This window comes from Bacillus cereus group sp. Sample62 (assembly GCF_036851315.1).
GTDB classification, from domain to species: Bacteria; Bacillota; Bacilli; order Bacillales; family Bacillaceae_G; genus Bacillus_A; species Bacillus_A wiedmannii.
In genome coordinates, this window is sequence record NZ_JAFLPK010000001.1 from 1,673,945 (window position 1) to 1,731,615 (window position 57,671).

Genomic DNA, 57,671 nt, shown 5'->3' on the forward strand with positions numbered 1-57,671 from the left:
TTTTGTTACGTTTCTTTTTCTAAAAAGGATTACGCTCATATAATAGCGAAAGGTGTAATAACATGAAAGATATAGGGGTGGTGTTATGATACTTTTAACGATAGGAGCAATTTTGTTAACGTTGTTTATTTTCTTTATTATCGGCTTCATTACGTTTATGATGTTTGTTGATAAGGCGACACCTCAAATATATTATACACCTTGTGAATCAGTGACAGTAAAAACTAAAGGTAAACATAGAAGGAAGAAAAGTTGATTGTTGGCTTTTCTTCCTTTTTCTATTACATCTTCGAAAGAACTAACAACAATAACCCAAATAAAAAACTAATAAAGGAAAGAAAACCAATACATATTGAGAACACACGATTGTTTCTCCATTCGCGCCAGAAAACGATACATCCTAAAATACAAAGAAAAAACCAAATGGGCAGGAATATGAACTCGCTAACTTTCTCGGGAAGTAAACCATAAAAAGTTGTTACATATAAGATCCAATTTGTAAAAAATAAAATGCAAACGATAATAGATTGTAAGTGGGGGCGTTTGAAAAGCTCCCCTTTTTTTATAGTTATAAAAATGCTAGTTAGCGCAAATATAAAGGCGATGAATATGAAACTAAGTAAGAGTAATGTAAGCGTCATTTGAATCTCCTTTATAAGATTGTTCTTACAAGAAATGAATCTATTACATTGTATGCCTGTTTTGTAGAGTTCTCGCTATATTTTTCAGTGTACGGATTTAGAAATCCATGTTCACCGTGTAGTTGTTGTATTTCTAGTAAAGGATTGTTTTGTTGTTGCAATGTTTGAATTAAAGAGGATACTGAAAAACTAGCTTCTTTTTCAGGGAAAATAAGTAGGGTAGCACATGTTGGTTTCATACGAATATAGTCACGTATACGGGAACCGTAACATCCGATAATAAAATCTATTTTCGGATTGTTACTGCATAGCCATGAGATGGTAGCACCAACACTAAAGCCAATCAGTCCAATATGTGTGTAACTATTAGAAAGACAAGTAATGAATTCTTCAATTTGCTTTTTTCCATCCTCAAATCCAATATGATTCATAAAAAAATGATATGCTTTTTCTTCATCACTATAATGAAATGCATGTTGCGATTGTAGAAGATTAGGACAGAATACATCTATATGAGATGAAGTAAAGTGTTGGATAACGTGATGCATATGGTCGTTTACACCATATATTTCATGAACAGCAACGAGAGCTAATTTTGTCTTCATCGTTACAATGTACCTCTATGAAACTTAAAGTCTTTCTCAACAAGGCAGATGCGCAGGTGGAAGTTTTCATACCATTGCTCGCGGCCTCTTTTTTTCGCTTCTTTATGTAAGGCGTTTTGTTTCCAATTTTCAATTGCCTCAAGTGATTCCCAATAAGAAATTGTAATTCCGAGTCCTGAATGATCTCGTGCACTTTCCACACCTAAAAATCCAGGTTGCTGCTTTGCAAGTTCCTCCATTTTGTCGGCAACGCTACTATAATCTGTCGTATCATTTGATAAATTAGAAGTAAATATAACTGCATAATAAGACTTGTTTTTTTCTAAATTAGATGCCATTATTTTTCCCCCTTAATGTATAGTGTGAATAATTAATCCATAGTTTGTATTTTAGCAGGTCATAAAAAGAAAAGAAGTAGAAAATTCTTATTTTTTCAGCTCCTGTAAAATAGAAGATAGAAGAAATTTATAATAAGTAATCTAAAGGAAGAAAAATGCCACTTCAAAATCGAAGTGGCATTTTTTATATTTCCTCTAAGCTATTAACTGGAACAGTTAATTCGCGTTTTGGATTTGTTACTTCATATATGCGGGCGGTTTCGTTGCTTTCATCGACGTGTTGAATCATAACAGGCATGCCTTGAAAACTGACATTGGCTTCTTCAGATGACTCGGAAAGCTCTTTTGCGCGTTGTATATTCATTTATATTCCTCCCATCATTATTATCTTTGCAAAAAAGGAGGAATAATATACCATTTCGAGACATTTTTAAAGTTTTTGTATTATTTGTAATGTTTCTTTAATAAATGAAGAGAAGATGGAATCAGGATAGCCATCTATCGCTTGAACTGCTTCTTTTGCTTCTTTCAAGGCAGATTTTTTATCTTGAAGTTCTATATAGCAAAGAGCACGATAAGATCCAGCTGTTAATAACCACGATTGATCAAGTGGATGGCTCATATACTCTGGTATGGTAGCGTGTTTTAATGTTTCTAAAGCGTCCTTATAACGTTTTAAGCCATACAAAGATTTTCCTTTTTCAAGATAATGCAGTCCATCGTCTTGAAAAATGGGGTCATCTTTTAGTTTTTCTCGGAATTGTTCTAGGTGTTCTAATGCAATTGTATATTCATTCGTAACGGTGTTATAGTAATAAGCTTTTAATATATGTATATTTGCAGCGGATAAAGTATCTTCTGTAAATATGGCAAATTGCTCAGATTTTTTTATGTAATATAAATATCGTTCTTTATCAGTTGTAATGATTTTTTGATAAGATAAAATACGATAAAATTCATCTGTTTTATAATACACTTGATGTTTTTTTGAAAATGCAAGTGCATCTAAAATGACTCTCTCACAGTTTCCATAATCGCCAAAAGCGAGTAAAATAATTGCTTCTTTTAAGTATAATTGTATATGTGTAATAAGATCCATTTCTAAATTCTTCGATTTATAGTCATCACGAATCGTGGTAATCATCTGTAAACATTCTTTATATTTTTTACGTTTGAAGAGCATATAGTAAAACAGTAGTTTCGTTTCAGTGCTTTCTCGATATAAAGTATATTTTTCAAATATAGAAACAGCAGTTTCAACGTAATATTCAATATTATAATCGTTCATAATAGCTGCTCCTGTTAGGAACTGTTTATATAAACGAGCTGTATTTAAAGTAGAAGGTAGGTCTTTTTGAACAATTGGTAGTAGAGTTTCATATACTTCATCACATTTATTCTTTATGAGTTGATCCATTTTTGTAATGAGTTCTACAATTTCATCATCGTCTTCCTCTAATAAAAAACTCGTTTCACATTCAAGTTTTTCTGCAATATATTGTAATGTTTTCATGGAAGGGGTAGCTTTTCCATTTTCAATTTGACTTAGCATACTTTTTGTCAGTTCTGAACCTGCTATTTCTGTTTGAGTAAGCTTTTTTTCTTTTCGTAACGTTTTAATTTTTTCGCCTAGAGTAGCCATCTCATGCTCCTTTATAATTAAAAAGTTAAATACAATTTAACTTTTTGTTGTAAAAATTGGAAAGTTGATTATATAATAAGTTTAACACAATTTAACTTTTAAGGGGAGAGTGTCATTATGGGAGATATAAGTATAGGAGAAAATGATGCAAGAATGAAAGTTGCAACGAGAAATATTATTTTAATGATGATTGGAAAAATGACGTCCTTGTTAGGGGCGGGTATTTATACGTTTGCCATGGGGTTATACGTATTAAAGACAACTGGTTCAGGGATGGGGTTTGCTATTACGCTCGTTTGTGGATCACTTCCAAGGATGATTTGTGGTCCGATTGCGGGTGCTGTAGCTGACCGCGTGAATCGTAAGTGGCTTGTCATCGGCACTGATTTATTAAGTAGCTTAACGATGCTTATTATGTTTATTCTTGCTACTATATTTGGACCATCACTTCTTTTTATTTATGTTTCAGCAGCATTATTATCAATTTGTGCAAGTTTTTATTCTGTTGCATTAACTTCGTCTATTCCTAATTTAGTAGATGAGGGGCGTATTCAGAAAGCGAGTGCTTTAAATCAAACGGCGGCTTCTTTATCAAATATATTAGGGCCGATTATTGGCGGAGTTGTATTTGGCTTCTTTTCCATTAAGTCGTTCTTTTTGTTAAATAGTATTACGTTCTTTTTAGCGGTTATTTTGCAATTATTTATTGTATTTGATTTATATAAAAAAGAAGTGGCTGAGAGTAAAGCGCGTTTCTTGACGAGTATAAAAGAAGGATTTTCATATGTAAAACGGCAGCATGAAATATATGGTTTAATGAAAATAGCATTGTGGGTAAACTTTTTTGCGTGTGGGCTAACCGTAGCACTTCCATATATTATCGTCCATACATTGCATCTATCTTCAAAGCAACTCGGTACTGTAGAGGGAATGTTAGCAGTCGGGATGCTAATGGGTGCGATTGCTTTATCGGTGCGTAAAGAAGTGAATAATCCGTTTCGTTCTATTTATACTGGGCTGTTTTTGTTTGCGGGTTTAAGTTTATGTACAGTCTTCCCATTGGTAGTTACCATTTCAAAAGGGGCAAGTTTTATTTACTATATTGCTTTTATGATGTTAACGGGTATAGCAATTATGATTGTAAATATTCCGATGCAAGTACATATGCAAAAAACGACAGATCCGAGCTACTTAGGGCGTGTGTTTGGTCTACTTGAAACAATTGCTACTGCAATCGCACCACTCGGTATGATTGTATATGGATTATTATTAGATATGTTGCCAACTAGCATTGTTATGATGACGATAGGCGGAGGTTTATTGTTAGTTGTATTAGTTGGAGTAAAGCAACATATGGCGAAAAAACAAGTAGATGTATCGGCTTAAAAATAAGAAAATAATAAAAATTTGACTTATCATTATAAAAATGACCAAATTAGTATTTTAGTTTTTGAAACTCTTTTTCATGTATGTTACAGTATAGTGAGCAGGCAAAGAAAAGGAGAAAACATCATGAAAAAATTAAGTTTTGTTATGCTTTTTCTATTAGTCGTAATGGCTGGATGCAGTAATTATGACACGTATATTGAAACAGGTATGCAATCATTGAAAAATGAAAAATATAGTGATGCGATTATGTGGTTTGAAAAAGCGGAAAAAGAGAAAACAGGAAATGAAGCGAAAGCATATAAAGAAGTCGCTCAGTTATTGGATCGTGGTGCGACAGCATTAAAAGATGGTAAGTATTTAGAAACGAAAGATATTGCAAATGAAGTGCTACAAAAGAAAAAAGACGATGAACTTGAAAAAGCTGTAACATCAAATGCAGAGGATATGCTTCAAAAAGCAAAAGATGTGGAAAAGAAAGTAAATGAAAGAGTGGCAAAACGGAGAAAAGTAGAAGAAGAAGGAATCGATAAACTCATTAAAGCTGTCGACAGTATAGATGATGTAAAAGAAAAAGAGAAGAAAGTTTCAGAAGCATTAGATAAGGCTGAAGAGGCACAAGAAAAAATTGAAGCAAAGAAAAATAAATAGAGTAATAGTTTAAAAGGCTGTCGTGTATAACGACAGCCTTTTAATTTTTTGTTGCATAAGAAGTGATGCTATGTAGTAAAAAAGAAATAATTTTAGAATTCCACCTGTCCTCATGATGAATCGTATAAATGTTACGTTGAAATTCAAATCCAGGGATGGGTATGTAGCATAGTTCATTTCGGTGTACTTCTTGTTCAATAGCGAGTTTAGAAATAAAAGCAACTCCATTACCATATTTTAAAATTTGTTTCATCGTTTCTAATGAATCTAATTCAATTTCAGATTGGAACGTAATGTTATGTTCTAACATCCATTGCGTAAGTAAATCTCTCGTTGTAGATGGGTTACGGTGCAATAGTATACGTTCTTTTTCAATATCTTGTAATGATACATTTTCTTTTTTTGAAAAATGATGTTCTTTGGAGAAAGCAAGAACAAGTGTATCAGGTATTATTTTTGTTTCTTTTAAAAGTGATTCATCAAACGGTGCCGCAGAAATTACCCCGAGATCAATTTCATGATTTTGTAGCATTACTCGAATTTCAGGAGCTGTTTTTACCATAATTGTTATTTTTATATTTGGGAATTCGCATTGAAATTGGTGAATAATTTCTGGTAAAAGATAAGTCGCTGGTACATAACTAGCGCCAATTGTTATAGCACCTTTATGAAAATCTTTAAACTCTTGCGTGACCCGCCTAGCTTCTTTCATAAGTGCATCTATTTTACAAGCATAATGATGCAGTGCCTCACCAGCCTCTGTTAAGAAATATCTTCCAGAACGTAATTCAAATAAAGGCACACCGAGTTCCTCTTCTAAGCTTTTTATATGGAATGTAATAGTAGGTTGTTTAACACCAAGTTTTTCTGCAACTATCGTAAGTTTTTTATATTTCTTAATAAGCACTACAATTTCTAATTTTAAGAGATTCATTATGAGCTGCCGCCTTTTTTATTTTAACTATAGAAAAAATCTATAGAAATAAATAGTTTATTAGAAGTTTTTTAATTTAATCTTTACAGTACATTAACATTCAGTATAAATCTTCCAGATAGAATGAAAGCAGGTTAAGAGTGAGGGGAAAGAGGTGAAACGATGGATATTAAAATTCATGGATTAGAAAAGAAGTTTGGAAAAACGCAGGCGTTAAAACCGTTACAAATTGTCATGAAACAAGGTGAATTCACTACACTTTTAGGACCTTCGGGATGCGGGAAAACGACTTTACTTAGAATGATTGCAGGACTTGAAGAGCCAGATAAAGGTGAAATATATTTTGGAGATAAGTGCATGTATTCTGGTGCAAAAAAAATAAAAACATCTCCTCATGAACGTAATATCGGTATGGTATTTCAAGATTTTGCTTTATGGCCGCATATGACAGTATTTGAAAATGTTGCATTTGGTTTAAGGGCTACAAAGCAAACGAATCAATTACGGGAAAAAGTAGAAGATGCAATAAAGCGAGTTCGCCTGCAAGGGATGGAGAAAAGGTATCCGCATGAACTCTCTGGCGGACAGCAGCAGCGTGTCGCATTTGCTAGAGCGATTGTAACAAAACCGCATTTTATTTTGTTTGATGAACCGCTGAGTGCACTCGATGCAATTTTGCGAGAAGAAATGCGATTAGAGCTTATGGATATCGTTCATTCGATCGGTTTAACGGCCTTGTATGTCACGCACGATCAAACAGAAGCAATGTCAATGTCAGATCAAATTATTGTCATGAAACAAGGAGAAGTATTACAAAAAGGAACACCAGAAGACATTTATGTGAAGCCATCTCATGAATTTGTTGCAAAATTTGTTGGTAAGGCAAATTGGCTTGTAGAGGGTAAACAAATGATTCGTCCAGAGCATGTGAGCTGGACGAAAAATGAAGTGTGCGAAATGTATACAGGTGAAATTCAGCACGTTACATATGTAGGAGAACGGTATGAAATGAAAGTAAACATGGGTGCACTTGGAATATGGACAGCTTATCACAATAGTAAATTAAGCATCGGTAAACCAGTATCGTTATATGTGCCAAAAAAATGTATTCATCATATAGGGGGAGAATCGTATGAAGAAATTCAGTTCGCTTAAGTCTTTATTTGTATGTACGTTATTATTTTCTGCTGTAGTAACAGGGTGTAGTTCAAAGACAGGTAGTGCAGATGCCAAAAATAAAAATGCGAATGAAAAGAAAATTGTTGTATATAGTGCGGGGCCAAAAGGATTAGCAGAAAAAATACAAAAGGACTTTGAAAAGAAAACAGGTATAAAAGTAGAAATGTTTCAAGGAACAACAGGTAAGATTTTAGCGAGAATGGAAGCTGAAAAGAAAAATCCAGTCGTTGACGTAGTCGTACTTGCATCTTTACCAGCGATGGAAGGATTAAAAAAGGATGGGCAAACGTTAGCTTATAAAGAAGCGAAACAAGCTGATAAGCTTCGTTCTGAATGGTCGGATGATAAAGGACATTATTTTGGATATAGTGCTTCAGCATTAGGAATTGTGTATAACACAAAAAATGTGAAGACAGCGCCTGAAGATTGGAGCGATATAACAAATGGGGAATGGAAAGGAAAAGTGAATCTTCCGGATCCAGCACTATCAGGTTCAGCATTAGACTTTGTAACAGGATATGTGAAAAAGAATGGGAAAGATGGATGGAATTTATTTGAACAGCTTAAGAAAAATGAAGTAACAGTTGCGGGGGCAAATCAAGAAGCGTTAGATCCAGTTGTAACAGGTGCAAAAGATATGGTCATTGCGGGTGTTGATTATATGACGTACAGTGCAAAAGCAAAGGGTGAACCGGTTGATATTGTCTATCCAAAAAGCGGAACAGTTATTAGCCCACGTGCAGCAGGCATTATGAAGGATAGTAAAAATGTAGAGGGTGCAAAAGAGTTTATAGATTACTTATTATCAGATGATGTGCAAAAACAAGTTTCTAAAGCGTATTTATTACCAGGTAGAACAGATATAAAAGCTGAAAATAGACCGAATGTAGAAGAGATTCCGGTATTAAATATTGATTGGAAAACAGTTGAGAAAGAACAAGATGAAATAGGAAAACAATTTAAGAAAGTATTTCAATAAGATGGTGATTACATGGTAAATCGATTCGTATCAGTAAGACAAGTTGGAATGACGGTAGCGTTGTTACTTGTGGCGATGTTAATCGTCATTCCGCTTTTCCTCATTTTATTTTCTAGCGTATATGAAAATAGTAGTTGGAATTTTTTAAAGCCTTTTGAAGTCATGCAGAGTGGTGGATTAGCTGGGATTTTTCTAAACTCGATGCTTCTAGGTGTACTCGTAGTAATAGGAGCAACCGTATTTGCATTTCCATTGGCGTTTATTATGAGCAAAACAGATGTTGGAAAGTATAGTAAATTGGATATTATTTTTATGATTCCATTTATGACACCGCCATATATCGGATCGATGGGCTGGATTTTGTTCATGCAACCGAACGGCTATTTCGAACAGTTTTTCCCGATGCTAAAGACGATTTCATCTTCGTTTTTTAGTTTAGGAGGTATGGTTTTAATTATGAGTCTGCATTTATTCCCATTTCTTTACTTTATGTTGAAAAACACGTTACTTCAAATTGGAAGTAGTAAAGAAGAAGCGGCAGCAGTTCATGGTGGAGGATTTTTCTTTCGTTTACGAAAAATAATATTGCCGTTATTAGTATCAAGTTATGTAATGGGTGCTTTACTCATTTTCGTAAAGACGATTGCTGAATTTGGAACACCAGCTACATTCGGACGAAGAATAGGATTTCATGTGTTAACATCAGAGATTCATAAATTTATTTCGAGTTGGCCGATTGATTTTAGTAGTGCAACAGCATTATCTTCTTTATTACTTAGTGCGTGTATGCTCATTTGGTATATGCAAAATGTATTGAATCGAAAGTATTCATATGCAATGGTTAGTGGAAAAGGTGTGAAGTCTAAAAGGTATACTTTGTCTATATTTACACGCATTGTAGCATGGGGCTATGTAATTGGTTTATTAATCGTATCAATTGGAATCCCGTATTTTTCTATACTGATTGCTTCATTATCGAAATTAAGAGGCGGCGGCTTACATGTAAATAACTTTACAACGAGCCATTATGAAGCATTATTTACAATTGGATCTCCAGGATTAGAAGCTTTATGGAACAGTTTTCTTTTTTCACTTATAACAGCGATTATTGCTGCTACTATTGGAGTGTTTTTGGCGCTTATGATTCGAAAGGGGAAAAACTCCTCTGAAAAATGGCTTGATATGTGCGGTATGTTACCGAATATGGTACCAGGAATCGTGATGGTTGTAGGGCTTATTTTATTTTGGAATTCACCCTATATGCCCATGTCAATTTACAATACGCCAGTCATGGTTATCGTAACGTACGTTGTTCTTTTTTTACCTTATACGGTGCAATATGTAAAAGCATCGCTCGTGCAAATTGATGATTCTCTAGTACAGGCAGGAAGTATTTTTTCTGGAAATTATATTTATATTTTTAGAAAAATAATATTACCTCTTATTATCCCGGGCATTCTTGCTGGGTGGGCGATGACATTTACAATCTCGATAAGAGAGTTAGTAGCATCCCTTCTCGTACTGCCTCCATCAGTAGAAACTTCAGCAACATTTATTTTTGCTCAATTTGAACAAGGAGAAGTATCTATTGGCATGGCAATGGCTGTCGTTTCAGTTGGACTTACAACAATATGTTTATTACTACTGCAACATATGGAGCAAAAGCGAAAAGGGGTAGCATGATGAGGATAGAAGTATGGGGAGGAGCGGGAGAATACGGTCGTTCCTGCTACTTCGTAAAAAATAAAGAGACAAAAATAGTATTTGATTGTGGTATTAATCGATCATATGAGGATAGTTATCCAAAAATAGATAGGGAAGTTGTACCGTTTTTAGATGCAGTATTTTTATCACATATTCATGAAGATCATACGATGGGCTTACCTTTATTAGCGAAGTATGGATATAAGAAAAAAATTTGGACGACTCGTTATACGAAGGAGCAACTTCCCGCTTATTATGAAAAATGGAGAAACTATAATTTGACGCAAGGATGGAATGTACCTTATAACGACCAAAATGTTAAAGATTTAAATTATGTATATATTGATGAGATTAGTAATCCGAATGAATGGATACAGATTACACCTACATTGCGTTTTCAATGGGGGTATAGTGGGCATGTATTGGGGGCTGTTTGGTTTTTAGTGGACATGAGTCATACATATGTATTTTATTCTGGCGATTATTCAGCAGAGTCTAACATACTACGAGCTAATTTACCTGAGAAGTTGCGCGGCGATATAAAAGTCGCAATCGTAGATGCCGCTTATCATACTGATGATGTTTCGCAACACGAACGAATAAACGAACTGTGTACAGAAATTGAACGAGTTGCGCAAAAGAAAGGAATAGCATTATTGCCATTGCCACCGCTTGGTAGGGCGCAAGATATCGTATTGTATTTATATGAAAAATATAAAGAACTTCCCATTATAGTAGATCAAGAAATTTTGGATGGATTCCAAGAGATGTTCGTATATAAAGATTGGATCAAAAATAATGAAGAACTTGAAGGGCTTATGGAGAGTTTAAAAAGAAACATACTCGTTATGGATCATGACTTTGGTACGCAAAATAGTTATGGAATAGTTATAATGAGTGATGCGAATATGCAAACGAAACGAGCGCAGTTATATTATGAACAACTGCGATATGAAGAACGAAATTCCATTATATTTACTGGACATATTGCTAAAGGGAGTTTTGCAGATAAAGTTTTGAAAGAACGTGTAGGTAAAGAATGTAGGGTGAAGCGAGTTCCATATAAAGTTCACCAAAGTATAAGAGATGTGAAAGAGATGTTAAATACATTATTACCAGAACATACGGTGTTAGTACACGCTTTGAAAGAGGATACGGATCGATTGCAGGAAAAGCTTAGCATAGCAGGGTATGAAAATGTGTATTCACTTACTATGGAGCGTATAGAAGTCATTTAAAATGTAAAGGAGATAGGTATATGAAAAAAGTATTTGTATTCGTAAGCATTTTCTTTTGTTGTTTCCTGTATAACGTTAAGGAAGGGTTTGCTGCCAGTCCGATGACACCTAGTTTTGAAGCGAAATTATTATTAAAACCAGAACAAGTATTAGGTTATAACAAAGAGATAAATCAAGAGGTACTAGAATATTTCAAGGCTGGTACAAATTATGAAAGAATACAAGTGCAATTTTTAGATACGGCAAATAAAAATTTAAGTAATGAAGGTTGGTTTGCGAGAATTCGAAAGAAAGAATTTAGTAAAGATTTTGAGCTAACATATAAAAAAAGATATCCTATTCAAAATGGTGTAATTCAAGATGCACTAGAAGTGGCTAAAAATGATGGATTTGATAGTAAAACCGATAACTATGAGGCAGAAATAGATTGGGGATTTGGGAAGAAAACGTTAAGTATTTCAAATAAGAAAAGCTACAGTGCTAAAGGATATGGAGTACTTGATTTACCAAACGAACGAGCTACTCAAAACATGTTAATAGAAAAATTGCCAGGGAAAATGAACAAATGGTTGTATACGAATTGGGGAGAAGAAATGCTCAAAAATGCTCGTATTTACGGTCCTGTATTGATGAAACGGTATACAGGGGAGTTTGAAAATATAAAAACGAATATTGAAGTTTGGCCACTAAGTAATACAGGGAAAATAGAAGATGATTTCGTAATAGAAGTATCGTTTAAAACAAATGAGGAAAGTATTGCAACAAAACAAAGAGAATTATTAATGAAGAGTTTAGAACAAAAAGGATGGTTGTTACCGAAAGATAGTTTGAAGACAGAGCTTATTTTTCAGTGAATAGTAAAAAGGAATCCATATTCCATGGATTCCTTTTTCTAATATATGGGTATTAAGCTAAATCAGCTGACACGAACATATCATTATTTTGAAGGTTTTTAGAACGTAAACTATAAGCAACTACCTTCTTTTTATGTTGCTTTACAACATCAACATGCTCTTCATGACTATAAATATAAAATGTAAAATCTTTTTTGCCACGTTTTGCATGGAGAATTAAAGGCGTGCCCTCATTGTGAGGTGGTGCATAATAGCGATCTAAAAATAAACCTTCGTTAAAATCATGAATAATTTTGGATTTTTGTTCGCCTTCTAAGTTAATTCCATTGATTGTAACAGTCGAATTCTCTTCTTCAAGTTGTGGATGTGTTTCGTACTTGCTAATAATGGATTCAATAACAGAGTTAGGAAGGCTAGAAACGATAATTTTAAATGCCCCAAATACAACTAACATAACAATAAACCAAGTCGTCATAGTATTTCATCCCCTTTATCCCACAGTAACGGTCCGTAAAAGCCTGGTTGGTGCGGGCTAATAATCAGTGTGGGATAGATACCCCGTACTGATTAAAATTTCACTTTATCCTATTTAACAATATAACTCATATGGTAATAGTACATATGGTGAAGTTTTGTATAATTTGTGAAAAATATGCCATTTTTATGAACGAAATATTAGAAAAATCAATTTTGTTACAAAAAGTTGAAATCGAAGTATTTTAAATGAAAAAGGTTTATAATAAAAATATAACTACTAACAACATTACTAATTATAAGGAAGTGTAACTATGAGTACTGTAACAATCGTATATGGTATTATTCTTTCTACAATTATTGTTTTATTTATTGTCGGGGTATCGCGTTATATTCATAAATGGAAAGAAGGCGTTGCGAAATTAAATCACATTGAAGAAGAACTTAGTGATTTAATGTTACATCATGGTAAGTAAACGTTTATTTTTTAACTAAACAATGTGAAAAATATCACAAAACATGCTCTCATCATGAAGGCATGTTTTTTTGTTATGTGAATGATAGGCACATTCATACATTTTTTCCATACGATACAGTGTGAAAGTAGAAATGTTCGGAGTGGAAAAGAGGGATAAAATGAGCAGTTCAGGTTATGTTCCAGATAATAAAAATTTAAAGAAAAGTTCAGGAACCCCAAACCTTTTCTTTGATTCGAGAAAAAATGTCTTTTTTAAAAGGGATGATAAAAACGTTGCATATGAAGTTACGTCAACGCAGTTACCAGCGATGATAGGAGGGGCGTTTGTTGATTTATTTATGACGAAAGGGCATATGAGGGAACCACATTGGCATCCGAATGCGTGGGAATTAGATGTTGTAGTATCAGGAGAAGCAGTTACATCCATTTTAAATCCCGAAACGAATCAATTGCAAAATTATCATGTGAAAGCGGGGCAAACTGTCTTTATTCCAATGGGATGGTGGCATTGGATTACAGCGATAACAGAAGAAGTACAATTACATTTGTTCTTCAATAACGATCAGTTTGAAACAGCAGAAGGATCAGACATACTTAGATTAACTCCGCCAGAAGTATTTCAAGCTGCATACGGTGTAAGTGCAGAAAAATTAGGAAAGGATCTTTCGCCAATTAAGGAGTCAGTTGTAATTGGTCCTCCTAACTCAAATCGACTAAATAGCGTTAAAGAAAGTGACGACTCAAATATAATCGTTACGTTAAATGGACACATAACATCATGTGAAATAGAGTAACTCTTTCTATTTTAGGGAGATTTACTCTGTTTTGTTTAATTTTGTAATTTAATTCGTTATAATTATTAAATAGAAGGGAATTTCTAGAGGGGGCATATTGTGAACATATTAAAGATTATAGGAATTATTGCAGGAGTCATTATAGTAGCCGTTATAGCTTTCTTTTTTATTATGAAGTACTATTTGTCAAAAGAAGATCCTGATTACGTATTAAAGTACATAAAAGAACATAAAGATGATAAAACATGTTCATTACTAATTAGAAAAAATGGTGAAGTATTAACATCTATAAATGAAAATGTAAAATTACCATTAGCGAGTACGGCAAAAATCGTCATAGCAGTTGAATTTGCTAAGCAAGTGTCAGAAGGAAAGATAAGCCGTGATGAACAAATTTCACTGCAGGAGTTAGAAAAATATTACGTTAAAAACACTGATGGTGGAGCGCATCCTGACTGGTTAGAAGATGCAAAGGTGAGAGAATTAGTGAAAAATGGGCAAATCGCTTTAGAAGAAGTCGCTAAAGGTATGATTCATTATAGTTCTAATGCAAATACAACATATTTGTTAGATAAGCTTGGAATAGAAAGGGTAAATGAAAGTATAAAAGAGTTAGAGCTAACTAGTCATGACAAGTTCTCTTCGTATACTGCTTCACTATATATGAGAGGGTATGTAGAAAAAGAGCTTCATGAGCCAGAAAATCAATCGTTAGAAATGATACGTAACATGTCAAAGGATGAGTATAATAAACATGTGTTACAAATTCATGAATGGATGAAAGATGAAGAAGAATGGAAAAAACGGGATATTCCATTAAAGGTAGATATGGAATTTCAGCGAATTTGGTCAGATCGATTAGTAAGTGCAAACGCTAAAGATTATATGAGTATAATGAAAATGATAAATAGTAGAAATTATTTTCCAAAATCAATGCAAGAAGAAATTGAGAATATTTTCAAAGGAACAGTTAATAATAGTAAGTTAGAATTTGCTGGTCAAAAAGGTGGCTCTACCGCATTCGTATTGACAAAAAGTTTGTATACTACAGATAAGAAGGGGAATAAGGTAGAAGTTGTAATTATGTTTAACGATATAGAAGATCAAGTTGCATACCAAAAGCTGAGAAATAATATAGATTATTTTATTCAAGATGCTATAACAGATGAAGAGTTTAGAAAGAAATTATAACGAAATAATTTTATTATGTAAACAAGGGCGCTTTTTAAAAAGCGTCCTTTTTCTTTTTATAATACAGGATTTCTTATTTACTTCATTGAATATAGATTGAAAATAAGAAGGGAAGTTGAAAAATGACCACAATATATTTCGTTCGCCATGCCCACTCTACATATACAAAAGAAGAACGGGAAAGGCCTTTATCTGCAAAAGGTTTGTTAGATACGCAGCATGTAACACGCTTATTAAAAGATAAACATATTGATGTTGTGATTTCTAGTCCGTACAAAAGGGCAATGCAAACTGTGCAAGGAATTGCGAATACATATAATTTATCAATACAAATGGAAGAAGATTTACGGGAAAGGCTATTAAGTAAAGAACCAGTACAGGATTTTAATGATGCTCTTCAGAAGGTATGGGAAGATTGGACTTTTGCATACGAAGGCGGAGAATCAAATGATGTAGCGCAAAGACGTGCTGTAATATGTATGCAAAGTATATTAAAAAAATATAAAGGTAAGAATATTGTAATAGGTACGCATGGAAATATTATGGTATTACTAATGAATTATTTTGATTCGAAATATGATTTTCAGTTTTGGAAAACCCTTCATATGCCTGACGTGTATAAATTAACTTTTGATAATAATTGTTTCAGTTCTGCTGAAAGAATACAGTCTACAGATTATCAGATAAATAATTTGTAAAAGTTTATCAAAAAAAGAGGAAAGGGAGAAGTTATTGTAGAAGTATGACTTTGTAACATAAAAAATATGTGTTAAAGGAGGCTGTTTACATGTTTGAGAAAGAGAAAGAAGGGCTTATTGAAGTTCAGAACGTATTTGAAATTGTACCAGCAGATGGAGCAATTATTGGTATGGCAACGGAAGAAGAAATGGAAATTGCTGCTGAACTAGAGCTGCAGTACTATGCCCATTCTCGTTTGTTAGAAGCAAATATTCAGTTAGACGGTTCCTCCTACAAAGAGTTACTTCAGGAGTTCCAGGAGTACGAAAGAAAATCAATGAGCTTTTGGCGAGCAATACATAAGCGTTTAGCTGTGCCATGGGCATGGGTATTACGTATTGACGTTGCGAATGGCCCTATATATGTAAGTAATGGGGATTCGTATTATGAAGAAATCGATGATGAAGAAGATTATGAATAGATAAGTAAGGAAGCAGCGTTAGTTGCTTCCTTTTTTTATTTGCAAGGAGTGAATTGCTTCAATAATAATATCTGGTCGATTATTTTCAATTCCGTGACCAGCATGTTCGGCAAGTATATATTGGCTATTTATTGAGAGTTGTAATTGTTCATGAATCAGTTCTTGCCACATTGTTTCTAGTTGTGTCGCTTCCTCTTTTGGCATGCCATCTTCAGTCAACTGAGTAATAGAATATTGAGGCTCCCTACCAATAACGATTAAAGGTGTTTCTAATGTTTTATATAACTCTTTTATTAAGCGAGCACAATTTTTCCACGCACATAGTTCAGAAGCTGTCGCTTTATATAATAGAGGGGAGGTAGAAAATTCAATGTACTGTCTTGGTTGATCAACGAGTATAGGTTTTAGTTCATTATTAAGCATGTCTACATCCATTTTGGAGTATGTATTATATTTTTGAAGCCACATATCATCCGAATCCGTTTGATCAGAAATTGGTAAATAAAGTTCATCTAATCGGTGTAAGTTCATAGAAGTAGAATCAACTAAAATAAGTGCTTGCAGCTTATCTTCATGTAACATCGCAAAATGTTGTGCACATAAGCCTCCATAGGAATGACCGATTAAAATGATAGGTTCGTGAATAGCAAGTTCATATAGTAACATATGAAGTTCGTTTGTCGCTTGTCTTGTAGTACGCGAATAATTTCCTAGTTCACTTTTTCCGTAACCTGGGCGATGGTATGAAATGACTGTAAAATGTTGTGAAAGTTTTTCTATAATAGGGAGCCAATCATAAAATGAGCAACCCATTCCAGTTTGAATAACTACCGTTTGTTTACTACTTCCTTTTATATATACTTCTATTGTTTGCCCCAATACCTCTACAAATTTATAAATAGTAAACCCTCCTAACTAAGCTTGAAATAATTTTTGACAAGCAAAAAAGATACACCAAACACCTATACCAAACAGGACAGATGTACTAAGTGAAAATGAGTTTTTTAGACCAATATAGACGGTAAATAGTAGTAGTGCGGATGCAGGAAATCCATATAATACGCCTATAGCAAATTGACTTAATTCTTGTTTGTTCCCGCCTTCGAAAGAAATCCAAAATAGGCTCAGTAAACTAACGAGAGGAAGGGCAGCAATAAAGCCGCCTATCGTACTATAATGTTTAGCGACTTCAGTAATAACGCCAATAATAAGTGCAGAAACGATTACTTTAACGAGGAAATGCATATTTTGCCTCCTTCGATAATAACGAAAAGGCTTTTTCAATTAATTGTTGTTCTTCTTTTGATAACTGTGATTCTAATATTTTTATCTTTTCTTTATCTAGTAAAGTATGCTTTTCTAATACTTCAATGCCGTCTTTCGTTAAAGTAAGGTTTACGACCCTTTCATCTTGTTTATTTCTTTCTTTCATGATAAATCCTTTTTGAATAAGGCGCTTTACGTGTTCAGATGCTGTGTTATGAGAGAGACTAAGCTCAGTAGCGACTTTTCCAATTGTTATATCTTTCTCACGAGAAACGATTTGTAAAATACGAATGGCTTGGTGGGAAAGGTTGTCTTCATATTCATATCGTAAGTGATAATAAATACTTTCCCAATGTTGATTGATGTCTTTCATAATGATAAATCCCCCCTATTTTTATATCGTATAGTAAGATATATTCGTGAATATAGAAATAAAATCCTTTTATTTGGATAAAAAATGTTGAAAAAGTTTATTTTTATTGAAATATAAGGTAATCTATGTGTAAAGGTATACATTTAGCAAGAGAGAGGATGATAGCTGTGAATACATTCAAATGGATGAGTCATGAACAGATGTATGTAGATGAAATACATGTTGAAAAATGTGGTCCTCTTTCAGTCGGCGTATATGGGGGAAATCAAGAAAGTGATGCATATGAAAGAGGAGATGCGGTACTTGCTTGGTGGGATCCTGAATTACAATTTGAATTTGTTATGATTTTTGATACACACCACAAAACAAAAAATATCGATTATATAATAGAAGCAATTTCAGAAAGAAAAGAGAAACTAAAAGAGTTATTTTCTTACCCGATAAATTTAGCTTTTCATCATACGCATATGTACTTATTAGCGTTATTTACAGATGAATTGTTTATTGAAAAATGTGATCAAGATGATGAGGAACTTGCATGCTTAATTTGTTTGCGAAAAGGCGAATTTTTATATTGGCTATCAGTTGGTGATTGCTTCGCATATTTATTCCATTCTGAAAAAACGAAGAATGGTAAAGGGCGGTTAAATAAACGGAAGAATTACGAATATATTGGTAGGAAAAATATTTTTGCTGCAAATACACCTTGCTTTACATCAGGTGTCAGAGGATTAGAAAAAGGAATGAATCACATTGTAATGGCAACGGACGGTATTTTAGAGTGTGATAAACGAAAATTTGATGATGATCAATCTTTAGTAGAAATATTGCATGACGGAAGTTGCTTACAGATTGAGCCAGTATTAACAAATGTACTGCAGTGGAAAGGTAGAGATTGTGCCACTATTATTGGATGGTCTATTGATACTGAAAATAAACGATGCGCTAATTAATATAAAAGGAGTTCAAGGTTTTTATCCTTGAACTCCTTTTTGTTAAGCAATATGAATATGATACGTTTTTAACCATTCATTTACTTGAAGCATGTATTCCATAACATTTCTTGCTTCAAAATTGTTAATTTCTTTATTGCTTTCATCGGCAATGGCAAGTAATGTGGAATGATTAATAAGTGAGAAAATAGGATTGTTTTTATTACTGCATAAGTTGAGTGATAAATGACGGATTGTTTGTAAATAATGTGGATCTTGTGAAGTTGGGTAAGCACTTTTTCTTCTATTGCGTACATCGTCAGGTAAAGCAGGTTGCAGTGCTCTACGTAAAATTCCTTTTTCAATATTATCAATGCTTTTTATATTGAAAGGAACGTTCCATAAATATTCAACTAATCGATAATCGCAAAATGGTACACGAACTTCAAATCCTACAGCCATACTCATACGATCTTTACGATCAAGTAAGAACGGGAGAAATCTCGTTAAAAATAAATAAAACATTTGGCGTTGTTTCGCGGATTTGTTACTTTCCCCTTCAAGAGTAGGTACTTCAAGAGTCGCTTCTTGGAATCGTGTATCAATATAGTTTTCTAAGTTGCATTGGTTATTTACTTCATTTAGTAGAAGAGGGGAAGTGTTTTTCCAATTTGTTAGCCAAGGAAATTTATCAACAAATAGTAAATCCTCTTGATGAAACCAAGGGTACCCACCGAATACTTCATCAGCGGATTCGCCGGATAAAGCTACAGTTGCATCTTTTTTCATTTCGCAAAATAGTAAATATAGTGAAGTTTCCATTTCGCCAGCACTCGGTAAATCTTTTGCACGGAGAGGGACGAATAAGTGATTTGCTAATTCTTCAGCATTCACAATAATGTCATGATGAGATGTCCCTACATGTTCAGAAACACGTTTTACCCAAGGAGCGTCTAAACCAGTGCGAGCAAATGTCAGCTCGAAATCTTTTGCGCTATTTACAAAGTCAACGGAATACGTATGAAGTGTTTTATTTTCCGCTGCAAATTCTTTCCCCGCTAGTGCAGTAATACCGCTAGAATCTAATCCTCCTGATAACATACAGACGAGAGGAACATCGGCAATTAATTGTCTTTTTACTGTATCTTGTAAAATAGATAAAATATGTGATGATGTATCTTCAGTACAGTCTGTATGAACCTTACTTTCTAAGTTCCAATACTTTGTAACTACTTTTTTATCACGTGTAAACGTTATAGAATGTCCACCACGCACTTCTTGAATATGTTTAAAGACGCCACATCCTGGAGTTCGAAATAAGCCTAATCCAAATATTTCATTTATGCCATCCGCATCAATTTCAGCAGGGACAGATGGATGCGCTAATAATGCTTTAATTTCAGATCCGAAAATAATACTGCCATTTCTTTCTGTATAAAAGAGTGGCTTTACGCCTAAATGATCACGTGCTAAAAATAATTGTTGCTTTTGATCATCCCATATTGCAAAGGCAAAAATACCATTTAAATGTTGTACGCAGTCTTCTTTCCATTCTAAATAAGCATGTAGTAACACCTCTGTATCCGAATGCGTTTCAAATGCATGACCACATTTTTGAAGTTGCTCTCTAAGCTCGCGGAAATTATAAATTTCTCCATTATAAGTAAGAGCATACGTATAATCACCAGCACGAAATGTCTTCGGCTGTGTCCCGCCTTCTGGATCAATAACAATTAACCGCCGGTGTGCAAAGGCTGCACGAGGTGAAAACCAAAATCCTTCAGCATCAGGACCACGATGCTGAATACTATTTGCCATCTTTTCTAAAATAATATGTTCATTTGAAAGGTCTTCCTTCCAATCTACCCAACCTGTAATTCCACACATACACATCTCATCTCCTAATTTAAAATAGTAGATTAATGAAATAAAATGTACATCAAGTTAAAAAGTCACTACATAAATAGTGTACTACATGAATTAAAGGGCAGACTTGAGAAAATTTTCTTGTAATACATAGTTATGTGAGACAATTGATTAGGGGAAGTATTCCATAACATACAAAAAATAAAAAAAGATGAGAGAAAATATTTTGTAAGACGTTATATAGGGTGTAAAAGCTTTTACAAAAAAATAAGGGGAATCGCTACATGAAATCAAATGAGAAAAATTTTATAAAAAGATTACAACGGCAAAAAGAAGATGCACTAGAATTCGTTGTCGATACATACTTACCACTCATAAAAGGAATCACGCACAAAGTTCTTCTTTCTGTTCAAAATGATGGATTAATAGAGGAATGTGTAAACGATATATTTCTTTCCATATGGAATAACGCAAATAAGTTTCATGGAGAGCCGAGTGACTTTAAAAAATGGATTGCGGCAATTGCGAAGTTTAAAGCAATTGATTATTACCGGAAAGCGACTAAAAAAGTAGAAATTATTTCGGATGAGCTTCATATCAGTACGGAAAAGTCAGCGGAAGACGAATTAATTGTTATGGAAGATAGAGAAGAATTATTGAAGCTCATTAATCAATTAGAACCGCTAGATCAAAAGGTGTTCATTATGAAATATCTCCTCGGTATGAAGACAGAGGAAATCGGAGAGAAATTAGGATTAACCAGGGCGGCAATAGATAATCGTGTGTACCGAGGAAAAAAGAAACTACAACAAAATGCTACGAATATTAGTTTTGGAGGTAGTGCAATATGAAAGACATTTATGAACTATTAAATGATATTGATATAGATGAAAAAGAACTTGAGGAAATTGAGACTTCTGAAATTGAAAAAGAAAAAGTGAAACGTAATGTAAAACAATCGATACGTACGAAGAAAAAGATGAAAAGTTGGAAAAAAGGTGTCGCTGCAGCATCTATTTTAGTCGGCGTATCAGTTGCCATGCTTGGCATCGGATTTCCTACATACGCTGGAGGACTACCAATAGTAGGGGACATATTCCGATTTTTAGATAATGGTAGAACAGGGTTATATGAAAATTATAAAGAGTTTTCGACTGAATTGAATATGACGAGGGAGAGTAATGGGGTTAAGGTTACAATTAATGATGCTGTGTTTGATGGTAGAACAATTACAATCACATACTCTATTGAGAGTGATAAAGATTTAGGTGAGAAGCCACATATATTTGGATATCCGCAGGTGATGGGGTTTAATGGCGGGGGAGGAAGTTCTGAAGTAACAAAAGTTGGAGAGAAAAAATATGTAGGTATGACTACGATGAGTGGTCATAGTAGTGAAAAATTAGATGTTGCCAATGTTATGTGGGATATGGAATCAATTGATATGCTTGAGGAAAAGAAATCTATAAAAGGGAATTGGAATTTTGCCCTTACAGTTAAGGCAATGGATAGTAAAGAAATTAAGCTCCAAGGAATTTCTGAAAAAGAAGGCATAAAAGTAAATATAAACAAAATGGAAGTAACACCTATGTCCTTTATCGTTTTTTACAATCAAGAAGAATCTAAGGCATTAAGAAGTATATGGGATAGTGCTGATGTGGAATTAGAAATAAAAGATGATTTAGGAAATCAATACGCTGGTGAAGGAAATGGCGGAACGGGTACAGTAGCAGAGCCACATAAAAGTAGTTGGAGTGCTACATTCCAAAAATTAAACGAAAATGCAACAAAGCTTATCGTTACACCTCGCGTACACTTGCGAGTTCATACACCTGAAAATCATGGTGGAGTGGAGTATGTGAATGGAAAAGAGAAGAAAATTGAAGTGCCGAAAAAAGAAGCGAAGAGTAAAGATATTGTTCTAGATGATATCGTAATTGATTTAAAGAAATAAAAGAGAGACTGCCTAAAAACATTAGGCAGTCTCTTTTCCGTTAAAAACTAGTTACGAGTAACGCATGCGGATGCTGCTTTTTATACTCATCTTTCCACGGAATGTGTAGTTGTTCCCAAGATTCGCCGCTATCATTGGATTGAAAGACGCCGTTGTTATTTAAAGTGTAAAATGTATGTGGTTCTGCTGGATTTGTTGCAAACATTGAAATGACTGTACCAATTGCAGATGGTAGTCCTTGCTGCACTTGCTCGAACGGAGTATCTTTCGTTTTACGATAAATATAAGATTCATAAGGAATACGGTGATGAGCGAGGTCAGCACTCGGTGCGGCAGAAACGAGAATTGTATCACAATCAGTCGGATCGATAGCCATGCTGTATAAATAATGGTGTTCAAGTCCTTCACTGCATGAGATCCAGCTGTTTCCGCTGTTATAACTTTCAAGGTATGCGCGATCAGGTCCGCCCATAAATCCGTCACCACATGATGCATAAAGGCGATTTGGAGCGTCAGGGTGCATAAGTAATTGATGCGCATCGATAGGAGCACCGAATTTTTTATCAATCCAAGTATGCCCTCTATCATTACTTTGAATAACAGCACCAGCTTCAATTGAAACATGGATTGTATTTGGATTGTTTGGATCAACTGTAATCCAGCGTACATGATGGGTAAAAGGTCTAGGCGGAAAAGCCCACGTATAAGAAGATAATAATGATTTCATATTTTTAAGTTCAGTCCACGTTTCACCACCATTTTCTGAACGGAATAAAGCACTAGGTTCTGTTCCTACATAAACGACGCCATATCCGTTAACTTGTTCATTAGGGCTTATCGTAATGGAAGTAATCGAAGAGTGTAAAATCCCATCTTCTTTAGGGAAATCAAAGTAACGATATGAATCTCCAATCGGTTTCCACGAATCCCCGCCATCGTCGCTTAACCATAAACCTCGTCCAAATGTTCCGCAGTATACACGATTCTTTTGAAATGGATCAACAGCGATACAGGTAGGTTGCATATTTTGTAAGTGATACGCTTTCTCAAAGTGACCATATTGTTCTTTCACTACAACAAGTTCTCGCTCCATACAGAGAAATAAACGTTTCATTTTCGTAACCTCCTTAAAAATTCTTTCATTAGTAAACAATATGAAGCTGAAAAAGAAGTAGTCTTATTTTTTGTTGAGAAAAAGGACTTGTTTGAAAAATAGCGAAGTGTGTAGGTAGAGGAAGCGGACGTTTATGGGCAGTTCATGGGGGATAAAGAGGGGGAATTTGTTTCATACTAACATACAGATATTGCACTTAAAGGAGTATTGGTATGGGACATTCACATGATCACGGTCATTCTAACAATAAAAAAGCGCTACTAATTGCTTTCGTATTAACGACAAGTTTTATGATTGCTGAAGTAATTGGGGGATTTGTAACAAATAGTTTAGCACTACTATCTGACGCGGGGCATATGTTAAGTGATGCAGTATCGTTAGCGTTAAGTTTACTTGCGTTCAAGCTCGGAGAAAAAACAGCAACAACTGCGAAAACATACGGGTATAAGCGAGTCGAAATGTTAGCGGCATTATGTAACGGTGTCGTTCTTATTGTCATTTCATTATACATTTTTATTGAAGCAATTCGCCGTTTTAAAGAACCAGTTGAGATTGCTAGTAATGGGATGCTCATTATTGCTGTACTTGGTCTGCTTATTAATATTTTATCAGCTTGGATATTAATGAGAGGCGGAGATGTGAAGGGCAACTTGAATTTAAGAAGTGCTTTCCTACACGTATTAGGCGATCTATTAGGATCAGTCGGAGCGATTATTGCAGCGCTATGTATTAAATTTTTCGGATGGACTGTTGCTGATGCGATTGCTAGTATTCTTGTGTCTATTTTAGTCATTATTAGCGGATGGCGTGTAACACGTGATACGGTTCATATATTAATGGAAGGTGCACCGCAGCACATAAATGTTGAAGAGGTAAAAAGTACATTATTAAATATTACGGTTGTAAAAGAAGTTCATGATTTGCACATATGGTCTGTCACATCTGATTTTCAAGTATTAACTTGCCATTTGATTATTAAAGGTGATGAAACGCAAAATGTATTAAAAGAGGCTACAGATGTATTAAAGGAGAAGTTTCATGTAGAACATGTCACCATTCAAGTAGAAATAGATGGTGAATTTAATCATAGTGAGACAACTTGCAAAGTATGAAAGAAAAAGGATAAGAAAAAGTGTCATAACATTTTTCGCACGGCATACATATATATAATGTGGCCACAAATACTTTGTAAGGTAAATATTTCATGAAATTACTTTACTTATAAAGAGTCATCTTTTATAATCAAAAGTGGTAATTGATAAAGATTATCATTTTCAATGATCGTAGAAAGGAGTTTTTTTAAAGATGAGTAGTCAACTCCGTTTTGCTGTTGAAAATCGTAAGAGGCATTTAATTGATGAGTTAATTGGAGCAGGTGTGTTTAAAATTCGCGACCGACAATTATACGAGCTGTCTTTAGAGGAATTGGAAAAAGAGTACGAAGATATGGAAGAATATGCAGATATTCAGGCGTAACTATATAGATTAGCAAAAGGTGAGCTGGTTACGATTGTGTGTAACCAGCTCTATTATTATTTCGTAGAAATTATTCTTGATATTTCTTTCATTGGACGGAGCCAGTTTTGAGACATCATTTGTTCCATTTGTTTTTCGTCCTGCTTTTGCAGTGCTTGAATGATGGAGTGATGTTCTTCAATAGATTGACTTGCTGGAACAAAATTTTGGAAAAACAAATATTCAAGGCGTAGAACATGAAGTTGCATATTTTCTAGAAATGGTTCAATATATTGGTTTTTAGCAATAGAAGAAATTGTATTGTGAAATTGTATATCTAGTTTTAAAGCTTGTTTTGCGTTTTTCTTCTCTATAGAGCGCTGAAAATCATCATTTATTTCAGAAAGTAGTTTCAAATCACCGTCTGTAATGTTTTGAAGAGCTTGCTTTCCTATAATAGAGTGAAGACCAGCCATCGTTTCATAAATAATAGGAATGTCGTCTAACTTAATGGGGGCAATTTTTGTTTTTTGCCCAGGTACCATTTCCACTAATCCAGAAAGCTCTAATATTTGAAGTGCTTCTCTTACAGGTGTTCTGCTTACTCCTAGTGCTTCGGCCAATTCCCCATCATTAATTTTTTCATCAGGTTGCAGTACACCTTCAATAATCCAATCTTGTAGTTGATTTAAAACGAGTGATTTTGCCGAAACTCTTCCTTGTTTTTTATAATTTTGAGGGACAGGCATAGTGAATTCAATCCTTTCATTGTATATTTTCTTTTTTCTCATGAACAAACTTTAATTCCTGTTTTCCTTCATCCGGTTTTTGGCTTAAGATGAGCACCATTACAATGACACAAAAAGCCCCTAATAACTGAAAAGATTGGAAGGGTACGTGTAATATAAGTACAGAAGAAATAATAGCTGCGAGTGGTTCTATACAACCGAATAATGTCGTTTCTTTCGGAGTCAGGTATCGTATGCTGTCTAAGTATAAATAAAATGCAATCAGTGTCCCAAAAATGACGACAAATGTGATGAGCGGTAGGGTACTTAGTCTTACATATTTCATAGTCGATAATAAAATGAATTCGTTTGTAGAAATAAAGTGTAGAATCGTAACGCCAATACCCCCAATAATCATGCCCCATCCAACGATAACAGAGGAAGACCACCGTTCTAGTAATCCCTTTGAATATAAACTATAAAAAGCAAGAGATAATCCAGATAAAATACCCCAAATAATAGCTGGTGTAGAAACAGCCAAGTTATGAACAGACCCGTTTGTTAGTAAGAGAAAAGTGCCTACTAATGAAAGGGTAATGGAAATGAAATCAATTTTTGATGGCCGAACGTTCCATTTGAAAAGTAAGTATACAGTAATAAATATAGGAGCTAAATATTGCAATAATGTTGCGACGGCAGCGTTCCCTTCTTTAATAGAAGCGAAGTACGTATACTGTACAGCAAGCATACCGAATAGGCCAAACAATATCATTTTAGTAGCATCAGATCTTTGTTTCCATATGCCGAATATTTCTTTTTTTCTCGTTCCGAATGATGAAATAAGGAGCAAGATAACGCCTGATATAAGCAAACGAATTGTAACTAACCATTCAGTAGAAACATTTTCATATTGAAAAAGTTGTTGTGCAGCTGTCCCGGACAAGCCCCATAAACAAGCACCAATTACAACCATAATGATTCCTTTTAAACGATTTGGATCCATATAGTTTTAATTCTCCTTTTCTAAAAATTTGTTTTGGATACAATATGCAATATATCACGAAATGAATAAAAAATAAACTGAAATTTCTGTGTTAGAAGGTGGGAATTTTAGTAGTTCCAGTTATGTTGTAGGATACAAGTGAGTAGGTGAAATAAAGCGAGATGAAATTATAAAATTAAATCATAATCAAGAGGTTAAAAAAATAAAGATAAGAGTAATTTGGTTTGTTAAAAATATGTGTAGAAGGAGAAATGTGATGAGCTGGGTTACTTATAAACCAACATTTGAATTTGATCAATATAGTCCATATATTCGAATGAACTCTGCGTGGGTGGGACATTTAAACTTCGCTTATGATTTAGTAAGATTTGAAAAACCAGAAATATTAGTTGAGTTAGGTACACATTTAGGAGCTTCTTTTTTTAGTTTTTGCCAAGGGGTAAAAGATGGAGGAGTATCTACAAAATGTTTTGCTGTAGATACTTGGGCAGGAGATGAGCACACAGGTCCATATGGAGAAGGTGTTTTTCAAATAGTGAGTAAATTCGTGAGCGCGAGTTATCCTCAAATAGGGAATTTAATTCGGTCTACTTTTGATGAGGCCGTGGATCAGTTTCAAGATGGAACGATAAATTTGTTGCATATTGATGGCTATCATACGTATGAAGCAGTTTCTCATGACTATAAAACATGGCTACCGAAACTTGCGAATAACGGTATCGTGTTATTTCACGATATTGAGGTGAAAGATCGAAATTTCGGCGTGTATAAATTTTGGGATGAGGTCAAAGCGAAGTACCCTCATTTTCAGTTTGAGCATTCATACGGGCTCGGAGTGTTATTTCCGAAAGGTTGTAGTGATAAGTTTGTGGAAATACTTAAAAATAAAGAAGAAATACAAGATATGTATAAATAAAAGTGGAGCATGCATCATTTTAATGATGTGTGCTTTTTTGTGGGGAAAAATGGTAGTCCTTAAAAGGTGAGGATAATAGTGAAAAATTTGTTATGGAAAATATTAAAAAAGTTATTTTTGGATTGTTCTATATAAAAATGTAACATTTTTTATATTTTCCATTGCGAAAAGTAACATCTACTTTTACAATAGAAAAGGTGTTATATTATACTGGAAAAATAAATCGAAATAATATGAAAATTTTGTTTTGTCTTCGCTAATTGTATATTACATACATGTAAGACGACACACGTCATGTTATCGACTTGTAAGGAGAGAAAAAAATGAAAAGTGTAAGATTACCATCGATGCTAGAAATCATAGTTCTTTTATTACTATTTCTTGCTGTTGTCTTTTCCTTCCAAACGATTTTTGATCTCCCAATTCAATTAGCGCTATTTATTTCATGGTTTTTAGTAATTGCGCTTGGATTAAGATTAGGATTTCGTTATCAAGAATTGCAAGATGCAATTACGAAAGGGATTTCTAACGGATTAGAAGCAATACTGATTTTAGTTGCGGTAGGTGCTTTAATTGGAACTTGGATTGCTGGTGGCGTAGTACCAACATTAATCTATTATGGATTAGAGTTTATTCACCCTAGCATATTCCTATTAGCAACATTAATTATTTGTTCGATAACTTCTATCGCAACAGGAACATCATGGGGAACAGTCGGAACAGCAGGTATTGCTATGATGGCGATTGGTGAAGGACTTGGCTTACCTCTTCCGCTTGTTGCCGGTGCAGTTCTTTCAGGAGCTTATTTCGGCGATAAATTATCACCACTTTCTGATAGTACAGTTCTTGCAGCGTCTATGGCAAAAGTAGATGTTATTGCTCACGTTCGAGCTATGCTCGTATTAGATGTTCCGGCTTATATTATTACTAGCATTATGTTTACTGTAGCTGGTTGGATGTATGGCGGCGATAATGTAGATTTGAATCGAGTAGAGTTTTTAAAAGAAGCTTTATTAAAGGAATTTGATATTAAAATATGGATGCTTGTTCCGGCGGTCGTTGTTATCGCTCTATTAGCGATGAAGAAACCGTCTATGCCAACAATTGCAATGGGAGCTTTAATTGGTGCAATTTGGGCAACTCTTTTCCAAGGAATGAACTTTGGAGAGGCGATTGGAACAGCGTATAATGGATTCTCAATTCAATCTGGTGTTGAATTTGTTGACAAGTTATTAAACCGTGGTGGAATTAACGGTATGCTTGGTTCAGTAGCCGTTATTATTTTCGGTTTAGGATTTGGTGGATTACTTGAAAAACTAGGAGTTTTAAAAGTAATCGTATCTAAATTTGAGAAGAAATTAAATTCTGCAGGTAATGTAACATTGTCTACATTAATCGTAGCATTCTTAGCGAATATATTTGGTTGTGCGATGTACGTATCACTAATTTTAACACCGAAAATTATGGAAGATAGCTATGATAAATTAAAAATAGACCGACGTGTATTAGCACGTAACTCAGAAGTAGGTGGAACGTTAACTTCAGGTATGGTGCCATGGTCTGATAATGGTATTTTTATGGCTGGTATTTTAGGTGTAGCAACGTTCTCATACGTTCCATTTATGTGGTTAAGCTTCGTATCGTTAATTTTAGCAGTTATTTACGGATATACAGGTAAATTCATTTGGTATGTAGATGACGTTGAAAAAGGAAAGCAAGCATCATAAAAAAATACCTTCTGCGATGGCAGGAGGTATTTTTTTATATATACGAGTGAGAATTCTTATCATTTGTGTGAAAGTCTGTTAAAATAAGAAATGTAGGTATTTTATTTTCAAGGGGATGAAAAAATGGAGTACAGAATTGAAAGAGATACAATAGGAGAAATAAAAGTTCCAGCTGATAAATTATGGGCAGCACAAACGCAACGTAGTAAAGAAAACTTCCCGATTGGAACAGAGCAAATGCCGCTTGAAATTGTAAAAGCATTTGCCATATTAAAGAAGAGTGCAGCACTTAGTAATCAAAAATTAGGAAAGCTATCAGACGAAAAAGCAGAAGCAATTGTGGCAGCAGCTGACGAAGTGATTGCAGGGAAATGGAATGAACATTTTCCACTTGTCGTATGGCAAACGGGTAGTGGTACACAGTCAAACATGAACGTGAATGAAGTAATTGCAAATCGAGGGAATCAAATTTTGAAAGAGAAGGGATCTGACGTACATATTCATCCGAATGATGATGTGAACATGTCTCAAAGTTCAAATGATACATTTCCAACAGCACTTCATGTAGCATGTGTAATTGCAGTAGAAAATCACGTATTACCAGCAATTACGAAATTAAAAGAAACGCTAGCAGAAAAAGTAACTGCATTTGAACATATTATAAAAATTGGTCGTACACACTTACAAGATGCAACACCGTTAACATTAGGACAAGAAATTAGCGGATGGCACCGTATGCTTGAAAAAACAGAGCGTATGATTGCTGAGAGCAATACATATATGAAAGAGCTTGCGATTGGTGGTACTGCAGTTGGAACAGGTATTAATGCTCATCCAAAATTCGGTGAGATGGTGTCAGAGGAAATTAGCCAATTTACAGGTAAGCAATTTATTTCTGCACCAAATAAATTCCACGCATTAACGAGCCATGATGAAGCTGTGTATACGCATGGTGCATTAAAAGCATTAGCAGCTGATTTAATGAAGATTGCTAACGATGTGCGCTGGCTGGCAAGTGGTCCACGTAGTGGTCTAGGAGAAATTATTATTCCGGCAAATGAGCCAGGAAGCTCTATTATGCCAGGTAAAGTAAATCCAACGCAAAGTGAAGCGTTAACGATGGTTGTTGCGCAAGTGATGGGAAATGACGCAACAATCGGATTTGCTGCGAGTCAAGGTAATTTTGAGTTAAACGTATTTAAACCTGTTATTGCATATAACTTCTTACAATCCGCTCACTTATTAGCAGATGCAATTGTTTCATTTAATGATAATTGTGCAGTTGGTATTGAAGCAGATGAAGAAGTAATTAAAGAGAATGTGGATCGTTCCTTAATGCTTGTTACAGCATTAAACCCGCATATCGGATATGAAAATGCAGCGAAAATTGCGAAGCATGCTCATAAAGAAGGGTTAACGCTAAAAGAAGCAGCACTGCAATCTGGACTACTAACAGAAGAACAATTTGATGAAATTGTCGATCCGAAAAAAATGATTGCGCCGAAAGAGTAATAAAAAAAGCCAAGGTTCTTTGTTTAGAACTTTGGCTTTTTTTAGTATTTATTTTTAAATCTCTCCATTTGTACTACAAGTGCCAAAATATATTATTTGTTAGCAGGCATATTCAATACTTTCATTTGTGGACAGTTTTTTTTTAAGAGTGAAATGAACTTTTCTTCTTCTTGAGGTACGAAAGTTGTCACAGAATCAAATAAATTGTAATGGATTTCTAATTGCTGCCTAGTCCACTTTTCTGAGCGAAGTGTTTTGCCAGAGTATGTAATATGGCGAATATCTTCAAATGGAATTTCAGTACGCAGTATGAAACCATGTTTTACAACAAGAGAGGATTCCGTTACGTTGTAGTGAGAGAAATAGAATGAAGAAAGATTCACGATATTTAACAGCATCATGAGAGTGAAAAAAATGATTATAAATAATGAAATAAAAATGAAGTGAAATGGATTTTTTTTCGCTTTAAATTTCAAGTTAGTCACCCCGGTATACGTGTTCTTTAAGTAAATTAAATCATAACATCGTGATAAAACGTGTGAATATGCAGAATTGCATATTCCTTCGGCTTATTATTCATGTAAAATTTCTTGATGGGATAAATTCAAAAGAAGTTTTGTAATAGTGGAGTGGCCTGAAGTGACTTACAAGAATAGAAAGGTAGCGTTAGTCATAATTATTTGTATGATAATTATGGGTAGTTGTGCTAATAAATTTATTGAGGTTGGAAACCGAAAGCATACATTTGTACAGGTAAGTAAAGCTTTAGTAGAGGTTGTAAATAGAATATATAATGAGTAAAAGGTGTTTTCGTATACGGAAACACCTTTTTTGTAGTTAAAATTGAAGGCTGAAGTTTTGGAATGTGTGAATACCAGTCCCATGTTTAATCAGCTCTTTATCATTTAAATATTGAATAGCATATTTCACTTCTTTCAATATAACAGGTGAAAGGCCGAGGGTATGATGTGAACCGAAAATTTGTTTAATAGGAAAGAGGTTTGTAATTTTATTTAGAGACTGGACTAAATCTACAGGGTTTGTTGATGGATAAAATGCAAAAATTGTGCCTTCATAAAGTAAATCTCCTGTGAATAAAAAAGAAGTTTCATAATCGTATAGGCAAATATGCCCCGGTGAGTGACCTGGCGTATGTATAATTTGAATTTTCCTTTTTCCGATATCAATCATATCTCCATCTTGTAGTAATTTTGTTGGTGTTCCTTGAAAGGGTTTGAATGTTTCAGGTTGAAATGTTTTAGGTGTAGGTAAAGTAATATCACGAGCGATGTCGTGCCTAATTTGAGTAATAGGAAGTCCTTTTATGCCATTAATGAGCCAATCCGCCTCTAAAGCATGTACATAGATTTCTTCAAATTGTGCGTGACTACCGATATGATCCCAATGGACATGTGTTGTGACAACAATAATTGGTAAGTTTGTTAGTTGGTCAGTTATACGCTTCAGATTATCGATACCTAGTCCAGTATCGATAAGGAGTGCGGTAGTATCGCCTACAAGTAAGAAGGAATGTACTTTCTCCCAATGTCCATATTCACTAATCGCATATGTATTTTGGGCAATTTGTTTAACAGTAAACCATGGGTCTTGTAAAATAGTCATGTTTTGTTTCACATCCTATCGTAATTCATTCATTAAATACATTCGTTTTTTGTTGCTTGATTTCCTTTTTAAAGAATATATAATAGATGTTTTTATAAAAGTTTATAAAATGGGTAAACGAAACGTTGAAGTGTTTGTTTGTTTTATGTTAAGATGATGAAGCGATAGTAAACGTTATTGGAAAATGTCTGTTTTTAGATAAACATTTTAAAGGAGTGTTTAGTATGAATGATATTTCAGAGAAGTTTTGGGATGCGTCGGTTGAGAAATTGAAGAAAGGGTATGTGTTTGAAGCGGAAGCAGAGGAGTATATTTGTTTAGCTTGTGGAGAAGCGTTTATTAAGGGGATTATTTATCAAGATAATCAAGTTTTGTATGAAGCAGAGAAGTTTGTACAATTGCATGTGCAAAATGAACACACGTCTATGTTTGATTATTTATTAAACCTTGATAAGAAGTATACTGGTTTAACGGATTTGCAAAAGAAAATGGTTCAGTTTTTCCATATGGGGCTGAATGATAAAGAGATTGTAAACGAGATGGATGGCGGAAGTACTTCGACCATTCGAAATCATCGATTTACACTTCGAGAGAAAATGAAGCAAGCGAAAGTGTTTTTAGCGTTAATGGAACTATCAGAAGAAAAATCAAAAGTACAAACGAAATTTGTACCCATTCATAGAACAGCAACGATGGTAGATGATCGCTACAATATTACGGAAGAAGAAAATGATGAAGTATTAAAAGCACACTTTACAGAAGGATTGGATGGACCGCTTTCTACATTTCCGAAAAAGCAAAAGCGTAAATTAATTATATTACGCCACTTAGTGACGAAGTTTGATAGTAATAAAAAGTACACTGAAAAAGAAGTAAATACTGTCATAGAAAGTGTATATCCGGATTTTGTAACTTTAAGAAGATATTTAATTGAATATGGGTTTTTAGATAGAACAGCTGATGGAAGCCAATATTGGGTGAAGTTATAATCATACGGAAAAGAAAATGAATAGAAGCACATTATTATAACAACTATACAAAGAGATAGAAGTTGAAAAACAGATTTTTAATAAAAGGAGAAATGAAACTTGAAACCACCTACAGATAACAATAAAGAAGGTGCGGATTCACATAAGTTAGAAAGTGAGAGCAAACCGATTTGGAAGTCGATGTCCATGTTTTTAGTACCGTTACTATTAAGTAATGTATTACAATCGATTGGACAATTATTCGGTATGGTAGTAGTAGGAAGATGGCTTGGAGTGAATGATTTAGCAGCCATATCAGCATTCTTCCCGCTATTCTTCTTACTCGTTTCATTTGTGATTGGTATTGGTTCAGGTAGTTCGATTTTAATTGGTCAGGCGTTTGGTGCTAAAAACGAAGATCGTTTAAAAGCGATCGTTGGTACGACACTGACATTTACCTTTATTATTGGAGTTGTGTTGGCGATAGTAGGTAGTATTTTTGCGATGGATATTATGCGCCTTATGGGAACACCAGAAAATATTATTGATATAAGTGTTCATTATGCGCGTATTTTATTTATATCGATGCCAGTCTTATTTTTATATTTTGCATACACAACGTTTATGAGAGGTACAGGAGATTCTAAAACGCCATTTTACTTTTTAATTGTAAGTACAGCGCTAAATATGATCTTATTGCCGATTCTTATTTTCGGATGGTTAGGAGCTCCGAAATTAGATGTGTATGGAGCAGCCTATGCTTCTGTTATATCTACAGTTATTACGTTTATTGTCATGTTGGTGTATTTAAAGAAGAAAAATCACCCACTACAATTAGATAGTACGGTAAGGAAATATCTTCGCATGGATAGGGAGTTATTGAAGCTATTGCTACGACTCGGAATTCCAGCGAGTATTAATATGATATTAGTTTCATTATCTGAAATTGCGGTCATCGCGTTTGTAAATCGTTACGGTTCGGATGCAACAGCGGCATATGGCGTCGTGAATCAGGTTGCAAGTTATGTACAAATGCCAGCAGTTAGCCTTGGTATTACAGTTTCCATTTTTGCAGCACAATCAATTGGTGCGAATCAATTTGATAGATTGCAGAAAGTTGTGAAGGCCGGAATTATTATGAACTACGTCATCGGTGGTGTGCTAATATCTCTTATTTACTTGTTCTCAAGAGACATTCTATCACTATTTTTAACGAGTCAAACTACAATTGAAATTGCTCATAGCCTAGTTATGATTACATTATGGAGTTATTTAATTTTCGGGCATGCGCAAATTATTAGTGCAACAATGCGAGCAAGTGGTACAGTATTATGGCCAACTGTTATCGGCGTTGTATCAATTTGGCTTGTTGAAGTACCTGTAGCGTATTACCTTTCTTACCATACAAGTCTTGGCATAGAAGGGATATGGATTGGGTACCCAGCAGCATTTATTGTCAGCTTAATATTACAGTATGCATATTATAAGCTTTCATGGCAGAAGAAACGAATTACACGATTAGTGAGTTAAATCATGCAAATGTCCCTAAGTTATTATACTTAGGGACATTTTTTGTAAGTGTAGGTTTACAAATAGCTTTTTAAAGTGATATCAAAATGTTGTCTTATGAGCTTGTTATCACTCATATAAAACTCCCACGCTTTTTCAGGTTCACCGATAATTTCAAAAGATTCTTCTGTAATATATAGAGCGCAATTATCCTCTAGTGCAATTCCTTCTATATTACCTTGATGGTTTTGTAAAAAGGAGTGGAAGGCGTTCATTCTATTTAATTGATTATAATGTGGACAAAATCTTTTGTTCACAATCCCCCAACCGTTACACTCTATATAACCAGAGCCTTCATAATCTGATCGGATACTAGATGTGAACCAACACATAGCACCAGCGCTATACCCCGCAATGAGTGTTCCTTGTTGCAGAGCCAATAGTAATTTTTCATCGAGTTTAAGTTCTTTCCATTGTGTAAGCATGTGAATATAGTTCCCGCCACCGAGATAAATTAAATCAGCAGACTGAATCATTTCGTCTATTTCATATTTAGAAGGTGTATCAGCTATAGTACGTAAAATTTGTACTTCACAGTGTAATTGTTTTTCGAACGTGTCTAAAAATAGCTTGATATAGCTTTCATCATCATGACTAGCTGTAGGAATGAATAATACTTTTGGATACTGTTTATTTGTTAATTCTATAAGTCGCTCATTAATAGGCGAGTGATTTGAATCTTGTAAATCACCGCCACCAATGACAGCTAATTTCATAGTAAAGCACCACCTAATCATTTTTGTTATATAAAAATTCGATAGAAGAGAGTAACATTCCTTCTCTCATGTAATGAATAAGTAGAAAATGTAGTTTCGGTATATTGGAATAGTAAAGGTGATGATAGCTAAATAGAAAAATGAATTAGAAACAATTTATCCCGCTATTTGCTGGGGAGTAAGACCCCCAACTCAAAATTCAGCGAAAGCAAAGAAGTTAGACGGGGGATCAACAACCCCCAATGATTAAAGTTTCATTTTATCGATATATAACACTTCATACTATTGTTTCAAAATATGGAAACAATATGTTTAAATGGATATAACGAAGCATGAATTCATATTGAATTAGTGTTTATATTTTAAAAAGGAATCGGAAATAATAGAGATTTCACAAATCGTTTTTTACTTTTAATAGGAACTTGTATTACAATATGGTAAAATTATTTCAATATATTTATTTAATATAAAAATACAAAGAGGGAGCGTGAAAAAGGTGGATTTTCGATTTGAGTTTGCAGCGAAGGTGAAAGAATACTTAGATGATGAGAAGGATGAAAAAATAATAAAAGATGGACATAGAGATATAATTTTTCACTATTTATATGCGTTAGAGGCTGAAATAGGCGTTGTTAAAAATCCTAATTTTACTTTTTTTACATCAGGAAGACGTTCACATATCGTATTAGAAAATGTTGAATTTAAAACAGAGGTAAATGTAAAAAGTAACATCATTGAAATTACAAAAATAGTGGATAATGTTGTTATTCCGTTAGATACTATCGTAGCGAAAGATCGGGAATTATTTGCACTTGGGCGTAATGAGAAGTTTAGTGTACAAATATTAGAACAGTATCTCTTTGATACATTTGGAGAAAAATTAGGTTTAAAATGAATGGAATGGCCTATGTATTTATAGGTAGTGAATTTTAGTGTATCTCATTCGCATTTGACCTTTCATTCAATTTATACTACAATTCGTAGTGTGAAAGGAGCTATACTATGTTTACTCAAAACTATAAGTTAAATGAGCAAGGGTTAAATCATTTCTTTGGACCGCTTGAAGCGAAAATTATGGAGATTGTTTGGTCTAACGAAGGTATTACGATTAAAGAAGTGCAGCAGAAATTAAGTGAAGAATCACCTGTGAATTTTAACACTGTTATGACAGTTATGAACAGGTTAGTAGAGAAATTACACTTAGAAAAACATACTATAAAAAGAAGTGGCATATATCGTGCTGTACAAACAAAAGAAGAATTCTTATCCAATCAAACGAAGAAAATGACACAGGAATTGATGGGGGAATTTGGAGATTTAGTTGTAAATCATATGCTAGATGAGTTAGAGCAAGCTGATCCGACTTTAATAAAAAAGTTAGAAGACAAATTGAGTCAGTTAAAAAAAGAGGATTAATGAAATGAAATGGCAAATGCGTAAAATCGTATTTTTAGCAGTAATTGTTAGTACCCTCTTTTTCAGTATGTTAGTGTATTACGTTACATATCCATTTCTGTTTCAAAATAAGATGCTTTTTCTTTCAAATTTTTGCTTGTTTCAATTAGAACAACATATGAAGGAATTATCGCTCATTCGTATTATAATTGCTGGATTACTATTACTTACAGTACTCATAGTGTGCAAAAGAATTTGGCGACAGTTTTTCTATAGTAAAAAATTACAAAAAGTACTTATCCCCTTCATCCGAAAAGGAAAACAAATATATATATTGCCGACTACGGAAGTTGCGGCATTTACAATTGGGCTATTTCGTCCGAAAGTTGTCATGTCAGAAGGGATGCTTCAAACATTTTCAGATGAAGAAATGGATGCAATTATTTTCCATGAAGAATATCATCAAAATAATCGTGATCCTTTAAAATTACTTTGTTTTACGTTATTAGCAGAAGGAATGATGTACATACCGATATTAAAAGGGTTGTTACAGCGGTATCACACGTATCAGGAGCTAGCTGCTGATAAATATGCGATGCAAAAAATGGAATCTTCATTTGAGTTAGGTAGCGCGTTATTAAAATTAATTAAAATAAAGATAATGGAAAATCGATGTGTTACAGCTTCATTTGCAAAAACAGCAATAAATTTACGAATCGAGCAAGTGTTAAATGAAAAAGTTGTTAAGCTTACTATTCCGTTACATACGAATTCGGTATATGTAACAGTAGGTTTATTCTGTATGTCGGTTGTACTTATTGTCGGAGAGTGCATATAGCCTCTTTTTTTAAGAATTAACACTACTTATTGTAGTGCTATAGGGGGAATAAAATGAATGCAGCAGATTTAACAATTTGGCTTGTAGCTGGGGCAGGGGTATTGTCATTTATATCACCATGTTCTTTACCGCTATATCCATCTTATTTATCTTATATTACAGGTGTGTCTATTCAAGATTTAAAAGAAAATCGTGGAATTATGCAAAAATCAGCGATTATACATACCGTATTTTTTATGATCGGATTTTCGGTTATATTTTATGCGTTAGGTTTATCGGTAAGTTGGATTGGAATAACATTTTCATCTAACCAAAAATTGATTCAACAAATTGGTGGGATTTTTATTGTTTTGATGGGACTGTTTATGACAGGTTTGTTTCAACCTAAGTGGCTTATGGCAGAGAAAAAGGTACAATACAGAAGTAAATCGACTGGATATATTCGCTCGATTTTAGTCGGTATGACATATGCAGCGGGTTGGACGCCGTGTGTTGGACCGATATTTTCAGCTGTACTCATGCTTGGGGCAACGAATCCTGAAGGAGCACTTCTTTATATTACAGCGTATACCCTTGGGTTTGCGGTTCCGTTTTTCGTGATGGCATTCTTTATTGGGAAGGTAAAATGGATTGTTACATATGCCAATGTCATGATGAAAATTGGCGGTGGAATGATGATTGTAACAGGGGTTTTATTGTATACAAATCAAATGACGAAAATTACCGCATTCTTTATTCGTCTATTCGGTGGATTTACAGGCTTTTAAAAATGAGGAGGAAGAAAAGTGAAGAAGCTAATTGCGATTATACTGGCCGGGGCATTAATTTGGGCCGGAGTTAATTTTTATAATACAAAAAAAGAAGAAAAAGAAAGAAAAGCAAAGCAAGCGGATTTACAAGAAACAGAAGTATTACCACAAGTAGGATTTAAAGCACCAAACATAACGTTAAAAGGATTAGATGGGAAGCTGCATTCGTTAAATGATGCAAAAGGAAAACCATATCTTATTAATTTTTGGGCATCATGGTGTGGTCCATGTGAAATGGAGGCACCTGACTTAGTTCGTATGTATGATAAATATAAAAAGGACGTTGAAATTTTTGCGGTGAATGCAACTGTAAGTGACCCAGTACAAGAAGCAGGTGCATTTGCGGATCGCTATGGGTTTGAGTTTCCGGTTTTACTAGATATGGATGGAGTAGCTGGGTTAGATTATAAAGTATTTTCTTTACCAACGACATTTTTTGTTAATAAAGATGGAATTATAGTAGAGCAAGTACGAGGCGTATTACCTCCAGATCAATTAGAAGAGAAATTTAAGAAATTAATTGAGAGTTAAAGAGGGGATTTTGTATTGATGGAGTGGATCGTGAGGTTACAACCTGTATCTATTATAATTGGAAGTCTATTTGGATTTATGTTGATGAAACGAAAGATGAAGAACGAAAGTGTACCATATGAAAAAATGATGGATGCAGTAACAAATGCATTTCTAATCATCGTATTTGTGTGGAAATTTGCACCGGCAATTATAAATCCAGTATGGGCTTTTAGGTCGCCATTGCAGGCACTATTAGCTGTAGGAAGTATGCAGCATATTATAGCAGGATGTGTAATTGCGAGTATATATATTGTTTGGAAAAGTAAAAAGGGACAATTTTCGCTTCGTATTTTACTTGATGCCTTGCCTATTGGATTATGTATGAGTATTGTTTTTTATTTTTTATTCCACCAAAAAGTAGGTGTACCAACGACATTGCCTTGGGGTGTGAAAATATACGAATCTAAATTTTTATATCACCCCATTTTTGTATACGAGATCATCCTTGCCCTTTGTATAATGGGCATGCTATGGATGAAAAATGAAAGGTTAGGAAATGGAAAGAATATAAGTGTTTTTCTAATTATTGAGGGTTTTGCTCATATCATTATTTCGCTTGTTAGTGAACAAAATTCGGTTTTATTTGGTTTATCAGCACAGCAAATAATGAGCTTTTTTGTTATTAGTTTAGGAGTTTTGTTGGTGCCGAAAAAATAAAAAGGTAGCCACATATGGAGTGTGTCCATGCGTGGCTATCTTTTTATTTTGTATTAAAAAATCGGCGGAGTAACAGAAAATAAAATAATGGCGTTTTTCTCGAATTGATTTACCCATCTATGTTTTAAATAAGCAGGTATTTTTACGCTATCACCAGCTTCTAATATGTATTCTTCTTCGTTTAAGTACAATTTGATTGACCCGTCTAATACAAATGCCAATTCTTCACCTTTATGTTCTAGTACATTTTCTGATGAAGCCGTATTCGGCGGAATAGTCATAATTGCTGTTGCTAAATTACCTGTGAAATCAGGTGATAGCAATTCATATGATAAATTATCGACAATCATTTTTTTTCGTTTATGAGAACGTACAATTAAATCGTCTGTATTTGTATCTTCCAGTAAAAAGCTAAATGTTGGAACATCAAGAGCTTTAGCGAGTACTTTTAATGTTTGAATAGAAGGATTAGCAGACCCACGCTCAATTTGACTTAACATAGATGGTGTAATACCTGCCATCGTTGCTAGTTCTTTACTAGTTAAACCTTTTTCTTTTCTTTGCTTTTCAATCTTTTTACCAATATCTATATTTTCCATAATGAAAGGCTCCTTACTAATTATTAAATTATATTTAAGTGAATTAAATTAAAATTAACTAAAGTGAATAATTTATGTTAAACTATATTAAAATTAATTCAATTATAATTTATTGAATCGTAAGCTACAAGGTTATGAGGAGGAAGAGAAATGAAGGAAATAGAGAAATTAAAAGAGGAATATCCACTAATAAATAAATTAATCGCAACAGAAGAAGTGCTTTGGGTAAATCCGAACATGGAAAAGTATGAAACGGCAATAAAAGATTCGCCACTTAATGAAGAGAATGTAAAAGATGCGGAAGAAAGGTTAAAGCGTTTTGCACCATACATTGCGAAAGTTTTTCCAGAAACGAAAGAAACGGGCGGCATTATAGAATCACCTTTAGTGAAGATACCTACTATGAAACAGTCTTTAGAGAAAAATTACGGGAAACCTATATTAGGTGAATTACTATTAAAATGTGATAGCGGGCTTCCGATAGCAGGATCCATTAAAGCTAGAGGCGGCATTTATGAAGTGCTAAAACATGCGGAGAAATTAGCTTTGCAGCATGGAATGTTAACAGAAGAAGATGATTATACCATTTTAGATAGTGATACATGTAGAGCTTTTTGCAACTTATTCTATCGCGGTAGGTTCGACAGGAAACTTAGGGTTAAGCATTGGGATTATGAGTGCGAAGTTAGGTTTTAACGTAACGGTCCATATGTCAGCAGATGCGAAACAATGGAAAAAAGATTTATTAAGAAGCAAAGGTGTAAATGTTATTGAATATGAAGCTGATTATAGTAAAGCTGTAGAAGAAGGAAGAAGGCAAGCAGATGCAAATCCTAGCTGTTATTTTGTAGATGATGAAAACTCACATGATTTATTTTTAGGGTACGCAGTAGCAGCATCGCGTTTACAAAAGCAATTAGAAGAGTTAGAGATTGTAGTAGATGAAGAGCACCCTTTATTCGTTTACCTTCCGTGCGGAGTAGGAGGCGGACCTGGAGGCGTCGCATTTGGTTTAAAGTTATTGTATAAAGACAATGTGCACTGCCTCTTTGCGGAGCCTACGCATTCTCCATGCATGTTACTCGGTTTAATGACAGGACTTCATGATAAAATTGCTGTTCAAGATGTAGGGATTGATAATGTAACAGACGCGGACGGACTAGCGGTAGGAAGACCGTCTGGATTTGTCGGTAAAACGATGGAATCATTTTTGAGTGGAAATTACACAGTAAGTGATGAAGAGTTGTATAGATTGTTAAAAGAACTAGCTGATACGGAAAATATTTATTTAGAGCCTTCTGCGTTAGCGGGCATGATAGGACCAGTGAAAGTATGTACAGAAGATGAGTATTTACAAAAGCAACAGTTAACAGAGAAGATGAAAAAAGGTACTCATATTGTGTGGGGAACGGGTGGTAGTATGGTTCCAGAAGATGTGATGGATGGGTATTATAAGAAAGGTTTAGAATTAATAATATAAGGAAAATGAGGCTAGTTGTAGCCTCATTTTTTCATGTGCATAAAAATCTTTGTTATTTTCACAATAGTTCTTTATAGTATATATAAAGGATAACTAATATTAAATAAATACAACAAAAAGCTTTATTTTACATAATAAGAGGATGTGTATACGATGTCATTACAGACTAAATATATAGCGGGTATTTCGCTTGGGGTTATGGGAGTAGGCTTTGCCGCTTCTATCCCTTTTCAAGGAACGGTAGCAGGGGAGATTATTCAAGGGGGATTTGAAGCTGGATTAGTTGGTGGACTTGCGGATTGGTTCGCAGTTACAGCTTTATTCCGTCATCCGATGGGAATTCCAATTCCTCATACAGCGTTATTACCTAAAAATCGTAAACGAGTAACGAAAGGGCTCATTCATACGTTGGAAAATGAGTGGCTAACGAAAGAAAGTATTACGAATAAAGTAAAAGAAATGCAGCTAGCACAAATGGTGCTGCAAATTGCTGAGAGAGAAATGCAGTCTGATGCTGTGAAAAAGGGGATTGTAACGATTGCGGAGAAAGCGATTGTTTCAATAGATACGGAAAAATTAGCGGTTATTATTGAAAGAGAATTAAAAACGTATTTGCATACAATTAATACAAGTAACATATTACAAGTGCTTGTTGATCAATTAGTTGTGCAAGAATATGATGAAAAGACACTTGATTACATTTTAGTAAAAGTGAAAGATTGGACAGCGCAAGATGAAGCGCGTTACCAGCTCGGAAGCTTAGGTATGAAGGCGATGGAAAACATAAAAGTAGATGGATTCTTACAGTTTACTTTGAAATCGTTTATGAACATTGTAGATGAAGATAAAATTGGCGGCATTTTGCAGAAATTTATTATTAGCAATATTAACAGCTTACAAAATGCAGATAATAGCACAAGACAACTTATCTTATCAAAAATTCGCCAAGAGATTATAAATGTAAAAGAAAATGAAGCGTTACTGCAGGAATTAGAAAATTGGAAAGAAAAATGGATTGCCAATTGGGATGCTACTGACAAAATTAAAGAGATGCTAGAGCAAGTACAACAAAGGGCAATTACTTTTGTGAAAAATGAAGAATTTACGGATAAATATGTTATTCCATTTTTACAAAAACAAATGAATAAAATAAAAGAAGATGAACAGACTGTTCAAAAAATAGAAGAGTGGTTACAAAAACAAGTTGTTACACTTGTGGAAAAGAATCATTCGAGAATCGGAAAACTTGTACAAGAAAACCTTGATAAGTTAGATGATAAAACATTAATCGAAATGATTGAAAATAATGTAGGTAAAGATTTACAGTGGATCCGAGTAAACGGGGCTGTTTGCGGATTTATGATTGGATTAGTGTTAGAAGGAATTAAAGCGATTATATAAGAAAAACCTTCCACATTTGTGGAAGGTTTTTCTTATTTTTCAATAACGCTCATATTTAAATTGTAAGCTTTCTCAATGTTTAACTTGTACGTCCCATTTCCGGTTTTAATCGAATTTTTATACCAATGTTCTTGCTCGTTTAATTCTGGATTTTCTTCTGAAGAATTCTCTTCTTTTTTCGTTAAATCTTCAACTTGTTCCCAAGATGTGTTTCCATGTGTGTTTTTTTGATTTGTTACTGCTGTTAAAGACACATCACTCTCTTTTTCAAGATGGACAGACACTCTTGAGCTTTCTTGTACAAACCAATTATTTTGTAATTGACCAGGATAAAGAGATAGTTCGTTATTTGAAGCACGAATTTCCACATTTTTATTTTGCGGAAGAACAAGAGTTGGTTTCACCTGTGGTGCCGAGTTAAATAACGTATGCTGAACAGGTAATGATTTTAAAGTAATATACATCGTTTCACCAGCTGTTTGAACGGAAAGAAAATCTTCTTGTTTTAAATTGAGTTTTTCATTTGCTTTCGTCGTTATTTCATAAGTTCCCAAAAGATGAATTTGATTTGTATGATTTCCCTCTATCGTTAGAGGCTGATGACCTGCATCTACTACGATTTTTTTGATAGATTCAGGTATATCAAATTGTCCGTCTGGAATATTACTCGTTTGCCTCGTTGTGTTAATAGAGTGACGAACTTCTTCTAGTAATCCAGTTGATAATAAACAGTAAAAAGCAATTCCGACGCTTCCTAAAACGCCGATAAAGAAAATACTAAAAATATCATATTTAATAAAAGATTGCTCTTTTTTAGAGAACAGAAGGTATAGTAAAACTTCAGCTCCAAGTATGATAAGTAAAACTGGCCACCATGCAGTTAGTGTATCTAATACTTGAATTCCTTTTATGACTGAAAATAGTAAAAAGCATCCTAACGATATAATAGAAAGCCCCATTGAAAATGTTCCAACGCGCCATGTTCTCATTCTTTTGTACCACCTTTATTTTCTTTATTTCCAAGTAACAATTTAAAGCCGCCACCAATTAAGAGGAGTGCAACGATAGATGTTTGGAAATAGCGATAATATAGTTCGCTAAGATGAATATTAAATATAGTTGCAAAATAATCATTCAAAATAGGAAGGACTGTTTGATTTAATAAATAATAACCACCGAGTGTAATTAACCCAATACCGATCCATCTTTGATGATTGATAAAATAATCAATGATAGGTTCGTCAGTTACGCGTTCTTTTCCGTATTTAGCTGTTTGCTGTAACGCATCAAAAAAGCTATAGAACCAAATGATTGGTACTAAAAATAAAAACGCAGAAAGTCTTAATAAGTCGAGTAAATAAATTGATAGTAAAAAGGCTGCCATAAGCTGAAGACCACGGCGCTGTAAACCTAAATACATATGTCCTGCTCCAGGAAACATTGCTAAAATAGAAGCGAATGTTTTATTTTTCTTTCCTTGTTCACGGTGCTCTTCAAACTCTTCGAAAATAGTACGGTCATCTAGCTGCTCTCCACGTTCTTTTTTCTGTAGTTGTTGAACAACATCAAAGAAGTTATAAATCCATAAAACAGGTAGCGTAATAAGGAAGATAAGAAAACTTTCTTGCGATGTTAAAAGTGCAACGAAAATAATCATACTTCCGATTCCTGTGCAAGCTACTAAAAATGTAAGTCCACGTTGCATAAGTCCTAATTGAAAATGTCCAAGTCCAGGGATGATTGATAGAAGAATGATATAAAATCGTTCGCTCTCTTTAGAGGACTCTGTAAATTCTCCTGCAGCTTGTTTTTTCGATTGGTTAATAATAGTGATAACTAAATCTAATAAATTGATCGCCCATAACACGACTAGTAAAAATAGAGAAAGAAAAGCAATATCACGCGATCCTAATGCTATTGTACAAAATGCTGCAAAGATAAATAGAAATACAGCTCCTCCGCTATATAAAATAAACCGTCCAAGTTTCTTTAAATATAAATGTCCAAGCCCAGGGATTAGCCCTAATACAAGTGCTAAAAAGGGATTTTTATTCATGCTTTGAACCTCCGTCCTTTTTTGATGTGTCTACCGATTTGTTTACAATTTGTTGTGAGATAGAAGACTCGTTATGTTTTGAAGATTTCTCGAAATTTGATGTAGCTGTGAAAATATACTGGAATAAACCACTTACCATAAAAATAATTGTAGCCGCAGTCGCAATTATGTAGTGAATAATGGTGCGCTTTAGTGAGTTTGTTTTTATATTTTCATTAGGTTGTAGCGTTTCAAAATTAATTTGCGTCATAACTTCGTTTGTAAATGAATCATCATTTATCATTGGAAGGTTTTCCTGTTGTTCATCGATACTTTCCATATAAAGTGCTAAACAATGATCACATTCATAAAGGTGTTCTTCCATAGATTCACGTTCATTGCTTTCTATAAAATCTAAAGTATAATTGCGCCAATCCTCTTTTGAATAATGCATCATAGAAACTCTTCCTCCTTCCAATGTTTTTTAATCCATTTTCTTGCCCGGTACAGTTTCATTTCGACTGTTTTCACTTCGATGTTTTCCTGTAAAGAAATTTCTTGATAACTTTTTTCTTCTAAGTAATGTGCGAGAACGACGTCACGGTAATTTTCGGGAAGTTCTCTCAGTTTTTGAGCAATGAGTAATTTTTGCTCTTTCGTCAATAATAAATCCTCAACATTATGAGAGGATTTTATATTTTCCTCAGTTTCTTTACATAAGGAGAGTTCTTCATTTTCTCTAGCTTTTTTCCTCTTATAATCAATAGCGTGATTGGTGGCAATACGCGCCATCCACGTTTTTAATCCGCGAAATTGATAATTAGGGAGAGAGGCGTGAATTTTTACGAATACTTCTTGTGTAACATCTTTCGCATCTTCTTCATGTCTTACAATAGAAAAGATAACTTGAAAAATATAATGACGATATGTTTGCACAAGGATACGAAAAGCATGTTCGCTTCCTTGCTGTGCTTTTTCAATTAATTGTTTTTCCTCAATGGGTCTCTCCCTCCTTTTTGACGCATTCTATTATATAGACGTAAGAAATGATCGGTCACCCTACACATGTTGTAAAAAAAGAATAATATATTTTTAGGAAGGAAGCTATATGAAAAAAGGTGTGAAAAAATGGTAAAGAGAAGTATATAATGAGCAAGTAGGAAATGTTACGTGAAGAAAGGATGTGAATGTTAGTAGGGGAAGGTCCATACTAACAAACATGAAAATTAAAATATTAATAGCAGATGATAATTCTTTTATTAGAGAAGGCATGAAAATTATTTTAAATACATATGAAGAGTTCGAAGTTGTAGATACAGTAAATGATGGGAAAGAAGCAGTGGACTATTGTAAAAAGAACGACGTTGATATTGCGCTTCTAGATGTTCGTATGCCAAATATGAACGGGGTAGAGGCAACGAAATTTATTTGTGAAGAGACGAAAACGAAACCGCTAATTTTAACGACGTTCGATGATGATGAATATATTTTGGACGCAGTAAAAAACGGAGCGAAAGGTTATTTATTAAAAAATAATGATCCAGAGCGTATTCGTGATGCAATAAAAGGAGTATATAACGGTCAAACTGTTATGCAAGATGTAGTGCTTGATAAAATTAAGAGCAATTTAATGGAGAGCAAAGAGGACGAATGCAAAATAGATACAAGTCTTTTTACAGAAAGAGAACTTAGTATTATCGCATTAATTGCGAAAGGTTTCTCGAATAAAGAAATTTCAAAGCAACTTTTCATATCAGAAGGAACGATTGCAAATTATATTACATCAGTTTTAGGGAAAACTGGACTTGAACATCGTACACAAATTGCAATTTATTATTTAACAGGGAAAGTAGATTAAAGATATGGAATTTTGGTTAATTGTAAGTAAATTAATTGTCTTTATATATATTGTGTTTAGTTACATTTATTTAAATGTTGTGAACTTACCATGGATTATACTTACTTTGCTTGTATATCTTTCTGTAAATGTGCTGATCTCTATATTTAAAAAAGATACGTACAAAAACATATTATCTAGTCTGTCAATTGGCGTAGTTATTTTATTTGCGTGGAAGGTTCATCCGTTTTTTATTTTGTTTTTACCATTGAACTTATATGAAATTATATTTCGTTATATAGAGAAGAAATGGCAGCTCTTTATCATTATGATGATTCCTATTATCTTTACAGATGAAAGTATTCGAATGACATATGGATTAATTGTTGCATTTTCTTTCGTCATATTAACTATGGCAGAACGGTATATATCGCGTGTATTAAAGCTTGAATCACAAAATGATAAGATGCGAAAAGATATGCAGCGGCTGACGAAAAGTTTACATGAAAATAAAGAGTACATAAAGCAATCAGAGTACACATTTAAGTTAGAAGAGAGAAATCGGTTGTCACAAGAAATTCATGATAAAATTGGCCACTCGATGACAGGGGCGCTAATTCAAATGGAAGCAGCAAAGAGAATAATGGGGATAGATAAAGAAAAATCTGCGGAGTTATTACAAAATGCAATTCATATTTCAAAAGATGGAATTGAAAGTATTCGGGTTACATTAAAAAATATGAAGCCACCAACTGAGCAAATTGGTATTCATCGTATGAAATTATTCATAGAGGAATTTGCCGGTAAGCATGATATCAATATTCCTTTCGTATATAAAGGGAATTTGGATATGATTTCACCGATTCAGTGGAAGATTATCGGTGAAAATGTTACGGAGGCACTAACGAACGCGATGAAATATGCTGATGCGACAGTCATTTCAATCGATATTCATGTACTTAACAAGATGGTGAAAGTACAAGTGAAGGATAACGGAAAAGGTGCAACTCTCGTTAAGAAAGGTCTAGGGATTATGGGGATGGAGGAGCGAACAGCATCAGTAAACGGAAAAATAATTGTAGATGGAACGAGTGGTTTTTCAGTAACGATGCTGTTGCCGATATAAGATAATGGGACGGAGATGAATCATCTCATATGAAAAAAGTGAATAATCTCATGTGAAAAGAATGAACTTCTGCACTGAGCAGGTTCATTTTTTTTGTTTATACTAAAAGCAGAGAAATCGAAATAGGGGTGAAATGATGAATACATTAGAAATAAAAAATTTAACGAAAAAATTTGGTGATTTCATCGCGGTAGATAATATGTCTTTATCTATTAAAGAAGGAGAAATATTTGGCTTTTTAGGGTCAAATGGTGCTGGTAAGAGTACAACGATAAATATGATTGCCGGGTTGTTAAGAAGTAATGAAGGCGAAATTAGCATATTAGGAAAAAATATAAAGAAACATAATCGATTTGCGAAGATGAATATCGGTATCGTTCCGCAAGATATTGCGATTTATGAAGAGTTAACTGCCTATGAAAATGTGAAATTCTTTGCTGGACTGTACGGGTTAAGAGGAGCTGAACTAAAAGCGAGAGTAGAGGAAGCACTTCAATTTGTGGGACTTAGTGATAAACATAAAAGTTACCCGAAAAACTTTTCTGGCGGGATGAAACGAAGACTGAATATCGCTTGTGCGATTGCTCATAGACCGAAGTTAATTATTATGGATGAGCCGACAGTTGGAATTGATCCACAGTCAAGAAACTATATTCTCCAGTCGGTTCGAAAATTAAATGAAATGGGTAGCACTATTATTTACACGAGTCACTACATGGAAGAAGTAGAAGAGATTTGTACGAAAATAGCAATTGTAGATCACGGTAAAGTGATTGCAGAAGGTACGAAAGAACAGTTAAAAGCGATTATTACTGATACGAAAGACATTTGGGTTGAAGTGAAGTCAGTAGAAAATTTAGATGTAGAAAAGTTAAAAGAGATAAACGGTGTGAAAGCTGTTCAAGTTGAAGAGAACGTAATCAAGGTAAATTCGGATGCAGGAGTAAATAATTTAAATAAAATTATTCAGCATTTCATTAATCATGACATTGAAATTCGTTCGTTAGAGGAGCAGGCTCCGAACTTAGAAACAGTATTCCTTACGTTGACTGGAAGAAACTTACGAGATAAATAAAAGGTAAATGAAGAAAAGGTAAAGGGAGGTTCATCAATTGAACATCTTCAATATTGCAGTTATGCATATTAAAAGAGATTTCAGGGACGTAAGAACTTTAGTTTTTATGTTAGCATTTCCGATTGTACTAATGCTTGTGTTAGGAACAGCATTAACGAATGCATTTGATAGCGATAGTCAAGCGATTAAAGATATACAAGTGCTCTACAAAGATGAAGCGAGTAGCACATTTTCTCAAACGTTCGAAGCATTTACGAAAGAAGTCGATAAATCGGGTATTCATTTTAAAAAAGCTTCTGGCAGTATAGATGGGAAAGAAGAAGTGAAGCAAAATAAATATGCTGCTTATGTAGAGTTAAATAAAGATGGTGCAAAATTTTATGGAAGTGACAAAAGTAGTGTTGAGGGAAGTATTGTGGAAGGTATGCTTACAACATTTGTTGATAAGTACAATGTAGCGGCCGAAGTTGCAAAAGTAGATCCTAGTAAGGTGAGCACAGTTTTTTCAAGCGGAAATCATAATGATTATATAAAAGAAACATCTTTACAAGCTGCGAAAAAACCAGGTTCTATGGATTACTACGCGGTTGTAATGACAACGATGATTGCACTATATGCTGCGATGGGAGCGAGTTCTTTAATTCGTGGAGAACGAATACGTAAAACAGGAGATCGTCTCATTGCTGCACCTATAAGTAAGGCTGAAATATTCATTGGAAAAGTACTTGGTAGCCTAGTAGCAAATGCTCTGTGCATATTACTCGTCATGTTATTTAGTAAATTTGTTTTTCAAGCGAATTGGGGCGACCATCTTGGAATCATATTTCTTATTTTATTAACACAAATCTTTCTAGCAATTAGCTTCGGTTTAGGAATTGGATATATTACAAAAACACCGGAATCATCTAGAGCGATTATTATGGTTATTGTGCAATTAGCATCTATTTTTGGTGGTGCATATTTCGTAATAGAAGAAAATTTCGTTACGAAATTATCACCATTAACGTGGGCAAACACAGCTGTTATGAAAATTATTTATGCAAATGATGTAGGAGCAGCACTGCCGGTAATATGTTTAAATCTTGGCATTTCGGCACTCTTTTTATTAATTGCAATTATTGCATTACGTAGACGGGAGGGGCTATAGTATGAAAGATATTTTATGGCTCATACAAAAAACGTTATCTGTACTTTTGAAAAATAAAAAAGGGTTATTCATTATTATTAGTTTGCCGATAATCGGAACGCTAATCTCCTTCTCAATGTATGGGAATGTGGGGCAAGGGACGTTAAATATCGGGGTTATAAATAAAGAAAATCAATCTATAGCAAATGATACGGTGAAATTTTTAGAAGGATTAAATCATGTAAAGGTAAGTAAAATTAAAGAATCTGAAGTAGAAGATAAACTCACTTCCAAAAAACTTGATGGAGTTATTACATTAGATTCTGGTTTTTCAAAAAGTGTTCGAGAAGGGAAACCAGCTCATATTGAAATTTCATCGATTAAAGGTGATCAAGTAACAGCATTTATAAAATCATATTTATATAATTATGTTGATAATATCGCTGCGATTAGTAAAGTAGCAGGAACAGATCAAAGTGCATTTGATAGTATGTACGCAGGATATCAAAAAGGTTCATTTAAAATGAAAACGGAGACGCTAGAAGATACTTCGAAAAATAAAGATATGACAAACCAAACGATGGGTTATCTTATTATGTTTATGCTATTTTCAGCAGCGAACTTATCAGGTTATATTTTAAAAGAAAAAGAAAATAGAACGTATTTTAGACTCTTATCAACGCCGATAGATGGGAAGAAATTCATATTATCTAATGTCGGGGTGAATATGATGCTATTAACAGTACAAATTCTGATTACAATCTTATTCCTAACGAATGTTTTTCATATAAATATCAATATGCCTTTCATAGTGATGATTGGTGTACTCATGCTATTTGCTTTAATAGCGATTGGAATATCGTTAGTCCTTGTTGCTTTTTCGAAAAACTCAGCATCGGCAAATGCACTGCAAAATATGATTATTGTACCGACATGTTTACTCGCTGGATGCTATTTTCCGTATGACATTATGCCAAAAGCGGTACAAAAAGTAGCTGATTTTCTTCCGCAGAGATGGCTATTAGACACAGTATCAAAACTACAACAAGGAATTCCGATTTCAGATTTGTATTTAAATATTTTAATCTTATTTGCCTTTGCGGTAGCATTCTTCTTAATTGCTATTTATAAGTTTGGAAGAAATAATGATGCGAGAAACTTTGTTTAATGGAGAAAGGGTGTGACGTTAAGTCGCATCCTTTTTTTGTATGGAGCATGAAAACTAAAATGGAATGACAAAATAGAAAGGTGGCAAGAAAATGAGCGGAAGGAAATCAAAATGATTAAAAAAATATTGCGAGTTACTTCTATTGTAATTACTATTTTCGTTTTTGTTTTAATTTGGATGCATATTGACGTTAAGCTCGGAAGAAAAATGGAAGCCGGCAAAAATATGCCGACAGAATACACATCTCATTATAGTGACTTTCAATTGTATATAAAAGGGAAGTCGTTTTATAAACAGTTATTTACTGACATAAGAGAAGCAAAGCAATCTATTTACACGTATTTTTTTATTTTGTCGGATGATAAAAGTAGCCATACTTTTTTAAACTTATTAAAAGAGAAGGCAAAAGAAGGAGTAAACGTCTATTTATCAGTGGATCGCATTAATGATTTATCATTTGAAAGAAAGATGATAAATGAATTGAGGGAAAGTGGTGTACATTTTACATATAGTAGAAAACCGGAATTGCCATTTGGATTTTATTCACTACATCACCGTAATCATCGCCGTATTACGACGATTGATGGGGAGATTGGATATACAGGTGGTTTTAATATAGGAGATGAGTATTTAGGAAAAGATAAGCGATTTGGATATTGGCGTGACTATCATGTACGGCTTAAAGGAGAAGGCGCAAAAGATTTAGAAGAGCAATTCGCTTTAGATTGGAAACGAGATACGAAAGAAAATATAAAAAGAAGTACGAATAAAGCGAGTAAAGGGAACACATTACATACGATGACTAGCTATAATGGACATTACGTCGCTGAAAAGTATATTGAATTAATAAAAGAAGCGAAGCATTCAATTGTCATTACAACACCATATTTTATAGCGAAAAATAAAGAATTTATGAATGCTTTAATGGAAGCGCAAAAACGTGGTGTTACAGTGAAAATACTTTGGTCATATAAACCAGATCTACCTCTTATAAAAGAAGCGGCGTATCCATACATACGTCAAGCTGTTAATAATGGGATTACTGTATATGGGTATAAAAAAGGAATGTTCCATGGCAAATTAATGCTTATTGATAATGAGTTAACCGTTATTGGTACAACGAACATAACGGCACGAAGTTTCTATATAAATGATGAGATGAATTTGTATATTCATGGTGGAACTATCGTTTCAGAAGTGAACGAGGCATTAGCACAAGATTTTCATGATTCGAAAGAAATGACGAAAGAGTTTTTTGAGAAGTTATCATTTTGGGAGCGTTGTAAGGAGAAATTAGCAGGATTGGTGGACTTTTATTTATAAGGTTAGTGAAAAAGGGTGTCTTTTATAGACACCCTTTTTTAATGAGAAATAATTAGTTTTCATGCACAAGCAATGAAGCATCATCATTAATCAATGTCCCCACATGCTCACCTAAGCAAATTCTTTTCATTACACCAGGCTCATCAAAGTTAAAGACGTGTGCGGGTAAATTATAATCACGGGCCAGTAATAAAGCGGCTTGATCCATGACTTGAATGTTTTGCCTAACAACATCGTTATAGTTTAGTTTTCTGTACATTTTCGCTGATTTATTATGTTTTGGATCACTAGTAAAGACGCCATCTACTCCTTGTTTTGCGACTAATATTGCGTCACTATTCATTTCAATGGCTCTTTGAACACTTGGATAATCTGTCGTAACAAATGGTTGCCCGTTACCACCGCCAAAAATGACAACATAACCGTTATCTAAATGATGTACTGCTCTAAGGCGAATATAAGGCTCTGCTACTGCATTAAACGGGATGGAAGTCATAACGCGTACTTCTCTATCTGTTTTACTTGTTAAAACGCCGCGAAGCATTAAGCTGTTAATGATTGTACCTAACGTACCGATATTATCAGCTTCTACACGATCAATTCCCCATTCTTCAGCTAGATGGCCTCTGAAAATGTTACCGCCGCCGATGACAATGGATACTTCGATACCTAAGTCAATAATGGATATAATTTCGTTTGCGATATGTTCTAATCGTTTGGAGTTAAAGCTATTTCCGGATTGATCAGCAAGTGCGCCGCCGCTTAATTTAATTAAGACTCTTTTATATGGCTTCATAACAATTCCCCCTATATAGATCGCAATAAAAAAGGAACAAAGGCAAATGCCTTTGTTCCTTTTTAAGAAAATGAAAAAGAAAAGAAGAAGATAGGACGAATTTTTGTACATAATTTTTCATACCATCCACTCCTTTTCATTTCGATTTGTTGTAAGTGTATATCTTTTTGATTATACGAAACAATCTAATTACTTATCAAGTATATTTTATCTCTTTTTAATAAAAAGGTGTCAATGAAAAAGAAAAGAAAAATTTTCGAACTTTTTGTGACGAACTTGTAGGTTTTTGTATGATTTTGTAGGTTCGCTTATATGATGTGTGAGTAGCTTTTATAAATTCAAATTGAAAGCGTTCGCATGAAGGGGATGAACATAAATGAAAAAATTCGGATTGGCAACACAAATTTTTGTCGCGCTTGTTTTAGGGATTGTAGTAGGGGCAGTCTTTTATGGCAATAAAACGGCGATTTCTTATATCACACCAATTGGGGATATATTTATTCACTTAATTAAGATGATTGTAGTACCAATTGTTATTTCAGCATTAATTGTTGCGGTAGCTGGTGTAGGAGATATGAAGAAGCTTGGGAAACTGGGCGGTAAGACAATTCTTTATTTCGAAATTATTACAACGATTGCTATTTTAATGGGATTACTTGCAGCGAATATATTCCAACCAGGTACTGGCGTGGATATGAGTAATTTACAGCAAAGTGATATTTCTTCTTATAAACAAACAGCAGATGCAACAGAGAAGAAAGGCTTTGCAGAAACGATTGTTCATATTGTACCGAAAAATATATTTGAGTCTATTACACAAGGTGACTTATTACCGATTATATTCTTCTCAGTACTATTCGGTTTAGGAGTTGCAGCAATCGGTGAAAAGGGAAAGCCTGTTTTTAACTTTTTTGAAGGTGTACTCGAAGCGATGTTTTGGGTTACAAATCAAGTGATGAAATTCGCACCATTCGGTGTATTCGCATTAATTGCGGTTACGGTTGCAAAATTTGGTGTAGCAACACTACTTCCTTTAGGAAAACTAGTGCTAGCTGTATACGTAACTGTTATACTATTCGTTGTGATTGTATTAGGTATTAATGCACGAATGGTTGGCGTAAACATTTTTACATTAATGAAAATTTTAAAAGAAGAACTTATTCTTTCATTTACGACAGCAAGTTCAGAAGCTGTTTTACCTAATATAATGAGAAAAATGGAAGAGTTCGGTTGTCCAAAGGCCGTTGCCTCTTTCGTAATTCCGACAGGTTATACATTTAACTTGACTGGATCGGCTATTTATCAAGCGTTAGCGGCATTGTTTGTTGCACAAATGTACGGTGTGCACATGTCACTAACGGAGCAAATAACGTTATTATTCGTTCTCATGTTAACATCTAAAGGTATGGCGGGAGTTCCGGGTGCATCATTCGTTGTTGTATTAGCAACGTTGGGATCAATGGGCTTACCGTTAGAAGGTATCGCGTTAATTGCGGGAATTGACCGCATTTTAGATATGATTCGCTCATCTGTCAATGTGTTAGGAAATGCATTAGCTGCCATTGTTATGTCGAAGTGGGAAGGCGAATTCGATAATGAGAAAGCAAAACAATATGTAGAAACAGTCAAACAAACAAAAGCAGCATAAGAAATCGTTAAGGAGTGAAAAGTCATGGCAACATTAACTGAAGTTAAAAATGGAGTACGAATTGAAAAAGATTTTTTAGGTGAAAAAGAAGTGCCAAATTACGCATACTACGGCGTGCAAACAATGCGTGCAGTAGAGAATTTCCCAATTACAGGATACAAAGTCCATGAAGGTCTAATTAAAGCGTTAGCAATTGTAAAAAAAGCGGCAGCACTTGCTAATACAGATGTAGGAAGATTGGAATTGAAAAAGGGTGGTGCTATTGCAGAAGCATCACAAGAAATTCTTGATGGAAAATGGCATGATCATTTCATCGTTGATCCAATTCAAGGCGGTGCAGGAACTTCAATGAATATGAACGCAAATGAAGTCATTGCCAATCGTGCCCTTGAATTATTAGGAATGGAAAAGGGAGACTATGATTATATTAGTCCAAACAGTCATGTAAATATGGCGCAATCAACGAACGATGCATTCCCAACAGCGATTCATATTGCAACATTAAATGCATTAGAAGGCTTATTACAAACGATGGGTTATATGCACGATGTATTTGAATTAAAGGCAGAGCAGTTCGATCATGTTATTAAAATGGGTCGTACACATTTACAAGACGCTGTGCCAATTCGTCTTGGACAAGAATTTAAGGCGTATTCTCGCGTACTTGAACGTGATATGAAACGTATCAAGCAATCACGTCAACATCTATATGAAGTGAACATGGGAGCAACTGCAGTTGGTACAGGCTTAAATGCTGATCCAGAATATATTGAAGCAGTTGTAAAACATTTAGCTACAATTAGTGAACTACCACTTGTTGGTGCAGAAGATTTAGTGGATGCAACGCAAAATACGGATGCATATACAGAAGTATCAGCAGCACTTAAAGTATGTATGATGAACATGTCTAAAATTGCGAACGACCTTCGTCTCATGGCATCAGGTCCACGCGTTGGCTTAGCGGAAATTATGCTACCTGCTCGTCAACCAGGTTCATCTATTATGCCAGGGAAAGTAAACCCTGTAATGCCAGAAGTAATTAATCAAATCGCGTTCCAAGTAATTGGTAACGACCATACAATTTGCCTTGCTTCAGAAGCAGGACAATTAGAACTAAACGTTATGGAGCCAGTGCTTGTTTTCAACTTACTTCAATCGATTAGCATTATGAATAACGGTTTCCGTGCCTTTACAGATAATTGCTTAAAAGGAATTGAAGCGAATGAAGATCGCTTAAAAGAGTATGTTGAGAAGAGCGTAGGAATTATTACAGCCGTGAACCCTCATATCGGTTATGAAGCAGCAGCTCGCGTTGCGAAAGAAGCAATTGCAACAGGTCAATCCGTTCGAGAACTTTGTGTGAAAAACGGTGTACTGTCACAAGAAGACTTAGAGTTAATTCTAGATCCATTCGAAATGACACACCCAGGGATTGCAGGAGCAACTCTTTTAAAGAAAAATTAAAAGAAGAGGGGGGACAATCCCCTCTTTTTTGTTTACAATATAGAAATGCTATATATGAATAGAGGTAGGGATGTTATGAGTAAGTTTACAGTAGCTTCTAATGGTTCATTAGAAACGACATTAAGAGGAGTAGAAGTATTATCAACACCACTTTTAAATAAAGGGGTCGCTTTCACGCAAGAAGAGAGAGAAGAATTAGGTTTAAAAGGGCTTTTACCGCCAGCAGTTTTAACATTAGAAGAACAAGCACGCCGAGCATATGAACAATTTTGTTCTCAGCCGGACGATTTATTAAAGAATGTATACTTAACAGCGTTACATGATCGAAATGAAGTGTTATTTTATCGTATAT

64 protein-coding genes and 1 pseudogene (2 of these 65 running past the window's edge) are annotated in these 57,671 nt (G+C 34.3%); 42 read left to right on the plus strand and 23 right to left on the minus strand.

What is annotated here, in order from left to right; translation table 11 throughout:
• Positions 1-23: the 3' portion of an AzlD domain-containing protein gene (locus tag J0835_RS08530; RefSeq protein WP_000425949.1), read on the plus strand. It extends 289 nt beyond the left edge of the window; only the last 23 of its 312 coding nucleotides appear in the window; its start codon lies off the left edge, out of view; it ends in the stop codon at positions 21-23.
• Between the two features lie 62 nt (positions 24-85).
• On the plus strand, positions 86-256 hold the full coding sequence (locus J0835_RS08535; RefSeq protein WP_000602236.1) for a DUF3951 domain-containing protein: 171 nt from the start codon (positions 86-88) through the stop codon (positions 254-256).
• A 25-nt stretch (positions 257-281) separates the two neighbouring features.
• Here J0835_RS08535 and J0835_RS08540 read toward each other — a convergent pair whose 3' ends face one another.
• From J0835_RS08540 to J0835_RS08560, 5 genes are all read right to left on the minus strand, one after another.
• Positions 282-641, minus strand: a complete 360-nt coding sequence (locus J0835_RS08540) for a hypothetical protein (RefSeq protein WP_087980071.1) — start codon at positions 639-641, stop codon at positions 282-284.
• Between the two features lie 11 nt (positions 642-652).
• Positions 653-1,246, minus strand: coding sequence for a dienelactone hydrolase family protein (locus J0835_RS08545; protein ID WP_087980072.1), 594 nt, complete (start codon positions 1,244-1,246; stop codon positions 653-655).
• A 2-nt stretch (positions 1,247-1,248) separates the two neighbouring features.
• Positions 1,249-1,584, minus strand: a complete 336-nt coding sequence (locus tag J0835_RS08550; RefSeq protein ID WP_087980073.1) for an antibiotic biosynthesis monooxygenase family protein — start codon at positions 1,582-1,584, stop codon at positions 1,249-1,251.
• A gap of 184 nt (positions 1,585-1,768) precedes the next feature.
• Complete coding sequence (locus J0835_RS08555; protein WP_001025736.1) at positions 1,769-1,948, minus strand: H-type small acid-soluble spore protein; 180 nt, start codon at positions 1,946-1,948, stop codon at positions 1,769-1,771.
• 66 nt (positions 1,949-2,014) lie between these two features.
• Complete coding sequence (locus tag J0835_RS08560) at positions 2,015-3,226, minus strand: helix-turn-helix domain-containing protein (protein ID WP_087980074.1); 1,212 nt, start codon at positions 3,224-3,226, stop codon at positions 2,015-2,017.
• A 117-nt stretch (positions 3,227-3,343) separates the two neighbouring features.
• Between J0835_RS08560 and J0835_RS08565 the strand changes: the two genes are divergently transcribed.
• Entirely contained in the window at positions 3,344-4,612 is a 1,269-nt protein-coding gene (locus J0835_RS08565) for an MFS transporter (protein ID WP_087980075.1), read from the plus strand.
• A gap of 126 nt (positions 4,613-4,738) precedes the next feature.
• On the plus strand, positions 4,739-5,263 hold the full coding sequence (locus tag J0835_RS08570) for a DUF4398 domain-containing protein (protein ID WP_087980076.1): 525 nt from the start codon (positions 4,739-4,741) through the stop codon (positions 5,261-5,263).
• 40 nt (positions 5,264-5,303) lie between these two features.
• Here J0835_RS08570 and J0835_RS08575 read toward each other — a convergent pair whose 3' ends face one another.
• A complete protein-coding gene (locus J0835_RS08575; RefSeq protein ID WP_087980077.1) occupies positions 5,304-6,197 on the minus strand; it encodes a LysR family transcriptional regulator in 894 nt (297 codons plus the stop codon).
• 162 nt (positions 6,198-6,359) lie between these two features.
• Here J0835_RS08575 and J0835_RS08580 point away from each other — a divergent pair, with 162 nt between their 5' ends.
• From J0835_RS08580 to J0835_RS08600, 5 genes are read left to right on the plus strand one after another with little or no spacing between them, the layout of a single operon-like run.
• On the plus strand, positions 6,360-7,352 hold the full coding sequence (locus J0835_RS08580) for an ABC transporter ATP-binding protein (protein WP_087980078.1): 993 nt from the start codon (positions 6,360-6,362) through the stop codon (positions 7,350-7,352).
• A complete protein-coding gene (locus J0835_RS08585) occupies positions 7,330-8,355 on the plus strand; it encodes an ABC transporter substrate-binding protein (RefSeq protein ID WP_087980079.1) in 1,026 nt (341 codons plus the stop codon). The genes J0835_RS08580 and J0835_RS08585 overlap by 23 nt, the downstream gene beginning before the upstream one ends.
• A gap of 12 nt (positions 8,356-8,367) precedes the next feature.
• Positions 8,368-10,038, plus strand: a complete 1,671-nt coding sequence (locus tag J0835_RS08590) for an ABC transporter permease (RefSeq protein WP_087980080.1) — start codon at positions 8,368-8,370, stop codon at positions 10,036-10,038.
• The gene (locus J0835_RS08595) at positions 10,035-11,297 is read left to right on the plus strand and encodes an MBL fold metallo-hydrolase (RefSeq protein ID WP_140386724.1); all 1,263 of its coding nucleotides are present in this window, start codon (positions 10,035-10,037) and stop codon (positions 11,295-11,297) included. The genes J0835_RS08590 and J0835_RS08595 overlap by 4 nt, the downstream gene beginning before the upstream one ends.
• 20 nt (positions 11,298-11,317) lie before the next feature.
• A complete protein-coding gene (locus tag J0835_RS08600) occupies positions 11,318-12,151 on the plus strand; it encodes a hypothetical protein (RefSeq protein ID WP_087980081.1) in 834 nt (277 codons plus the stop codon).
• Between the two features lie 52 nt (positions 12,152-12,203).
• Here the strand turns inward: J0835_RS08600 and J0835_RS08605 are convergent, their stop codons facing one another.
• The gene (locus tag J0835_RS08605; protein ID WP_087980082.1) at positions 12,204-12,626 is read right to left on the minus strand and encodes a YfmQ family protein; all 423 of its coding nucleotides are present in this window, start codon (positions 12,624-12,626) and stop codon (positions 12,204-12,206) included.
• Positions 12,627-12,757: 131 nt separating this feature from the next.
• Between J0835_RS08605 and J0835_RS08610 the strand changes: the two genes are divergently transcribed.
• From J0835_RS08610 to J0835_RS08635, 6 genes are all read left to right on the plus strand, one after another.
• The gene (locus J0835_RS08610; protein ID WP_002018064.1) at positions 12,758-12,874 is read left to right on the plus strand and encodes a hypothetical protein; all 117 of its coding nucleotides are present in this window, start codon (positions 12,758-12,760) and stop codon (positions 12,872-12,874) included.
• 65 nt (positions 12,875-12,939) lie between these two features.
• Positions 12,940-13,101, plus strand: coding sequence for a hypothetical protein (locus J0835_RS08615; protein WP_000109008.1), 162 nt, complete (start codon positions 12,940-12,942; stop codon positions 13,099-13,101).
• Positions 13,102-13,261: 160 nt separating this feature from the next.
• Entirely contained in the window at positions 13,262-13,897 is a 636-nt protein-coding gene (locus J0835_RS08620) for a cupin domain-containing protein (protein WP_087980083.1), read from the plus strand.
• Positions 13,898-13,996: 99 nt separating this feature from the next.
• Positions 13,997-15,088 carry a serine hydrolase gene (locus J0835_RS08625; RefSeq protein ID WP_087980084.1) on the plus strand — a complete coding sequence of 364 codons (1,092 nt, stop codon included), beginning with the start codon at positions 13,997-13,999 and terminating at the stop codon, positions 15,086-15,088.
• A gap of 122 nt (positions 15,089-15,210) precedes the next feature.
• The gene (locus J0835_RS08630) at positions 15,211-15,786 is read left to right on the plus strand and encodes a histidine phosphatase family protein (RefSeq protein ID WP_087980085.1); all 576 of its coding nucleotides are present in this window, start codon (positions 15,211-15,213) and stop codon (positions 15,784-15,786) included.
• An 89-nt stretch (positions 15,787-15,875) separates the two neighbouring features.
• Positions 15,876-16,247 carry a hypothetical protein gene (locus J0835_RS08635; RefSeq protein ID WP_000461777.1) on the plus strand — a complete coding sequence of 124 codons (372 nt, stop codon included), beginning with the start codon at positions 15,876-15,878 and terminating at the stop codon, positions 16,245-16,247.
• A gap of 18 nt (positions 16,248-16,265) precedes the next feature.
• On the opposite strand, the gene J0835_RS08640 is transcribed toward J0835_RS08635, so the two are convergent.
• From J0835_RS08640 to J0835_RS08650, 3 genes are read right to left on the minus strand one after another with little or no spacing between them, the layout of a single operon-like run.
• Entirely contained in the window at positions 16,266-17,126 is an 861-nt protein-coding gene (locus J0835_RS08640; protein ID WP_087980086.1) for an alpha/beta hydrolase, read from the minus strand.
• 36 nt (positions 17,127-17,162) lie between these two features.
• Positions 17,163-17,492, minus strand: coding sequence for a DUF3147 family protein (locus tag J0835_RS08645; protein WP_087980087.1), 330 nt, complete (start codon positions 17,490-17,492; stop codon positions 17,163-17,165).
• Positions 17,476-17,886, minus strand: a complete 411-nt coding sequence (locus J0835_RS08650; RefSeq protein WP_087980088.1) for a MarR family winged helix-turn-helix transcriptional regulator — start codon at positions 17,884-17,886, stop codon at positions 17,476-17,478. The genes J0835_RS08645 and J0835_RS08650 overlap by 17 nt, the downstream gene beginning before the upstream one ends.
• Before the next feature lie 125 nt (positions 17,887-18,011).
• On the opposite strand from J0835_RS08650, the gene J0835_RS08655 reads away from it, so the two are divergent.
• Positions 18,012-18,839, plus strand: coding sequence for a protein phosphatase 2C domain-containing protein (locus J0835_RS08655; RefSeq protein ID WP_087980089.1), 828 nt, complete (start codon positions 18,012-18,014; stop codon positions 18,837-18,839).
• Positions 18,840-18,881: 42 nt separating this feature from the next.
• Here the strand turns inward: J0835_RS08655 and asnB are convergent, their stop codons facing one another.
• Positions 18,882-20,705 carry an asparagine synthase (glutamine-hydrolyzing) gene (gene asnB / locus J0835_RS08660; RefSeq protein WP_087980090.1) on the minus strand — a complete coding sequence of 608 codons (1,824 nt, stop codon included), beginning with the start codon at positions 20,703-20,705 and terminating at the stop codon, positions 18,882-18,884.
• A gap of 263 nt (positions 20,706-20,968) precedes the next feature.
• On the opposite strand from asnB, the gene J0835_RS08665 reads away from it, so the two are divergent.
• Together J0835_RS08665 and J0835_RS08670 are read left to right on the plus strand one after the other, a co-directional pair.
• Positions 20,969-21,535, plus strand: coding sequence for a sigma-70 family RNA polymerase sigma factor (locus J0835_RS08665; RefSeq protein ID WP_087980091.1), 567 nt, complete (start codon positions 20,969-20,971; stop codon positions 21,533-21,535).
• Entirely contained in the window at positions 21,532-22,638 is a 1,107-nt protein-coding gene (locus J0835_RS08670) for a DUF4179 domain-containing protein (protein WP_087980092.1), read from the plus strand. Before J0835_RS08665 ends, J0835_RS08670 begins: the two co-directional genes overlap by 4 nt.
• A 40-nt stretch (positions 22,639-22,678) precedes the next feature.
• Here the strand turns inward: J0835_RS08670 and J0835_RS08675 are convergent, their stop codons facing one another.
• On the minus strand, positions 22,679-23,752 hold the full coding sequence (locus tag J0835_RS08675) for a WD40/YVTN/BNR-like repeat-containing protein (protein WP_087980093.1): 1,074 nt from the start codon (positions 23,750-23,752) through the stop codon (positions 22,679-22,681).
• A gap of 212 nt (positions 23,753-23,964) precedes the next feature.
• On the opposite strand from J0835_RS08675, the gene J0835_RS08680 reads away from it, so the two are divergent.
• Both J0835_RS08680 and fbpA read left to right on the plus strand, forming a co-directional pair.
• A complete protein-coding gene (locus tag J0835_RS08680; protein ID WP_087980094.1) occupies positions 23,965-24,864 on the plus strand; it encodes a cation diffusion facilitator family transporter in 900 nt (299 codons plus the stop codon).
• Between the two features lie 193 nt (positions 24,865-25,057).
• Entirely contained in the window at positions 25,058-25,228 is a 171-nt protein-coding gene (gene fbpA, locus J0835_RS08685; protein ID WP_000098304.1) for a Fur-regulated basic protein FbpA, read from the plus strand.
• A 56-nt stretch (positions 25,229-25,284) separates the two neighbouring features.
• On the opposite strand, the gene J0835_RS08690 is transcribed toward fbpA, so the two are convergent.
• Positions 25,285-25,956, minus strand: a complete 672-nt coding sequence (locus J0835_RS08690; RefSeq protein WP_087980805.1) for a GntR family transcriptional regulator — start codon at positions 25,954-25,956, stop codon at positions 25,285-25,287.
• A gap of 16 nt (positions 25,957-25,972) precedes the next feature.
• Positions 25,973-26,938 carry a DMT family transporter gene (locus J0835_RS08695; RefSeq protein ID WP_087980095.1) on the minus strand — a complete coding sequence of 322 codons (966 nt, stop codon included), beginning with the start codon at positions 26,936-26,938 and terminating at the stop codon, positions 25,973-25,975.
• 256 nt (positions 26,939-27,194) lie between these two features.
• Between J0835_RS08695 and J0835_RS08700 the strand changes: the two genes are divergently transcribed.
• The 3 genes from J0835_RS08700 to fumC all read left to right on the plus strand — a co-directional run bounded on the left by J0835_RS08700 (position 27,195) and on the right by fumC (position 31,093).
• A complete protein-coding gene (locus J0835_RS08700) occupies positions 27,195-27,854 on the plus strand; it encodes a class I SAM-dependent methyltransferase (protein ID WP_087980096.1) in 660 nt (219 codons plus the stop codon).
• 323 nt (positions 27,855-28,177) lie between these two features.
• On the plus strand, positions 28,178-29,581 hold the full coding sequence (gene nhaC / locus J0835_RS08705) for a Na+/H+ antiporter NhaC (protein ID WP_087980097.1): 1,404 nt from the start codon (positions 28,178-28,180) through the stop codon (positions 29,579-29,581).
• Between the two features lie 123 nt (positions 29,582-29,704).
• Entirely contained in the window at positions 29,705-31,093 is a 1,389-nt protein-coding gene (gene fumC / locus J0835_RS08710; protein WP_087980098.1) for a class II fumarate hydratase, read from the plus strand.
• Positions 31,094-31,185: 92 nt separating this feature from the next.
• Here the strand turns inward: fumC and J0835_RS08715 are convergent, their stop codons facing one another.
• Together J0835_RS08715 and J0835_RS08720 are read right to left on the minus strand one after the other, a co-directional pair.
• Positions 31,186-31,569, minus strand: a complete 384-nt coding sequence (locus tag J0835_RS08715) for a PH domain-containing protein (RefSeq protein WP_087980099.1) — start codon at positions 31,567-31,569, stop codon at positions 31,186-31,188.
• Between the two features lie 361 nt (positions 31,570-31,930).
• The gene (locus J0835_RS08720; protein WP_087980101.1) at positions 31,931-32,716 is read right to left on the minus strand and encodes an MBL fold metallo-hydrolase; all 786 of its coding nucleotides are present in this window, start codon (positions 32,714-32,716) and stop codon (positions 31,931-31,933) included.
• Positions 32,717-32,940: 224 nt separating this feature from the next.
• On the opposite strand from J0835_RS08720, the gene J0835_RS08725 reads away from it, so the two are divergent.
• Together J0835_RS08725 and J0835_RS08730 are read left to right on the plus strand one after the other, a co-directional pair.
• Positions 32,941-33,705: a DUF2087 domain-containing protein gene (locus J0835_RS08725; RefSeq protein WP_087980102.1), complete on the plus strand. Its 765-nt coding sequence runs from the start codon at positions 32,941-32,943 to the stop codon at positions 33,703-33,705.
• Between the two features lie 99 nt (positions 33,706-33,804).
• Positions 33,805-35,214, plus strand: coding sequence for an MATE family efflux transporter (locus J0835_RS08730; RefSeq protein ID WP_087980103.1), 1,410 nt, complete (start codon positions 33,805-33,807; stop codon positions 35,212-35,214).
• Between the two features lie 56 nt (positions 35,215-35,270).
• On the opposite strand, the gene J0835_RS08735 is transcribed toward J0835_RS08730, so the two are convergent.
• Positions 35,271-35,969, minus strand: coding sequence for a peptidase E (locus J0835_RS08735; RefSeq protein WP_087980104.1), 699 nt, complete (start codon positions 35,967-35,969; stop codon positions 35,271-35,273).
• Between the two features lie 496 nt (positions 35,970-36,465).
• Here J0835_RS08735 and J0835_RS08740 point away from each other — a divergent pair, with 496 nt between their 5' ends.
• The 6 genes from J0835_RS08740 (at position 36,466) to J0835_RS08765 (ending at position 40,241) form a co-directional block, all read left to right on the plus strand.
• A complete protein-coding gene (locus tag J0835_RS08740; RefSeq protein WP_140386725.1) occupies positions 36,466-36,864 on the plus strand; it encodes a DUF3942 family protein in 399 nt (132 codons plus the stop codon).
• 107 nt (positions 36,865-36,971) lie between these two features.
• Complete coding sequence (locus J0835_RS08745; RefSeq protein ID WP_087980106.1) at positions 36,972-37,385, plus strand: BlaI/MecI/CopY family transcriptional regulator; 414 nt, start codon at positions 36,972-36,974, stop codon at positions 37,383-37,385.
• A gap of 4 nt (positions 37,386-37,389) precedes the next feature.
• The gene (locus J0835_RS08750; RefSeq protein ID WP_087980107.1) at positions 37,390-38,202 is read left to right on the plus strand and encodes a M56 family metallopeptidase; all 813 of its coding nucleotides are present in this window, start codon (positions 37,390-37,392) and stop codon (positions 38,200-38,202) included.
• A 53-nt stretch (positions 38,203-38,255) separates the two neighbouring features.
• Positions 38,256-38,969 (plus strand): cytochrome c-type biogenesis protein CcdA, encoded by a 714-nt coding sequence (gene ccdA, locus J0835_RS08755; protein WP_087950260.1) that lies wholly within the window; start codon positions 38,256-38,258, stop codon positions 38,967-38,969.
• An 18-nt stretch (positions 38,970-38,987) separates the two neighbouring features.
• Positions 38,988-39,542 (plus strand): TlpA family protein disulfide reductase, encoded by a 555-nt coding sequence (locus J0835_RS08760; RefSeq protein WP_087980108.1) that lies wholly within the window; start codon positions 38,988-38,990, stop codon positions 39,540-39,542.
• A gap of 18 nt (positions 39,543-39,560) precedes the next feature.
• Positions 39,561-40,241: a prolipoprotein diacylglyceryl transferase family protein gene (locus J0835_RS08765; RefSeq protein WP_087980109.1), complete on the plus strand. Its 681-nt coding sequence runs from the start codon at positions 39,561-39,563 to the stop codon at positions 40,239-40,241.
• A gap of 53 nt (positions 40,242-40,294) precedes the next feature.
• Here the strand turns inward: J0835_RS08765 and J0835_RS08770 are convergent, their stop codons facing one another.
• Positions 40,295-40,840: a helix-turn-helix domain-containing protein gene (locus J0835_RS08770; protein WP_087980110.1), complete on the minus strand. Its 546-nt coding sequence runs from the start codon at positions 40,838-40,840 to the stop codon at positions 40,295-40,297.
• Between the two features lie 150 nt (positions 40,841-40,990).
• Here J0835_RS08770 and J0835_RS08775 point away from each other — a divergent pair.
• Both J0835_RS08775 and J0835_RS08780 read left to right on the plus strand, forming a co-directional pair.
• Positions 40,991-42,320 (plus strand): annotated as a pseudogene (locus J0835_RS08775) (D-serine ammonia-lyase).
• Positions 42,321-42,473: 153 nt separating this feature from the next.
• Positions 42,474-43,721 carry a DUF445 domain-containing protein gene (locus J0835_RS08780; protein WP_087980112.1) on the plus strand — a complete coding sequence of 416 codons (1,248 nt, stop codon included), beginning with the start codon at positions 42,474-42,476 and terminating at the stop codon, positions 43,719-43,721.
• A 32-nt stretch (positions 43,722-43,753) separates the two neighbouring features.
• On the opposite strand, the gene exsE is transcribed toward J0835_RS08780, so the two are convergent.
• Genes exsE through J0835_RS08800 form a run of 4 tightly spaced genes read right to left on the minus strand, consistent with a single transcriptional unit; the run spans position 43,754 to position 46,692 of the window.
• The gene (gene exsE, locus J0835_RS08785; RefSeq protein ID WP_087980113.1) at positions 43,754-44,710 is read right to left on the minus strand and encodes an exosporium protein ExsE; all 957 of its coding nucleotides are present in this window, start codon (positions 44,708-44,710) and stop codon (positions 43,754-43,756) included.
• Entirely contained in the window at positions 44,707-45,777 is a 1,071-nt protein-coding gene (locus J0835_RS08790) for a hypothetical protein (protein WP_087980114.1), read from the minus strand. Before J0835_RS08790 ends, exsE begins: the two co-directional genes overlap by 4 nt.
• On the minus strand, positions 45,770-46,213 hold the full coding sequence (locus tag J0835_RS08795) for a hypothetical protein (protein WP_087980115.1): 444 nt from the start codon (positions 46,211-46,213) through the stop codon (positions 45,770-45,772). The genes J0835_RS08790 and J0835_RS08795 overlap by 8 nt, the downstream gene beginning before the upstream one ends.
• Complete coding sequence (locus J0835_RS08800) at positions 46,210-46,692, minus strand: RNA polymerase sigma factor (protein ID WP_242250081.1); 483 nt, start codon at positions 46,690-46,692, stop codon at positions 46,210-46,212. Before J0835_RS08800 ends, J0835_RS08795 begins: the two co-directional genes overlap by 4 nt.
• Positions 46,693-46,975: 283 nt before the next feature.
• On the opposite strand from J0835_RS08800, the gene J0835_RS08805 reads away from it, so the two are divergent.
• The 6 genes from J0835_RS08805 to cls all read left to right on the plus strand — a co-directional run bounded on the left by J0835_RS08805 (position 46,976) and on the right by cls (position 53,411).
• A complete protein-coding gene (locus J0835_RS08805) occupies positions 46,976-47,614 on the plus strand; it encodes a response regulator transcription factor (RefSeq protein WP_087980117.1) in 639 nt (212 codons plus the stop codon).
• Between the two features lie 4 nt (positions 47,615-47,618).
• Positions 47,619-48,719 (plus strand): sensor histidine kinase, encoded by a 1,101-nt coding sequence (locus J0835_RS08810; protein WP_087980118.1) that lies wholly within the window; start codon positions 47,619-47,621, stop codon positions 48,717-48,719.
• A 136-nt stretch (positions 48,720-48,855) separates the two neighbouring features.
• Positions 48,856-49,794: an ABC transporter ATP-binding protein gene (locus J0835_RS08815; RefSeq protein WP_001093813.1), complete on the plus strand. Its 939-nt coding sequence runs from the start codon at positions 48,856-48,858 to the stop codon at positions 49,792-49,794.
• Positions 49,795-49,831: 37 nt separating this feature from the next.
• The gene (locus tag J0835_RS08820) at positions 49,832-50,941 is read left to right on the plus strand and encodes an ABC transporter permease (RefSeq protein ID WP_087980119.1); all 1,110 of its coding nucleotides are present in this window, start codon (positions 49,832-49,834) and stop codon (positions 50,939-50,941) included.
• 1 nt (position 50,942) lies between these two features.
• Complete coding sequence (locus J0835_RS08825) at positions 50,943-52,088, plus strand: ABC transporter permease (RefSeq protein ID WP_087980120.1); 1,146 nt, start codon at positions 50,943-50,945, stop codon at positions 52,086-52,088.
• Between the two features lie 111 nt (positions 52,089-52,199).
• Positions 52,200-53,411 (plus strand): cardiolipin synthase, encoded by a 1,212-nt coding sequence (gene cls / locus J0835_RS08830; protein WP_140386726.1) that lies wholly within the window; start codon positions 52,200-52,202, stop codon positions 53,409-53,411.
• A 52-nt stretch (positions 53,412-53,463) separates the two neighbouring features.
• On the opposite strand, the gene pyrH is transcribed toward cls, so the two are convergent.
• On the minus strand, positions 53,464-54,207 hold the full coding sequence (pyrH, locus tag J0835_RS08835; protein WP_000806134.1) for a UMP kinase: 744 nt from the start codon (positions 54,205-54,207) through the stop codon (positions 53,464-53,466).
• A 376-nt stretch (positions 54,208-54,583) separates the two neighbouring features.
• On the opposite strand from pyrH, the gene J0835_RS08840 reads away from it, so the two are divergent.
• The 3 genes from J0835_RS08840 to malS form a co-directional block, all read left to right on the plus strand.
• The gene (locus J0835_RS08840) at positions 54,584-55,855 is read left to right on the plus strand and encodes a cation:dicarboxylate symporter family transporter (RefSeq protein ID WP_087980122.1); all 1,272 of its coding nucleotides are present in this window, start codon (positions 54,584-54,586) and stop codon (positions 55,853-55,855) included.
• Positions 55,856-55,879: 24 nt separating this feature from the next.
• Positions 55,880-57,319 (plus strand): aspartate ammonia-lyase, encoded by a 1,440-nt coding sequence (gene aspA, locus J0835_RS08845; RefSeq protein ID WP_087980123.1) that lies wholly within the window; start codon positions 55,880-55,882, stop codon positions 57,317-57,319.
• 75 nt (positions 57,320-57,394) lie between these two features.
• A protein-coding gene (gene malS / locus J0835_RS08850; protein WP_140386727.1) for an oxaloacetate-decarboxylating malate dehydrogenase crosses the window boundary here: on the plus strand, positions 57,395-57,671 show its 5' portion. 1,436 nt of this gene lie beyond the right edge of the window; the window shows 277 of its 1,713 coding nt (coding positions 1-277); its start codon is at positions 57,395-57,397; the stop codon falls past the right edge of the window.

Coding starts and splice junctions, on each gene's coding strand:
- J0835_RS08590 (WP_087980080.1), top strand. CDS start 8,368: ATGGTAAATCGATTCGTATCAGTAAGACAAGTTGGAATGACGGTAGCG.
- J0835_RS08790 (WP_087980114.1), bottom strand. CDS start 45,777: ATGAATAAAAATCCCTTTTTAGCACTTGTATTAGGGCTAATCCCTGGG.
- J0835_RS08805 (WP_087980117.1), top strand. CDS start 46,976: ATGAAAATTAAAATATTAATAGCAGATGATAATTCTTTTATTAGAGAA.
- J0835_RS08695 (WP_087980095.1), bottom strand. CDS start 26,938: ATGGATCCAAATCGTTTAAAAGGAATCATTATGGTTGTAATTGGTGCT.
- J0835_RS08795 (WP_087980115.1), bottom strand. CDS start 46,213: ATGATGCATTATTCAAAAGAGGATTGGCGCAATTATACTTTAGATTTT.
- nhaC (WP_087980097.1), top strand. CDS start 28,178: ATGAAAAGTGTAAGATTACCATCGATGCTAGAAATCATAGTTCTTTTA.
- J0835_RS08595 (WP_140386724.1), top strand. CDS start 10,035: ATGATGAGGATAGAAGTATGGGGAGGAGCGGGAGAATACGGTCGTTCC.
- J0835_RS08665 (WP_087980091.1), top strand. CDS start 20,969: ATGAAATCAAATGAGAAAAATTTTATAAAAAGATTACAACGGCAAAAA.
- J0835_RS08690 (WP_087980805.1), bottom strand. CDS start 25,956: ATGCCTGTCCCTCAAAATTATAAAAAACAAGGAAGAGTTTCGGCAAAA.
- J0835_RS08745 (WP_087980106.1), top strand. CDS start 36,972: ATGTTTACTCAAAACTATAAGTTAAATGAGCAAGGGTTAAATCATTTC.
- fumC (WP_087980098.1), top strand. CDS start 29,705: ATGGAGTACAGAATTGAAAGAGATACAATAGGAGAAATAAAAGTTCCA.
- J0835_RS08810 (WP_087980118.1), top strand. CDS start 47,619: ATGGAATTTTGGTTAATTGTAAGTAAATTAATTGTCTTTATATATATT.
- J0835_RS08675 (WP_087980093.1), bottom strand. CDS start 23,752: ATGAAACGTTTATTTCTCTGTATGGAGCGAGAACTTGTTGTAGTGAAA.
- pyrH (WP_000806134.1), bottom strand. CDS start 54,207: ATGAAGCCATATAAAAGAGTCTTAATTAAATTAAGCGGCGGCGCACTT.
- J0835_RS08720 (WP_087980101.1), bottom strand. CDS start 32,716: ATGACTATTTTACAAGACCCATGGTTTACTGTTAAACAAATTGCCCAA.
- J0835_RS08780 (WP_087980112.1), top strand. CDS start 42,474: ATGTCATTACAGACTAAATATATAGCGGGTATTTCGCTTGGGGTTATG.
- J0835_RS08615 (WP_000109008.1), top strand. CDS start 12,940: ATGAGTACTGTAACAATCGTATATGGTATTATTCTTTCTACAATTATT.
- J0835_RS08550 (WP_087980073.1), bottom strand. CDS start 1,584: ATGGCATCTAATTTAGAAAAAAACAAGTCTTATTATGCAGTTATATTT.
- J0835_RS08605 (WP_087980082.1), bottom strand. CDS start 12,626: ATGACGACTTGGTTTATTGTTATGTTAGTTGTATTTGGGGCATTTAAA.
- J0835_RS08670 (WP_087980092.1), top strand. CDS start 21,532: ATGAAAGACATTTATGAACTATTAAATGATATTGATATAGATGAAAAA.
- J0835_RS08570 (WP_087980076.1), top strand. CDS start 4,739: ATGAAAAAATTAAGTTTTGTTATGCTTTTTCTATTAGTCGTAATGGCT.
- J0835_RS08560 (WP_087980074.1), bottom strand. CDS start 3,226: ATGGCTACTCTAGGCGAAAAAATTAAAACGTTACGAAAAGAAAAAAAG.
- J0835_RS08635 (WP_000461777.1), top strand. CDS start 15,876: ATGTTTGAGAAAGAGAAAGAAGGGCTTATTGAAGTTCAGAACGTATTT.
- J0835_RS08580 (WP_087980078.1), top strand. CDS start 6,360: ATGGATATTAAAATTCATGGATTAGAAAAGAAGTTTGGAAAAACGCAG.
- J0835_RS08680 (WP_087980094.1), top strand. CDS start 23,965: ATGGGACATTCACATGATCACGGTCATTCTAACAATAAAAAAGCGCTA.
- J0835_RS08645 (WP_087980087.1), bottom strand. CDS start 17,492: ATGCATTTCCTCGTTAAAGTAATCGTTTCTGCACTTATTATTGGCGTT.
- J0835_RS08545 (WP_087980072.1), bottom strand. CDS start 1,246: ATGAAGACAAAATTAGCTCTCGTTGCTGTTCATGAAATATATGGTGTA.
- J0835_RS08565 (WP_087980075.1), top strand. CDS start 3,344: ATGGGAGATATAAGTATAGGAGAAAATGATGCAAGAATGAAAGTTGCA.
- J0835_RS08700 (WP_087980096.1), top strand. CDS start 27,195: ATGAGCTGGGTTACTTATAAACCAACATTTGAATTTGATCAATATAGT.
- J0835_RS08825 (WP_087980120.1), top strand. CDS start 50,943: ATGAAAGATATTTTATGGCTCATACAAAAAACGTTATCTGTACTTTTG.
- J0835_RS08750 (WP_087980107.1), top strand. CDS start 37,390: ATGAAATGGCAAATGCGTAAAATCGTATTTTTAGCAGTAATTGTTAGT.
- J0835_RS08630 (WP_087980085.1), top strand. CDS start 15,211: ATGACCACAATATATTTCGTTCGCCATGCCCACTCTACATATACAAAA.
- ccdA (WP_087950260.1), top strand. CDS start 38,256: ATGAATGCAGCAGATTTAACAATTTGGCTTGTAGCTGGGGCAGGGGTA.
- J0835_RS08765 (WP_087980109.1), top strand. CDS start 39,561: ATGGAGTGGATCGTGAGGTTACAACCTGTATCTATTATAATTGGAAGT.
- J0835_RS08725 (WP_087980102.1), top strand. CDS start 32,941: ATGAATGATATTTCAGAGAAGTTTTGGGATGCGTCGGTTGAGAAATTG.
- J0835_RS08555 (WP_001025736.1), bottom strand. CDS start 1,948: ATGAATATACAACGCGCAAAAGAGCTTTCCGAGTCATCTGAAGAAGCC.
- J0835_RS08735 (WP_087980104.1), bottom strand. CDS start 35,969: ATGAAATTAGCTGTCATTGGTGGCGGTGATTTACAAGATTCAAATCAC.
- J0835_RS08535 (WP_000602236.1), top strand. CDS start 86: ATGATACTTTTAACGATAGGAGCAATTTTGTTAACGTTGTTTATTTTC.
- J0835_RS08610 (WP_002018064.1), top strand. CDS start 12,758: ATGGTAATAGTACATATGGTGAAGTTTTGTATAATTTGTGAAAAATAT.
- J0835_RS08620 (WP_087980083.1), top strand. CDS start 13,262: ATGAGCAGTTCAGGTTATGTTCCAGATAATAAAAATTTAAAGAAAAGT.
- cls (WP_140386726.1), top strand. CDS start 52,200: ATGATTAAAAAAATATTGCGAGTTACTTCTATTGTAATTACTATTTTC.
- exsE (WP_087980113.1), bottom strand. CDS start 44,710: ATGAGAACATGGCGCGTTGGAACATTTTCAATGGGGCTTTCTATTATA.
- asnB (WP_087980090.1), bottom strand. CDS start 20,705: ATGTGTGGAATTACAGGTTGGGTAGATTGGAAGGAAGACCTTTCAAAT.
- J0835_RS08600 (WP_087980081.1), top strand. CDS start 11,318: ATGAAAAAAGTATTTGTATTCGTAAGCATTTTCTTTTGTTGTTTCCTG.
- J0835_RS08840 (WP_087980122.1), top strand. CDS start 54,584: ATGAAAAAATTCGGATTGGCAACACAAATTTTTGTCGCGCTTGTTTTA.
- J0835_RS08770 (WP_087980110.1), bottom strand. CDS start 40,840: ATGGAAAATATAGATATTGGTAAAAAGATTGAAAAGCAAAGAAAAGAA.
- J0835_RS08585 (WP_087980079.1), top strand. CDS start 7,330: ATGAAGAAATTCAGTTCGCTTAAGTCTTTATTTGTATGTACGTTATTA.
- J0835_RS08815 (WP_001093813.1), top strand. CDS start 48,856: ATGAATACATTAGAAATAAAAAATTTAACGAAAAAATTTGGTGATTTC.
- fbpA (WP_000098304.1), top strand. CDS start 25,058: ATGAGTAGTCAACTCCGTTTTGCTGTTGAAAATCGTAAGAGGCATTTA.
- J0835_RS08540 (WP_087980071.1), bottom strand. CDS start 641: ATGACGCTTACATTACTCTTACTTAGTTTCATATTCATCGCCTTTATA.
- J0835_RS08575 (WP_087980077.1), bottom strand. CDS start 6,197: ATGAATCTCTTAAAATTAGAAATTGTAGTGCTTATTAAGAAATATAAA.
- J0835_RS08650 (WP_087980088.1), bottom strand. CDS start 17,886: ATGAAAGACATCAATCAACATTGGGAAAGTATTTATTATCACTTACGA.
- aspA (WP_087980123.1), top strand. CDS start 55,880: ATGGCAACATTAACTGAAGTTAAAAATGGAGTACGAATTGAAAAAGAT.
- J0835_RS08655 (WP_087980089.1), top strand. CDS start 18,012: ATGTGTAAAGGTATACATTTAGCAAGAGAGAGGATGATAGCTGTGAAT.